The organism is Halofilum ochraceum (assembly GCF_001614315.2).
In the GTDB taxonomy this organism is placed as follows: domain Bacteria; phylum Pseudomonadota; class Gammaproteobacteria; order XJ16; family Halofilaceae; genus Halofilum; species Halofilum ochraceum.
In genome coordinates, this window is sequence record NZ_LVEG02000016.1 from 57,672 (window position 1) to 101,898 (window position 44,227).

The window sequence follows — 44,227 nt, forward strand, 5'->3', positions numbered from 1 at the left end:
CACAAAAAAAGCCCCGCTCTGAAGAGCGGGGCCACACCAGGGGGATCACCCTGTCACTTCACGACCGCATCGGTCGCCCGTGATCAATAGTCCGTTTCACCTTCGGACTCTTCATCCATCGCCGGATCCGACTCGGACTCTTCGCCCGCGTCCGGACCGCCGACGCCAACCTCGCTCTCGTCGAGCACGCCATCGGCGTTCGCATCGAGGGAGTCGAAGCTTTCCGCCAGGCCCGGCGCCGTTTCGGCTTCATCGCGGGTGACGATGCCGTCACCGTTCGCGTCGATTTCGCTGAATGACATGTCGGTCGCGCCTTCCTCGGTGGCGGCAAACACCGTACCGCTCGCCACCAGAAGCATCATCGGGAACAGCAGTTTCGTGTATTTCATGGCTGATTACCTCGGAAACCGCAAACTGCGGATACTCATATCGAGTCGGCGGGATCGCCGCTCTGCCGGATGGGATTGCAAGCGCCGTGCCGCCTCCGACAATTTGTTCCCGATCAAGCACTTGCGGACATCCGACCGCTCGAGCGACAACTGCATGAACCACCCCGCGGGCGCGGGACGCGAAAGCTGTCGTCTGCCGCCGACATCACCCCCGCGATCCATCCCATGGATCAGCCGGCGCTCTTGAAATCACCCGGGTCGATGTCGTGACGCGAGAGCAGTTTGTAGAACTCCGACCGGTTGCGCTGGGCCACGCGGGCGGCCTCGCTGACATTGCCCTCGGTCAGTTTCAGCAGGCGTACGAGGTAATCGCGCGTGAACTGGGCCCGGGCATCGGCGACCGAGGGGAACGCGGTAACCTCATCGCCGAGGCTCCGCCGTACCTGCTCGGCGGTGATTACCGTCCCCGGCGCGAGGGCGACGTGCTGCTCGACGACATTGTCGAGCTGGCGCACGTTGCCCGGCCAGCGCGCGGCGACCATGCGTTCCATCGCCTCGGGCGCATAGACCTTGACCCGCTCCCGGTCGCGCTCGGCCAGCGCGCGCAGGCGCCGGTTGATGAGCAGGGGGATGTCTTCGGGTCGTTCGCGCAGCGGTGGCAGCTGCAGCTCGATCACGTTCAGGCGGTAGAACAGGTCTTCGCGGAACTCGCCGGCGGCGATCGCCTCACTGAGCTGGCGGTGGGTGGCCGACAGGATGCGCACGTCGACCGGGAAATCGCGCGTGCCGCCGACCGGACGCACGCGCCGTTCCTGCAGGACCCGTAACAGCTTGACCTGCAGGGGCAGCGGCATATCGCCGATCTCGTCCAGCAGGAGGGTGCCACCGTCGGCCGAACGGATCAGGCCGGTCGTGGCCTGCTGAGCGCCGGTGAACGCACCGCGTTCATGCCCCATCAGTTCGGATTCCAGCAGGCCCTCGGGCATGGCGCCGCAGTTGATGGCCACGAAGGGTCCGTCGCGCCGCGGGCTCGCGCGATGCATGGCGCGCGCCAGCAGTTCCTTGCCGGTCCCGCTCTCGCCCCGGATGAGGACGCTGGTGCCGGTGGCCGCGACACGACGTGCCTGCTCCAGCAGTTCCTCCATGCGCGGACTGCGGGTGACCATCCCCGAGCGCCAGTCATCGGGTACGTCGGCGTGAGCGGTCAGATTCAGGGCCCGCTCGAGTTCGGACATCAACTCTTCGCGGTCGACCGGCTTCGTGAGGAAGGCAACCGCGCCATGCTGGGTCGCGCTGACGGCGTCGGGGATCGTCCCGTGCGCGGTCAACAACAGGACCGGCACACCCGGCTGTCGGCGCTGCAGTTCCCGCAGCAGACCCAGGCCGTCCATACCGTCCATGCGCAGATCGGTGATCACGGCATCGGGCACCGATTGCTCCACGCGGGCCAACGCCGCGTTGGCCGAATCAGCGGTCTGGACGGTGTAACCCGCCGACTGCAACCGGATGTCGAGCAGGCGCAGCAGCGAGGGGTCGTCATCGACGACCAGGATGTGTCCCGCTTTCATTCGCTGCCCCCTTCAGTGCCAGTCGAGCCACCACCACCGGCCCCGCGGCCGGAGTCGCCCTGTTCTCCATCCGGGCCATTGCCCCCCATCTGCCGCTCCAGCGCCGTCAGTTCCTGGATCTGCTGCTGCAGCTGGCGATTTTGGGCGGCCAGGCCCACCGTCTCCTGCCGCAGTTCCAGCTGCGTACGCAGGTGGCGCAGGTGCAGGCGGACCAGCGCACGCGTCGGCGCATCGAGCGCGGTCGAGCGGGTCGCCAGGGCCTCCAGCGCGTCACGGGCGCCAGACGGATCATGGCCCTCGTGCCCCGGGGTGGCCAGCCACATGGCATGACGCAGCAGCGCGCCCGGCTCGTCGAGCGGCGCCGGCCGCCGCGCCGGCATGGTGGCCAGTTCGTCCGCCGGGGCGACCGCGAGGCGATCCGCGAAATACAGCAACTCCGCCACACGCGGATCCGATCGCGTGTCGTTGCGGATGGACTGCTCCGCGCCGAAACGGACGCAGCCCGTCAGCGCAACCACCGCGATGACCAGCATGGGCCCTGCCTTCATTCGATTCCCCCGATACGTGGCCGTTGCTGGGCGTGCAGTGTTATACGGATATGGGCCCCGGGATACTCGCCGTCAACAATTTCGACCCGCCCATCGTGTGCCCGGACACAGTCGCGCACGACCGACAGGCCGACACCGGTCCCGCGTACGTGCCCCTGGGGCGACGCCTCGCCCTGGAAAAAAGGCTCGAAGACATGGGGCCGTTCAGCGGCCGGGATTCCCGGCCCCTCGTCGGCGACCTCGATGATCAGGCGCTGGCCGCGCCGCCTGGCCCGCACGTAGAGCGCTCCCCCCTCGGGCGAGAAACGGATGGCGTTGCCGATCAGATTCGATACCGCGCTCTGCAGCACGGAGCGGAAGCCGTCGAAGCCGCGCCCGTCGACCTGACGCTCCACCTCGAGCCGGGCACTGCTGATGGCGAGCCGATGGCGTGAGATGGCCTCGTCGATGAGGGCGGCCGGATCGATGTGCTCCGGTTTGCGGGACAGGTCCCGGGCACTCAGGACCAGCAGGTTCTCGATCAGCTGCTGGAGTTCGACACTGGAGCTGCGCAGGATGTCGACGATCTCGCGGTGCGCCGGGGTGTCCACGCCGACCGAGCCATCGGCGATCAGCTCCGTGCCCTCGCGGATCGCCGACAACGGGGTCTTCAGTTCGTGCGACATGTGCCGCAGGAAACGGTTCTTCTCCGCCTCCGAGCGATCCAGACGCACCCGCAGGCGCTCGAGTTCTTCGCCCAGATCGCGGATCTCCGGCGGCCCACCGACGGCGATGGGCGCCGGCGGCTCGACCGCACCGAGACTGCGGATCGCGCGACCCAGGCGCCCGATCGGCCGCAGGATCAGCCAGGCGAAAAGCGCGGTGAGGGCCAGCGTGATCGGGACCAGGGTGACCGTCAGCCAGAACAGGAACTCGCGCACCCGGGCCGACTGGCGCTCCAGCGCATCGAGTTCCGCGCGGATCGCGGTATCGGCGGCGCGGGCGATCCCCGTGGCCAGGTCCCGCATGCGGGCGAATCGTTCCAGTGCCGCGACCAGCGATTCGCTCGACGGGTCCGCCTCGGCGATGGCGCCCGACACCGACTCCGCTATGCCCCGGAGTTCCATGCGTGCGTCCGCGGCCCCTGGATCGAGGCTCACGGAGCCCAGCGAATCCAGCGTCTCCGTGAGTTGCGTGTGGCGCTCCTGGTAGAGACCCACCAGCTCGTCGCGTCCGAGGATCCGGTACTGGCGGGCGTTGCGTTCCATCTGCAGAAGCTGCGTCTCCAGCGTCTGCCCCTGGCGCGACAGCATGACGCCATCACGAACCAGCTGCTCGCTGCGCCGTGTCAGGCGATCCAGGTAGACCGAGCCACCGACCACGGCCACCAGCAACGGCAGTGCGACCAGCGCGAAGCCGGCCACCACCAGCATGACCATGGAGTAGAGCCGACGCCTCCCCCTCAACGCGCCGCCGCCTGGAGGGCACGGCGGATGATGTCCTCCGTGGACAGACCGTTGGTGTCGATCCCCCGGATCATCTTCGCCGCTTCCGCCTGGCGGTACCCCAGTGCCACCAGCGCGCTGGCGGCGTCGTTCACCGGATCGGCCGGCGCGTCGCCGTCGGCCGCCGGGGCCTGGCCCGCCGCGGCGGGCAGCGCGTCACGCAGATCGGTATCGCTGAGGCGATCGCGCATCTCGACGATCAGGCGCTCGGCCGTCTTCTTGCCGATGCCCGGCAGCTTCGTCAGGGCCGTGACATCGTCGGTCTCGATGCAGCGCGCGAAGGCGTCCGCGCTCATGCCGGACAGGACCGCCAGCGCCATCTTGGCGCCCACGCCGGAGACCTTGAGCAGTGCGCGGAACAGACGCCGTTCGGACTCGCGCGCGAAGGCGAACAGAAGCTGCGCATCCTCGCGCACGACGTGATGGGTGAACAGCGTGACCGTCTCCCCCACCGCCGGCAGGTCGTAGAACGTGGACAGCGGCGCCTCGAGTTCATAGCCGACGCCGCCGACGTCGATCATCAGGCCCGGAGGCTGTTTCGACACCAGCGTGCCGCGGAGTCTGCCGATCATTTCCAGCGTACCGATTTGCGTCGGCGGCCGGCGTTGAGCACCGGGGCCGGACGCGTGCGTGCATGGGCGTGGCAGAGCGCGATGCCGAGCGCATCGGCCGCATCCGCCTGCAGTTTGCCGTTGAGGCCGAGCAGCACCTTGACCATGTGCTGCACCTGCTCCTTGCCGGCGCCGCCGACGCCGACCAGCGTCTGTTTGACCAGCCGCGCCGGATACTCGCCCACCGGCAGCTCCGCGGCGACGCCGGCACAGATCGCGGCGCCGCGCGCCTGGCCGAGCTTGAGCGCGGACATGGCGTTGCGGGCGACGAACACCTCCTCGATACCCATCTCGGCGGGCCCGTGTTCCAGGATTACGGCGGCGACCTCGCGCTGGATCACGCCCAGGCGCTCGGGCAGCGAACCACTGCCCGTGGCGATGGCGCCGTGGGCGACGTGGTGGCTGCTGCGGCCATCGCTGTCGATCACGCCCCACCCGGTCGTGACCGAACCGGGATCGATACCGATAATGCGAACGGATTCGGCCACGCGCGGTTCGCCCGTTCAGCCAGTCGCGGCGACGGATTCGTCCGCGAACGAGGCGTTCGTGTAGACGTTCTGGACGTCGTCGAGGTCATCCAGCATCTCGAGCAGCTTGAGCGTGCGCTCGGCGTCCTCGCCGGTCAGTTCGGCCGTATTCTGCGGGCGCATGGTCACCTCGGCCGCCTCGGGTTCGAGCCCGGCCTCGATCAGGCCATCCCGCACCGCCGAGAACGACTCGGGGTCGACAAGGACGTCCATCGAGCCGTCGTCGTTCGTCTCGAGTTCGTCGGCGCCCGCCTCCAGCGCGGCCTCCATCAGTGCGTCCTCGTCGGTCCCCGCCGGATAGCTGATCACGCCGGTATAGGTGAACAGGAAAGACACCGAACCATCCGTACCCAGATTGCCGCCGTGCTTCGAGAACGCATGCCGTACCTCGGCCACGGTGCGGTTGCGGTTGTCGGTCATGCAGTCGACCATGATGGCCGCACCGCCCGGACCGTAGCCCTCGAAGCGCGCCTCTTCGTAGGCCTCTCCCTCGAGCTCGCCGGCGCCCTTCTGGCGCACCCGCTCGACGTTGTCCTTGGGCATGTTGGCCGCGTAGGCCTTGTCGATCGCCAGGCGCAGGCGCGGATTCCAGTCGGGGTCGGGACTACCGGTGCGTGCGGCCACCATGATCTCGCGGCTCAGGCGCGAGAAGATCTTGCCGCGTTTCTTGTCTTCCGCGGCCTTCTTGTGCTTGATGTTCGCCCACTTGCTGTGTCCGGCCATTCCGCGCAAACCTCTTCGGGATCGGGGTCGATCAGTGTAGCAGGCCGGCCATCGCGCGAGCAGCCGCGCGGCGGGACGAAACCCTCGTGATGAGCGTCCCGATCGGCACCATTCACCGTAGGCCGGCTTGCGACCGAAGGCATCGCTGCGAGGAGCCGAAGGCGACGCGGCAGGAGCCAGCCGGCGGATCAGTCGTCGAGGGCGGCACCTCGGGCCGTGCACGCGCACGCCGGCTGTTGCCTGCCGGCAAAAGCCGGCCTACGCCCGGACCTCAGCGCGCACTCGGAGCCAACCCCGACATACGAGGGTGGCGCCCGCGGCGGGCGCTACGCAGTGCCCTCGCGATGTGACGGCAGGACACCGTCGCGCAGGTAGACGGCGGTCATTCGGGCTACCCGCCGTGAGAGCAGCAGGCCCAGGTGCGTGGTCCGCGCGAGACGCACGGGTCCGCCCGGGCCCCGGATGTCTTCGAGAGCAACCGTTCCGTCATTGGGCCCAGGCAGGCGCCCGAGGAGCCGCCCCGGTCCGCAGGCGCGGACGCCGGCGATCCGCGCGACCGGAATATCCCGTGGCCAGTGATCGGCCCCCTCGGTCAGCGGTTTGCCCGCCGCGCCGAGCGTCTGCCCCAGGCCTCGATGTTCAAGGTGGTCGGCGGCGGTAGCGCCCTGCAGTGGGCTCCCCAGCAGCACCGCCCGCCCCGCGCGCGCAGGGCGATACGCGCCGAGGAGTTGTGCGAGCACGAAGCCACCGAGGCTGTGGCCGACGAAGTGCACGACCCGACCGTCAAGCCTGTCGACCTCGGCCCCGAGCCTTTCGGCCGCGGCGGCCGGCGATTCCTTCGTCGTGTGCCAGCCGAAGATCGCCACGCCGAAACCGGCAGCCCGCAACCGCCGCGCCAGCAGGCGCATGGAATGCGGGCCGATCCAGAGGCCATGGACCAGCACGACGGTCGTCTGGGCGGGGTCGCTGTCCAGCGACCGGATCGCCGCCCGGTTGGCCCAGGAAGTCGCCCTTTCCGCCGCGTCGGGGATATCGAGCCAGACATGACGGTCGTGCTCGGCGGGATCGAGTCGGGGCCGGCAGCGGACACCGACGCCCAGGCGGAATTCATGCTCGAGGTTATGGGTGACTTCGGGGGCGTAACGGTCGCGCCATTCGGGGGCGATGGGGAATCGCCGCCGCCGGTGGCAGTCGACAATGCCGCTGCCATCGAGGCCCGTCTCTTCCGCCAGTTCACGCCGCGCGGCCTCGATCGGCGCCTCGCCGGGTTCGAGGCTGCCGGTGACCGACTGCCAGAAATCCTCGCGATCCGCACGCCGCAGCAGCAGCACCTCGCCATCGGCGGTGTGCACCAGGACAAGGACGGATTCGGGGCGTTTGAAGTTCACGGGGTGACCGTTCCCTGGCGCGCCGGGTCAGCGACCAGCGCATTGTGCCGGATCGAGTGGGTTTCGTGGGTTCTCGCCAAGGCGCGGAGGGCGCCAGGGGACGCGAAGAAAACCGCGAGCCTGTAGGAGCGAGCTTGCTCGCGATTGTGCGCGCATTGCGCATCGGCTTTCGGGGAGTCCCATCAGGCTCCCGAGGCTTCTCCACTCGTCGCTGCAGGCACGAACCGCGTTGCAGGCACAATCGCGAGCAAGCTCGCTCCTACAATGTTGTGCCGTTCTTGGCGTTCCTTGGCGTCCTCCGCGCCTTGGCGAGAACCATCAACCGAACATCCGGGCAAGAAGGCCTTAGCCCTGCCCCCCAGCTCGCTCGGCAGCCTTGCCGCGCAGGCGGATACCGAGTTCGCGCAGCTGCGCCTCGTTGACCGTGGAAGGCGCCGCGGTCAGCGGGCAGCTCGCGGTCTGCGTCTTCGGGAAGGCCATGACGTCGCGGATCGACGCCGCCCCGGTCATGAGCATGACCAGGCGATCGAGGCCGAAGGCGATGCCACCGTGCGGCGGTGCGCCGTACTCGAGCGCATCGAGCAGGAAGCCGAACTGTTCGCGCGCGCTGTCGAGGCCGATCCCCAGCACCTCGAGCGCCGCTTCCTGCAGGCCGCGGTCATGGATACGGATCGAGCCGCCGCCCAGTTCCGTGCCATTGAGCACCATGTCGTAGGCGCGCGAGAGCGCCTGCTTCGGATGCGCGCGCAGTTCGTCGGGATTGTCGACGGCGGGCGCGGTGAACGGGTGGTGCAGCGGTGTCCAGGCGTTGGCGCTGTCGTCCCACTCGAACATCGGGAAGTCGACCACCCACAGCGGGCACCACGCGCGCTGCACGAAGCCGCGGTCGTGACCGATCTTCACGCGCAGCGCACCCAGCGCGTCATTGACGATCCGCGCCTTGTCGGCACCGAAGAAGATCAGGTCGCCGCCGGTCGCCGCGGTGTGCTCCAGCAGCGTCTCGATGACGTCGTCCGGCAGGAACTTCAGGATCGGCGACTGCAGGCCCTCGCGGCCCTGCCCCCGCTCATTGACCTTGATGTAGGCGAGGCCCTTCGCGCCATAGCGGCCCACGAACTCGGTGTACTCGTCGATCTCCTTGCGCGTCATGGCCGCGCCACCGGGCACGCACAGGGCAGCCACGCGGCCATCCGGGTCGTTCGCCGGGCCGGAGAAGACCTTGAAGTCCACGTCCGTCATCAGGCCCGCGACCTCGATCAGTTCGAGCGGGATGCGCAGGTCCGGTTTGTCGGAGCCGAAGCGGTGCATCGCCTCCTTGTAGGTCATGCGCGGGAACGGATCGGGCAGCGGCTCCTCCAGCACATGCGTGAACAGATCGCGCATCATCCGCTCGGCCATATTCATGACGTCGTCTTCCTCGACGAACGCCATCTCCATATCGAGCTGGGTGAATTCGGGCTGACGGTCGGCGCGCAGGTCCTCGTCGCGGAAGCAGCGCGTGATCTGGTAGTAGCGGTCCATGCCGCTGACCATCAGCAACTGCTTGAACAGCTGCGGGGACTGCGGCAGCGCGAAGAAGGAACCCGCGTGGGTCCGGCTCGGCACGAGGTAGTCGCGCGCGCCCTCGGGGGTCGCCCGCGTGAGCATCGGCGTCTCGATATCGATGAACCCGTCGTCCTCGACGAAGCGCCGGATGCGCGAGGTGATCGCGGCGCGCAGGCGCAGCTTCTGCTGCATCTCCGGGCGGCGCAGGTCGACGTAGCGGTACTTCAGCCGGTGTTCCTCGCCGACATCCCATTCGTCGAGCTGGAACGGGGGCGTCTTCGCCCGGTTCACGACCTCCAGCTCCGTGCCCAGCACCTCGATCGAGCCCGTGGTCAGGTCCGGATTCTCGGTCCCCGCCGGCCGCGCGCGCACCTGGCCTTTGACGTGGATGACGTACTCGCTGCGGATCTGCTCGGCGATGCGGAAGATGTCCGCCCGGTCGGGATCGAACACGACCTGGATCAGCCCCGTGTGATCGCGCAGATCGACGAAGATGACCCCGCCGTGGTCGCGGCGGCGGTGGATCCAGCCGGAGAGTTCAACGGTCGAGTCGATGGCGGCGCTGTCGAGCGTGCCGCAGAGATGGCTGCGCATGGTACTGGGCCCTGTTCGCGGGGTCTGACGGAGGGTGCGGAAGGGTACCGGCTTGCCGCCGTCACCGCAATTCCGGCGGGGGTTCTGGCGGCCGAATCCGGGACTGGGGGTTGATCCGGCGTGGGTTTGGGTTCTCGCCAAGACGCCAAGGGCGCGAAGGAACGCAAAGAATACCGCGGCATTGCAGGAGCGAGCTTGCTCGCGATTGTGCCCGTATTGCGCCTCGGCTTTTAGAGCATCCTTGCAGACCCCACGGCCTCTACACCGGCCGCCGCAGGCAAGCACCGCGTTGCCAGCATCATCGCGAGCAAGCTCGCTCCTACAGTTTTTCTTCGCGTCCCTTGGCGTCCTTGGCGCCTTGGCGAGAACCAGAATCCACGGTTCGCGTCTGCACCGCACCAGCGCTACCCTTTCCCGGTACCGAAAGGAGTCCAGCCCATGGCATCACCTCGAACCCTGCTGATTACCGGTTGCTCGAGTGGGATCGGGTATCACTGCGCACATGCGATGGCGGAGCGCGGTTGGCGGGTGTTCGCCACGGCGCGGGACCCCGACGATGTCGCGCGACTCGAAAGTGAAGGGCTGGAGTCGCTGGTGCTCGACCTCAACGACTCATGGAGTATCCATGTCGCGTTCGACGAGGTTCTGGCACGCACCGGTGGCTCGCTCGACGCGCTGTTCAACAACGGCGCCTATGGCCAGCCCGGCGCGGTCGAGGACCTCTCGCGCAACACGCTCAGGGCGCAGTTCGAGACCAACGTGTTCGGCTGGCTGGAGCTGACCAATCGCGTCTTGCCGACCATGCGGGCGCAGGGGCACGGGCGGATCGTGCAGAACTCGTCGGTGCTCGGGCTGGTGGCGCTGAAGTGGCGCGGCGCCTACAACGCCAGCAAGTTCGCGATCGAGGGCCTGACCGACACGATGCGCCTGGAACTGGCCGGCAGCGGCGTCCACGTCAGCCTGATCGAACCGGGGCCGATCACCAGCCGATTCCGTGACAACGCCCTCGAGGCGTTCGATCGCCGCATCGACAGCGACCGCAGTGTCCATCACGCCCACTACGAGCGCATGGAGGACCGGCGGCGGCGTCCCCAGAAGCCCACGCCGTTCACGCTTGGCCCCGAAGCCGTCCAGAAACGCCTCGTCCACGCCCTGGAAAGCCGCTGGCCGCAACGACGCTACCCGGTCACCTTCCCCACTTACCTCTTCGCCGCCCTGCGCCGCGTCCTCCCGACCCGCGTACTCGACCGCATCCTGGCTCGTGCCAGCGACTGACCGGGGGAGAAAGAAAGAACCACGAATGAACACGAATGGACACGAATGCTGCCGCAGGGTTTATCAAGTTTCAGGGAGCTTCGCTGTTATGGCGTTGTGTATGACGCGCAAACTGCATAACCCAAAAATGAACGAAAAATCGACGAAAAATAGTTGATCGCTGGCCGTGACTTCAGCCTCAAATCCAGCGCATTACTATTTTTTGTATATCTTTTGTTCATTTTTTGGTTATCAGAACAGGCAAAATCCCCCGCAGCGTCACAGCGAAGCTCCCGCGCGCTCGACGAGCCCTGCGGCAGCATTCGTGTCCATTCGTGTTCATTCGTGGTTCCCGCCTTTTATTCAGCGGCGACGAATCCCCGTTCAGCGATCAGCCGGCGGACGTGGGTGTCGGTTTCTTCGGGGGTGAGTTCGTGGAGTTGGCCATCGATGCGGGCGGCGATGCCGGTTTCGGTGACCATGTAGTCGAAGGGGATGTCGTGGGGTTGCGGGTGGATGGTCTCGAGGCGCGCGACTTCATGACCGAGGCCGACGCTGATCGGTTTGGTCTCCATGGCCGCCAGGGTGCGGTCGAAGTAGCCGCCGCCGTAGCCAAGGCGATAGCCCTCCGGGTCGAAGCCGACGACCGGGACCAACGCGGCCTGCGGGATTCGTTCCGGGGTATCGACGGGGTACGGGATGTCATACACGCCCGCCTCCATCGGGGCGCCGGGCCACCAGTGGCGGAATACCAGCGGCGTGCGCGGCGCGACCACGACCGGCAGGGCCGCGTCCGAACCGACCGCGCGCCAGCGGCGGACGGCGAAGCGGGCGTCGGGCTCGCCGCGGAACGGCCAGCAGAAACCGATGCAGAGGCCACCCAGCGCACCAAAGCCGGCGCGCAGCCAGTCGTCGATCCGCTGGTTGCGCGCGGCCCGGTCCTTCGCGTCCAGGGCCTCGCGGGTGTCGATGCGATCCCGTCGGACCTCGCGCCGCCAGGCCTGCCAGTCGAACTCGTACGCCCCATCCTCTTTCATGTCAGTTTACGCCCCAGGTGACACGTGACCCGACGCTCAGACCGAACATCTCGGCCGCGCTGCCGCGATTGACGGCGATCTCGACCAGGTCCATGGAATTGACCAGCCAGAGGGCTTCCCCCGGCGCCGCGTCCGCGAACGTACGCCGATGCGAGAGACAGCGCCCGGCCACGTTGAGCACGGGCACAATCCGGTTACGGGGCGGACGCAGCCCCGTAACCGCATTGCCGAAGGCGTCAATATAGATGATCGCCTCGCGGTCCGCCGCGGTGTCGTCCGGGTATTCGGTCAACGGCAGCGCGCGGCCGGGTACCGAGCCCCCCTGCGCGATCTCGGCGGCCACCGGCGCGAACAGATCGCGACCGTGGAAGGTGACCGATTGCCGTTCGGGGGCGCGCGTGATGCGCCACCGGCGGGTGTCCGTCGCGCGGGCGGAGACGACGTCGAACAGACCATTGTCCGGGCCGACAAACCATTGCCCATCGGCCTCCACGACGACCGGCGCACGCGCCGTCCCGACGCCCGGATCGATCACGCCCACGAAGACCGTCCCGGCGGGCATCGATGGGACCAGCGCGGCCAGCAGGTGCGCCGACGCCAGCGGATCGAACGCGGGCGCGTCATGCATGAGATCGATGACCGGATCGGTGACGCCGGCGCGCGCGAGCACGGCGTGCATCTGCCCGACATACGGTCCGGACCAGCCGAAATCGGTGAACAGGGCGATCATGCGGCAGTCCCGGTCAGCCCCCGATCAGTCGCCGTAGCGATCCGCGAGCGCGTGGTACCGGCCGAACCCGACGGCCTCGGTCAGATCCGCGAAATCGAGCACCCCGCTCGGGGTCTCGCCCGCGCCGATCTCCGCCAGGCTGAGCCGCATCGCGCGGATCGCGGCCGAAAGCTGGGTCAGCGGATACACGGCGATGCGATAGCCCAGCGCCTGCAGCCGCTCAGGCGGCAACACCGGGGTCCGGCCGTGCTCGATCATGTTGGCCATCTTCGGGCCGGGCACGGCATCGCAGTACGCGGCCATCTCGGACTCATCCTCCGGCGCCTCGAGGAAGGTGATGTCCGCGCCCATCTCGGCGAACCGCCGGGCCCGGTCGATCGCCTCCTCGAGACCCAGCGGACCGCGGGCGTCGGTGCGCGCCATGATCAGGATATCGGCGCCTTCGTCACGCGCATCAAGCGCGGCCTGCAGCCGCGTCTCGGCCTCGGCGCGCGGCACGACCTGCTTGCCCTGGGTGTGGCCGCAGCGCTTCGGGCTCACCTGGTCCTCGAGCATGATGCAGGCGAAACCGGCATGGGCGTACGCCTGCACGGTACGGCGGACACTCACGGCGTTGCCGAAGCCGGTATCGCCATCGCCGATCACGGGCAGGTTCGTAGCCGCGCAGATCTCGCGGCCGCGATCGAGCATCTCGCCGAGCGACATCAAGCCCGCGTCCGGACCGGCGAGATGCGAGGCCGAGACGGCGAAGCCGCTCATGAACGCCAACGGGAAACCGGCCTCCTCGATCAGGCGCGCCGACATGCCGTCGAATGCCCCGGGCATCTGCAGCAGGCGATCTTCGTGCAGCCGGGCGCGGAGCCGGTTGGCGGGGGATTCGGTGGCCATATCAGGACTCCGCGCGGCCGCGGCGGCGACGCTGCCCGCGGCCGCCCGAGGCGCCGTGGCCGGTCGCACCGGCGCCCGGATCCAGGTCGCCGCCGTACTGCGCCCGGGCACCGGTAGAGACCTCGCCCAGACGCGCAGTGATCGTGTCGATGTCCGGCACCGGGCCGCGCTCGCGCGTATCGAGCGCCGTGCGCATGGCCCGGATGTGCTCGGGCGTCGTGCCGCAGCAGCCGCCGACGATCGATACGCCGGCATCGCGCGCGAGGACCGCGTATTCGGCCATCAGCTCCGGGGTCCCGTTGTAGACGATCCGATCGCCGTGCCACTCGGGGATGCCGCAGTTCGCCTTGGCGATCAGCAGCGACTCCGGATCCGCCGCGTCGCGCATGTTCACGATCGCGATCAGCAATTCCGAAGCACCGACGCCGCAGTTGGAACCGAAGGCGGTCGGTGCGTGCTCGCCGTGGGCGCAATGATCGGCAAAGGCGTGCGGCGTGATCCCCATCATCGTGCGGCCGTTGGTATCGAAACTGACCGTGCACACGACCGGCAGGCCGGTTGAACGCGCCGCCTCGATCGCGGCATCGACCTCTTCGCGCGCGGACAGCGTTTCGATCCAGAGCACGTCGACGCCACCGCGGGCCAGCGCCTCGGCCTGTTCGCGGAAGGCCTCAACGGCGAGTTCATGCGTCAGCGCGCCCAGCGGCTCGAACAGCTCGCCGGTCGGCCCCATGCTGCCGCCCACCAGCACCCTGCGCCCGGACTCATCCGCGACCTCGCGGGCGAGGCGCGCCGCCGCCTCGTTGATCTCGGCGACACGGTCCTCGTCCCCGTGCAGCTTGAGGCGATAACTCGTGCCACCGAAGGAGTTGGTCAGGAACACGTCGGAACCCGCGTCGACGAAACTGCGGTAGTGCGCTTTGACCTGCTCCGGTTGATCGATATTCCAGAGTTCCGGCGGTTCGCCGGTCTGCAGCCCGAGGGCGAACAGATTGGTACCGGTCGCGCCATCGGCGAGCAGTACACCGCGCTCCTGGAGCAGGTCGTGCAGTGGGTCGGACATCCAACTCTCCTCGATCAACCAGCCGATCATTGTAGCGGATCACCGGGCGTGAAAAATCATAATCGAGGAGCACGGCGCAGGCGGATAAGCGGCGATTCCATGGGCGCCATACGCATCTCCCGAGCGGGCCACTGACCACGTGTTCCCTTGTGGCGCTACCGGTGCCAGGGCAGAATCTGACCCAAAATCCAGCCCCGGTGCGGCGATCGGCCGCCCGCGCTCCCCATACGCTGTTTCCGGCCCGATCCGGCCGAGGAGTACTCACGATGGAAGTCGAACGTGAAGCCATGGAATACGATGTCGTGATCGTCGGCGCGGGCCCGTCCGGCCTGTCCGCGGCGATCCGGCTGTGCCAGCTCGCCGAAGAGACCGGCAACGAGATCAGCGTCGCGGTGCTGGAGAAAGGTTCCGAGGTGGGCGCCCATATCCTCTCCGGTGCAGTCCTCGAACCGACCGCGCTGAACGAACTCATCCCGGACTGGAAAGAGAAAGGTGCGCCGCTGCATTCACCGGTGACGGACGAGAAGTTCATGGTCCTGGGCAAGCAGTCGGCCATCAACGTGCCGATCTCCCTGTTGCCGCGGCAGATGCACAACGAGGGCAACTATGTCGTCTCGATGGGCAACGTCTGCCGCTGGCTGGGCGAGCAGGCCGAGGCGCTGGGGGCCGAGATCTACCCCGGCTTCGCCGCCCAGGAGGCCCTGCTTCACGACGACGGCAGCATCAAGGGCGTGCGCACCGGCGATATGGGGATCGGCCGCGAGTGGCAGCAGAAGGATTCGTTCGAGCCCGGCATTGAACTGCATGCGAAGTACACGCTGTTCGCCGAGGGCTGCCGCGGCCATATCAGCAAGCAGCTGATCGAACAATTCGGCCTGCGCGAAGATCGCGACCCACAGACCTACGGGATCGGCATCAAGGAACTCTGGGAGATCGATCCCGCCAAGCATAAGCAGGGCACGGTGATCCATACCGCCGGCTGGCCGATGGACACGAAGACCTGGGGCGGGTCGTTCCTGTATCACCTGGAGGACAACCAGGTGTATGTCGGTTACGTGATCGGGCTCGACTACCAGAACCCGCATATGTATCCGTTCAAGGAGTTCCAGCGCTTCAAGACCCACCCGGCGATCCGGGAGACGCTCGAAGGCGGGCGCCGCGTGAGCTATGGCGCACGCGCACTGAACGAGGGCGGGCTGCAATCCGTACCCAGACTGGTCTTCCCCGGCGGCGCCCTGATCGGCTGCTCGGCCGGCTTCCTCAACGTGCCCAAGATCAAGGGCAACCATACCGCCATGAAGACCGGCATGATGGCCGCGGAGAGCATCGCCGAGGCGCTGGCCCAGGGCGAGAACGCGCCGGCCACGCTGACGGGCTATGAAGAGCGTTACCGCAACTCATGGGTCTGGAAGGAGTTGCACGAGGCCCGCAACTTCCGCCCGGCGGCATCGAATTTCGGCATGGTGCTGGGGTCGCTCTACAGCGGCCTGGATCTGAAGATCTTCCGCGGCAAACTGCCCTGGACCCTGCACCACAAACACGCGGACCACGAGACCCTGAAACCGGCGGAGCGGATGCCGAAAATCGAGTATCCCAAGCCGGACGGCATCGTCAGTTTCGATCTGAACTCGAGCGTGTATCTCACGAACACGTTCCACGAGGAAGACCAGCCGGTTCACCTGACCCTCAAGGACGACTCGATTCCGGTGAACTACAACCTCGCGTACTACGACGCCCCGGAGCAGCGCTATTGCCCGGCGGGCGTGTACGAGATCGTACGTGACGACGATGGCTCGAATCCGCGGCTGCAGATCAACGCCCAGAACTGCATCCACTGCAAGACCTGCGACATCAAGGATCCTTCGCAGAACATCCACTGGATCGCGCCGGAAGGCGGCGGCGGACCGAACTACCCGAATATGTAGCCGGGCATCCTGTCCGCGCGTTTACCGCCGGCAAACGATCGCGAGCAAGCTCGCTCCTACATGAATCCTGCGACCACGCCGTGAGTTACACCTGTAGGAGCGAGCTTGCTCGCGATCAGTCCGTGTCGGTCGGTCGATCGTGATACCCGCCTGTCTCAGGCTTCCTGAACATTGCGGATGAACACGACGTGCGTTTCTTCGCCGTCATGGTCGACGTGCTGGACATCCAGAACGGCCGGGAACGCCCAGCCATCGCGCCGCACCAACCGGGTTTCGACCGTGACCGAGCGCTGCAGGCGAACGAACGCCCAGTTGCGCGCCCAGGCATCCCGGTCGACCAGGCCACCGGCATCGAGGGCGCCGGTGGACAGCTGCAGCATCTCTTCACGCGAGTACCCCAGCAGATCGGCGGCCGCCTGGCTCACCCACGCGATCGAGCCATCGGCGCGGGACTGCAGAACCGGTCCGGGGTAGTGTTCCAGACCAAGCTCGCCCCGTTCCGTTGGCGCCACGATGCGGTGCGATTGCATCACGTCGAACAGCGTGATCAGCCAGGCGGGATTGCGGCCCCAGACGGTCGGCTTGACCGTCATTTCCACCGGCAACCCGCCTTTGATGGTCGGATCCGGTCCCGGCAAACGGACGGGGCCGTCCGTCAGTGGCAGCAACCCCATCTCGCGGCCGATCAGATCATCGGCGCGCCCCCCGAACATCCGGCCGGCCTCCGGATTCGCGAAACAGGCGCGCCCCGTGTGACCGTGAATCACGAGCTTGCCTACGGGCGACATCTCGAGCGCAAAGAGGAATTCCGCCGCATCCCGCTCCGGTACCGCGGTCGACCGATACTGCCGTTGCGAGAGATCCGACGTCACGGCAACGGTGTGGGTGACCCGCTCATCCACACCCGGGACCGGCGTAACCTCGATCCGATTATCGAACGCGCTGCCGTCGCGCCGAAAATTGCGGAGCACCACCGTGCAGGGCTCGCCCCGCGCGAGCGCCCCGGCCAGACGCCAACGCGCGGGCTGGTCGCGATCGTCGCCCTGCAGGAAGCGCGCGTTGCGGCCGATGATCTCACCGGGGCTGTAGCCACTGATGCGGCAGAAGGTGCGATTGACGTACTGGATCGGCGCATCGGACGAATACGCATCGGCGATCATCAGCCCGCGGCGCCCTGCGTTGGATCCCGCGGTGAGCGGTGTCGGCGCCAACTGCCCGAGATGGCGTCGCAGCGCCGCCGTCACGCATCGAAGAAGTGTCGGAATCCCGTCATAACGAACCGAGCGCGAACCGGCACCGGCGAACAGGACGTATCGATAACCCGGTTCCCGACCCAATGGCTGCATGGCCACGAATCGGAATCCAGGCGGTGCGTCCGCGCCATCGGCGAGCATGACGATGGCCGGGTGCCCTTCATCGGGCGCACGTCGCACGATCCGGGTGCGTGCGACCGAGCTCACGCGGTCATAGTCCCCGAACCAGCGCACGGGTCGCCCCGAATCCGCGCATATCAGTCCCGCACAGCCCGTGCGTTCACCGACCGCCCGCACCAGATCCTCCACCACGGGGGCCATTACTCCATCCACGCGTGAAACGCCTCCTCAACCGCCGCGTTTACCATGTGGGCCGCGCGACGAGCATCGCGGGCCTCCTATCGTCCCCGGCAACGCAAAATCCAGGCCAATAGCCACACTTTCATGGACCTGCCCGGATCATCGGGAATGATATACTCCGCGACCGCCCGCCGCTCGGCGATCGTTCAAGCACGATAATGGACACCCCCATGAACGAGCGCAGCCCGTTGTCGCACGTAAGCTCTTCCGAGCACCCTGGCGAGATGCTGCCGGCCGAGGCCCATGCGCGACAGCACGCCCGCGTCCGCAAGGCGCATGAAACGGAACTTGTGGAGGACTACGTCGAGCTGATCGCGGACCTGATCGACGCCAAGGGCGAAGCGCGGGCGGTCGAGATTGCCCGGCGCATGGACGTGCGTCAGGCGACGGTGGCGAAAATGATCCGGCGGCTGCGCGAGCATGGCCTCGTCACCAGCGAACCCTATCGCGCCGTTTTCCTCACCGAGGCCGGCCGCGAGATGGCGGAGACGTCACGCACGCGTCACAGTGTCGTGCTGGCGTTCCTGCGTTGGCTGGGCGTGTCCGAGGAAACGGCGCTGCAGGACGCCGAGGGCATGGAGCATCACGTCAGCGATGAGACGCTCGCCGCCATGCGCGCGCGGATGGGGCAGGAAGACGACACGGAGCGCTGAGCGGGCCGCCGCTTACTAAGCTTCCATCAGTTCGCCTGCCGGCCCAGCCCGCGCCCGCCGCCGCGCGCCGATTCCGGCTCCCCGGCGATCGACGCCAGCGTCCCGGCATCCAGGACCCGTACCCGCCGCCGTTCGACCGCGATCACCCCCTCCTCCGACAGACGCCCGAGCAGGCGCGACACCGTCTCCAGGGCGAGCCCCAGATAACTGGCGATATCGTCTCGCGACATGGGCAGACGGAAGTCCTCACCGGGGTAGCCCGCCACATGCAGGCGCTCGCTCAGGCTATGCAGGAACAGGGCCAGACGGGCCCGCGCGGTCCGGCGGCCGAGGGCCACCAGGTGCTGATGGTCCTGCACCAGTTCACGACTGATGATCCGCAGCATCTGATGCTGCAGCCCCGGGACATGACTCGCCACGTCCTCCAGCTGTTCGAACGGCACGGCGCAGACATTGGTCCGTTCCAGGGCGACGGCATCGCAATGGTGGAGACCATCGCTGATCGCATCGAGGCCGAGCAGTTCTCCGGGCAGGTGAAAACCGATCACCTGCTCCTCGCCGTCGGTCGCGGGATGGGTGGTGCGGATACAGCCGGCCCGAACGACGAACAGATTGCTGAAGGTATCTCCTGCCCGGAAGAGACCGTCCCCCGTTTTCAGGGGCAGGCGCGACCGCACGACGGCGTCAAGGCGCTCCAGATCATTGCCGGATATCCCCGCCGGCAGGCACAGGGAACGCAGGGAACAGCCGGCGCAGGAGCGGCGCAGCCGCCCCAGGTCGACCACGCCTTCCTTGTCGTCCGTCATCGGACCTCCCGGGTGGCCCCACATCAGCGGCCCGACTCTAGCGACTGCGCCCCATCAGGCGCAAATGACTCTATGGGCACTATACATCACCGGCCTGGACGCGGTGACCGTCAGTCGGCAGCGCCCCGAGAAAAGGAAAAAGCCGCCCGGAAGGCGGCTTTTCCTGATCGGTCATGCGCAGGGCGGTGAGACCGTAAGCCCCGGGGGGCCGAACTACCCGTCGAGGGCCTTGTCCAGTTCCGGCAATGCCTCGAACAGATCGGCGACCAGCCCGTAATCGGCGACCTCGAAGATCGGGGCCTCGGAGTCCTTGTTGATCGCGACGATCACCCGGGACTCCTTCATGCCGGCCATATGCTGGATGGCGCCGGAGATGCCGACGGCGATGTACAGGTCGGGTGCCACCACCTTGCCGGTCTGCCCGACCTGATAGTCGTTCGGCACATAGCCGGCATCGACCGCGGCCCGGCTCGCACCGACGGCGGCGCCCATCTTGCCGGCGAGGCTTTCGATCAGCTGGAAGTTCTCGGCCGAGCCCACACCACGGCCACCGGATACGACGATCCGCGCCGTGGTCAGTTCCGGACCTTCCGACTCGGACAGGTCGGCGCCGACGAACCGGGCGAGACCCGCATCCGAGCCGGCGTCGATCGACTCGACGCTGGCCGAACCGCCGCCCGGTTCGACCGCCTCGAATGACGTGGCCCGGACCGTGATCAGCTTGGTCGCATCGGTGGACTGCACGGTCGCCATGGCGTTGCCGGCGTAGATCGGCCGCACGAAGGTGTCTTCCGAGACGACGGCCGAAATATCCGAGATCTGCTGGATATCGAGCCGCGCCGCCACGCGCGGCATGATGTTCTTGCCGCCGGTAGTGGCCGCGGCCAGCACGTAGTCGTAATCGCCCGCGAGCCGCTCGATGATCGGGGCGACGTTCTCGGCGACGTGGTTCTCAAGGTGATCGCCCTCGGCCAGCAGCACCTTGCGCACGCCCTCGATCGAAGCCGCGTGCTGCGCCGCGTCGGCGCAGTTGTTACCGGTGACCAGGATATCGATGTCACCGCCGATCTCCCGCGCGCAGGCGATCGCCGAGAGCGTGCCCGACTTCAGCTCGGTGTGGTCGTGTTCCGCATAAACCAGAATGGCACTCATTGGATCACCTTCGCTTCGTTGCGGAGCTTGTCGATGAGTTCATCGACGCTCGATACCTTGACGCCACCCGCGCGCGCCGGCGGCTCCTCGACCTTCAACTGCTTGAGGTGCGGCGTGACATCGACGCCGAGATCGGCCGCGGTGCTCTGCTCGATCGGCTTCTTCTTGGCCTTCATGATGTTCGGCAGCTTCGGATAACGCGGCTCGTTGAGCCGCAGATCCACCGTGGCGATCGCCGGCAGCGGCAGTTCCAGGCTCTCGAGACCGCCATCGACTTCACGCGTTACCGTCACCGAGCCGTCACCCGGCTCGAGCTTCGAGATCGACGTGCCCTGGGCCCAGCCACGCAGCGCCGCCAGCATCTGCCCGGTCTGGTTCGAATCGTCGTCGATGGCCTGTTTGCCCAGCAGGACCAGGTCCGGTGATTCCTGGTCGCAGACGGCGCTCAGGAGCTTGGCCACGGCGAGCGGCTCGACACCCGCGTCGGCCTCGATGTGCATGGCGCGATCGACACCCATGGCGAGTGCGGTGCGCAGCTGTTCCTGCGCCTGCTGCGGCCCGATGGTCACGGCCACGACCTCGGTCGCGGTGCCGGCTTCCTTGAGGCGGACGGCCTGCTCGACGGCGATCTCGTCGAACGGGTTCATCGACATCTTGATGTTGTTGGTCTCGACGCCGGAGCCGTCACTCTTGACGCGCACCTTGACGTAGGCGTCGACCACTCGCTTTACCGGTACAAGTACTTTCATGTCACACCTGCAGGTTTGAGGAACCGGATGCTGCCGCCCCGGCCGCTATACGATCGCGCGCATGCCCGACCGGCGCCCGGGGCCCTTGAGAATTCGAATGTGCCGCGGTGACTCCCGGGGCGTCGTCCACCCGGCAACGCGGGCCCACGGCGTCGCCGATCGACGAACGGCCTGGGCGGCGCGGCCGCCTTTCGCGCCCGCGGGCAGACTCGGGATTCAATCACAGCCGACGTTGCGCCACAAATCCCGCGACCACGCAACGGCCCGGCGGAACCGGACGCGCAGGCGCGCAGTCTAGCCAACCGGCGTCCGACGACATCGACCGATAACGACGGTCATTTTCAAAAATGCGTCACCCGCCGATCCCGCTGCGCCGGGACCGGGATCCAGCCAGCGACGCGCGGGATCCCGGTCGCTATACTCGCGCACCGCAGAACGGGCTAGCCAATCGGAGTTCTTATGGGCGAGACGGATATCGACGGCCGCGCACTGGCCACGGAAATCCTCACCGACGTCGGCGAACGCATCGCCCGCCTCAAGGCGGCGGGCTGGTTCCCGAAGCTGGTATCGATCAGTGTCGGCGACAACCCGGCCGCGGCGTTCTACGTGCGTAACCAGCGCCGGCGCTGCGAGCAGGTGGGCATCGAGTTCGAAGAACGGCAGTACCGCGACGACATCACGCCCGAGGAGCTGTATGCGGCCATCTGGGCGCTGAACGCGGATCCGCGGGTGACCGGCATCATCATCCAGCGCCCGGTACCGGCGAGCCTCTCGATCAAGCGGCTGCAGGCCGCCATCGATCCCCTCAAGGACGTCGAGGGCATGCACCCGACCTCGATCGGCAACATCGTCTACCAGGAACTCGACCTCGCACCGTGTACCGCGATGGCTTCGGTCGAGCTCCTGCGCCGGACCGGCGTCCAGCTGGAGGGTCTGGAGGCGACGATCATCGGCCACTCGGAGATCGTCGGCAAACCGATCGCCTTCCTGTTGATGGCCGAGGGCGCCACGGTCACGGTCTGTCACCACATGACCCGTGATGTGGGACTGCATTCCCGCCGCGCGGACGCGGTGTTCGTCGCGGTCGGCAAACCGGACCTGCTCAACGGCGACATGATCCGCCCGGGTGCCACCGTGATCGACATCGGCATCAATCAGGTCAGGGATGCCGAGGGCAACGAGCGCATTGTCGGCGACTGCAACTACGATTCCTGTGCCCAGACCGCCGGCTGGATCACCCCGGTTCCCGGCGGCGTCGGTCCCGTGACCGTCTCCATTCTCATGCGCAACGCCGCGGTGGCGACCCAGCGCCTCAAGGACCACTACGAGAGCCAGTTGCACCGCCGCCTCTGACGCCTCGGGCAATCTGCACGTCGCCATTGCGCCAGACCCGGGCGAGCTGGCGGCGGCATACTCAAGGGTTGATGCCGCGCCGCGATTGGCGTCGGCCGCTCACCACACCTACCATCGGTGGGCAGTACGCACGCCAGAGCGTCGCGTCACCACCGCAGGCGCCGTAACGGGAGATCGAGGAAATGAGCGAAAAACGACGCAGGGGTGGCGGCGGCCGCGCCGCCAGGCAGGCGGCACGCACCGGCGCCGCATCGGCCAGCGAGCTGCCCTACGTAACGCGCAACGTGCCCTACTACGAGCCGCTTTCCGAAGAGGCGCTGAGCACGATCGAGCAGAACGCGGATACGGTTCTCGAAGAGATCGGGATCGATTTCCGCGATGATCCCGAGGCCCTGCAGCTGTGGCGTGACGCCGGGGCCGAGGTCGACGGTGAACGCGTCCGCATGCCGCGCGGCATGGCCCGCAAGCTGATCCAGGACAGCGCGCCGTCTGAATTCACCCAGCATGCTCGCAACAGCGAGCGCAGCGTCCAGATCGGCGGCAAGAACACCGTCTTCGTTCCGGGCTATGGCAGCCCGTTCGTGCGCGATCTCGACAACGGCCGTCGTTACGGCAAGCTCGAGGACTTCCAGAACCTGGTGAAGCTCGCGTACATGAGCCGCTCGCTGCACCACTCCGGTGGCACCATCTGCGAGCCCGTGGACCTGCCGGTCAATAAACGCCACCTGGACATGGTCTACAGCCACCTGAAGTACAGTGACAAGTGCTTCATGGGCTCGGTGACCCACCCCGACCGCGCGCAGGACACGGTCGAGATGGCGAAGATCGTGTTCGGCGAGGAGTTCGTCGCCAACAACTGCGTGATCGCCAGCCTGATCAACGCCAACTCCCCGATGGTCTTCGACGACACCATGCTCGGCGCGGCCCGAGTCTACGCAAGGAATAACCAGGCCTGCATCATCTCGCCGTTCATCCTCGCCGGCGCCATGTCGCCGGTCACGATCATGGCAACGCTGACGCAGATCCTGGCCGAGGCGATGGCGGGCATGGCATTCACGCAGCTCGTGAAGCCGGGCGCCCCGGTGGTCTTCGGCACCTTCGCCAGCTCCATGTCGATGCAGTCGGGCGCACCGACCTTCGGTACGCCGGAACCGGCGCTGGTGCTGTACGGTGCGGCCAACCTGGCGCGCCGCCTCGGCGTCCCGTTCCGCTCCGGCGGCTCGCTGACCGCGTCGAAGATCCCGGACGCGCAGGCCGCAACCGAGTCGACCAACACGATCGTCGCGACCGGCCTCGCCGGCGTGAACTTTGCCCTGCACTCGGCGGGCTGGGTCGAAGGCGGACTGACCATGAGCTACGAGAAGTTCATGCTCGATGTCGACCAGCTCGGCATGGTCCAGACCTTCCTCAACGGCGTCGACACGTCCGAGAACGGCCAGGGCATGGACGCACTGCGCGAGACGGGCCCGGGCAAGCACTTCCTCGGCAGTACGCACACGCAGGCCAATTTCGAGCACGCCTTCTACCGTTCGACGGTGGCGGACAACAACAGCTTCGAGCAGTGGGAGTCCGAAGGCAGCCTCGACGCGGCCCAGCGCGCCAACAAGATGTGGAAGAAGAGGCTGGCCGAGTACGAGGCCCCGCCGATGGACCCGGCCATCGACGAGGCCCTGCTCGACTACGTCAACCGCAAAAAGGCCGAGTTCCCGGACGCCAATTACTGAGGCGACCGGTCAACCGACGCGAAAAGGGGCGCCCATCGTGGTGCCCCTTTTTTTATGCCCTGCAACGAAATTCCTGAACCACGAATGAACACGAATGGACACGAATGGACACGAATGGACACGAATGGACACGAATGCTGCCGCTTGGCTGATCAGCCGTGGAGGAGCGTCGCTGAAAGGGTGGTGGCTATGACGCGTGGGATGAGAACCACGGATGAACACAGATAGACACAGATAAGGTCAAAAACGGTGCTGAGGTGGAATCACACGTCAGGGGCTGAATCAGCCGACTTTGACTTTCATCTGTGTTCATCCGTGGTTCAAAAAGACTCGATTCGCCGCAAACGTTGCAGCGAAGCTCCCGGGAGCCATAGAGGCCCTGCGGCAGCATTCGTGTCCATTCGTGTTCATTCGTGGTTCCATAAAAAAACCGCCGACCCCATCACCGGGATCGGCGGTTTTTTCGTTGAACGCCCGCGTCGCGGTTACGACTTGGGGCGTTCGTTCTTCGGGTCGTACAGCGGCTTGTAGCCGACCGACTCGACCTTCACCGGGTAGATCTCGTCGAAGTACTGGATGTTGAGGGTGCGGCCCTCTTCGCAGTACGCGTACGGCAGGTAGCCCAGGCAGATGTTCTTGCCGACGGACGGGCCGTAGGCGACGCTGGTGACGTAGGAACGCCGGCCGGCTTCGTCGACCAGGGTCTTGCCGGTCTCCGGATCCATGATCGGCAGATGCCCGACCGGATACCGCGCGACGCCGTTGGCATCGGTGTTTTCGGTCATGGTCATCGTGCACAGATACGCCGGCTGGTGCGCACGCTCGCGCTGGGCGACGTACGCCTCCTTGCCGTAGAAATCGGCCGCCTTGACCTTCGGCCGGGCCAGGTCCGCTTCCATCAGGTTGTAGTCGACCTTCAGGTCCGCGTTCTGCAGGCGCAGGCACTTCTCGAGACGGCGGCTGTTGGCGTAGGTCTCGATGCCAACCGGGGTGACGCCCTCGCCATGCAGCGTATCCCACAGCGCGAGGCCGTCGTCGTACTTGAAGTGCAGCTCCCAGCCCTGCTCGCCGACGTAGGAGATGCGGAAGGCGGTGACCGGCGTGCCGTTGACCGTGATGTCCTTGATGGCGGCGAACGGGAAGTTCTCCACCGTGAGTTCATCCGGATTGTCCGCGACGGCCTGCAGCGTCGTGCGGGCGTTCGGACCCCACAGACCGATGCAGCCGAAGTCGGTGGTCCGCTCCTGGATGTCGACGCTGAGGCCGCGGTCCTCGGCCATGCGCTTCATCCAGATGTAGTCGCGGTTGCCGGCATCGCCGCCGTCGATCACCCGGTAGTGGTTCTCGCCCATGCGCAGGACCGTCAGGTCGGCGCGCACGCCGCCCTCGTGGTCGAGGAAGTGGGTGTAGACACCCTTGCCAACCGGCGTGTCGCCGCCGACCTTCGCCACGCAGGTGTACTCCATCAGGGCCTCGGCGTCGGCGCCGGTGATGTCGTAAATGGCGAAGTGCGACAGGTTGATCATGCCGACGTTCTCGGACATCTCGAGGTGCTCGGCGTTGGAAACGCGCCAGAAGTGGCGGTTGTCCCACTCGGCCTTGCGCTCCGGCACCTTGTCGCCCCACTTCTCGAGCAGGTGCTCGTTGCTCGCGTAGCCGTGGGCACGCTCCCAGCCGGCCGCTTCCATGAAGTAACCGCCGAGCTCGACCTCGCGCTCGTAGAACGGGCTCTGGCGCAGGTTGCGCGCGGCCGTGTACGGCTCGCGGTTGTGCACCGGCGGATTGTAGATCTTGAACGCGGTCTCGTAGCAGCGGTCGTGGATGTAGTCCGCTTCCTTCTGGAACGGGTAGTAGCGCGTGAAGTCGATGCCGTGCGGATCGACCTCGACGCGGCCGTCCGTCATCCAGTCGGCGACAACCTTGCCCGTGCCCGGACCGTCCTTCACCCAGACGGACTCGACGTACCACAGCCCGCGCACCTCGGCGGATTCGCCGATCGACGGGCCGCCGTCGGCCGTGACCTGCAGCAGGCCGTTGAAGGAGCGCTTCTCGTCGTAACCGAGCTCACCCAGGATCGGGGTCAGTTCCATGGCCCGCTCGAGCGGCTCCATGATCTGCTCCATCTCCAAGTCGCGCTGCGAGGGCGACAGGCGCGCCTCTTCCTTCTCGAGGATGTCGCGCGGATGGACCATGCGCGGGGCCTTCTCCTCGTAGTAGCCCCACTCGATCTGGCCGCCCTCGGTGGTCTTCGGGTCGCCCGTGTCGCGCAGGTAGGCGGAGTTGCCCTGGTCGCGCAGCAGCGGATAGCCGATCTCCTTGCCGGTGCCGGCGAATTCCTCGTACGGCCCGAACCACAGAAGCGGGTGATCGACCGGCATGACCGGCAGGTCCTCGCCGGCCATCTCGGCGATGATGCGGCCCCAGAGGCCGGCGCAGCAGACGACGTACGGGGCCTCGATGTAACCGCGGCGCGTATGCACGCCCTTGATGCGGCCGTTTTCGATCTCGAGGCCGGTCGCCGGGGTGTTGGCGAAGGCCTGCAGCTTGCCGGTCTCCTCGGCCTTCTGGACGAGTTCCCCGGTGAAGATCTGCGAGCGCGGGATCACGAGACCGGCGTCCGGGTCGTACATCGCGCCCTGGATCTGGTCCTCTTCGATCAGCGGCATCAGTTCCTTGGCTTCCTTCGGCCCGATCATGCGCACGTTGGTGCCGAAGGCGCGGCCGGAATCGACCTTGCGCTTGAGCTCTTCCATACGCTCGTCGTCATCGACGCGCGCGACCTCCAGGCCCCCGACGCGGTCGTAGTGCCCCATCTTGTCGAAGAACTCGATGCTGTAACCGGTCGTGTAGCACGTCATCTCGTCGTGCGCGGTCGCGAAGCAGAAGTCGGAGGCGTGCGAGGTCGAACCGATATCCGTCGGGATCGCCGATTTGTCGATGCCGACGATGTTGTCCCACCCGCGCTCGATCAGGTGGTGGGCGACCGAGGCCCCGACGATACCGCCCTGGCCGATAATGACGACGTTCGCGCTTTTGGGAAATTCCACCATGGGTTGTTACTCCTGATGAACAGCGGTTGCGCGTGAATCAACAGCGCCGACTTGCCCCCGTTTTCGGGTCCGATCGCCGCCCGGATGTGAATCTGGCTGTGGCCAATAACAACCGTGAAGTTTCCCGCCGCTCCCCGATGTGGTCAAGCAAGCTGACGGGCACAGGACAGTATGCGGCGCAGGTGGCACGTTCCTCGGCTACCCCCCTGGAAATCCAGCCCGATTCAGGCGTTTAGAGCCGGACCACGGGCAGTCGCGGTCACCACGCCCTCGAAGAAGATCTCGCTGCCATCATCGGCATGACCGGTGGTCGCGCTGCGTTCACTCGACACCGAGATATCCCCCGCGCCGGACAGTTCGGCCTGGCGGGTCGCCAGCCGCTCCGCCTCCGCCTCGGCCCAGGCCCAGGCTTCCTCCAGCGTGCTGAGGGTGGAAATGCCATGCGCGGTGTGCACCCGGAAGCGTTCTCCCGCCAAGGGGGTGATGGTCGCCGTCACGCGCTGCACGACCCCGGCGATCACCGCACCGACGGCGTTCGCGACCTCGGCATACGGCGGCACCACACAGCGCGTCCCGAGGCGCCGCGCGATCGCCTCACCGTAGGCAGCCGCCGGCGCACCGATCGCCACCAGCGGCCAGCGCAACGCCATCCCCACATTGACGGCGGACAACGGCGGCCGTGCGCCGATCGCACGATCGATCAGGGCGCGGGCGCCCGGGGCGGGCACCCCGTCCGGTGCGACCTCGCTGTCGGCCAGCGCCGTCATGAACGCGTGCCGGGCACCGTCTTCCCCCACCGTGTCGATGACGCGCGCGGCGAATGCCTGTGGCGTGCCGAGATCGCGCCCCCACTTGTAGCGGGCCGATCGGATGAGCATGGCGGCCCCGAGCTCCGCGGCCTCCGCCGACCACAACGTGTGCCAGCCCAGTACGTGGGCCGCGTCCGTGGGCGTGAAGCCCGCGAGGCCGACGATGCCCTGCTCCACCAGCCGGTCCAGCGCCCGCTGCCGGGTCTGTTCGGCGAACAGGGTCACCAGATCGAGCGGGCCGTCGGCGAGCCGATCCCACAGCAGGCGCTGGCTGCGCGACAGCGTATCGGGACCGCCAATCGGCGCGCGCCGACGCACGGCGAACCGCCCTGCGTGCTCGCGCAGGACGACCTCCTCGGCCTGCACGCGCAGCGTCTCCAGCACACCGGGCACCCGCGCGGCGAGCTGCGACAGCGGGATCAGGCGATGCGGCCCGATATGGAAGGGTGGCGCGAAGGCCAGCGTGATCTCGCTGTCCCCGCCGAGGCCGCAGGTATGCACCTCGACCGCATCGACGCGGGTGCGCCAGCCGCCGATCACCGCCCCCTCGCGGTGGCGCCGCGGCTCGCCGTTTTCGAGGACGCCGATATCGCTGGTGGTGCCGCCCATGTCGAACACGACCGCGTTCGCCTCGGCGGCCAGATGACGGGCGCCCACCAGACTCGCCGCGGGCCCCGAGAGAATCGTCTCGACCGGCGCCTGCAGGGCGAGTTCGGCCGTCACCAGCGAACCGTCACCGCGCACGACCATCAGCGGCGCTTCGATTCCGTGGTTGTCGAGGAGCCCGCGCACGGACCCGATCAGGTCGGTCAACAACGGGATCAGCCGGGCGTTCAGCAGTGCGGTCAGCGCCCGGCGCGGGGCGTCGAGTGCCCCCGAAAGCTGGTGCCCACAGGACACTGGGAGCCCGGTGCGTTCCGCGATCAACTGGCGTGCGCGGCGCTCGTGGGCCGGGTTGCGGACCGCGAACCGGGCGGCCACGGCGAAAGCGGACACGGCGCCGGCATGGCGCTCCATCGCCGCCTCCAGCGCCTCGCTGTCGAACGGGGCCCGCTCCGTGCCGCTGCCGTCGTGGCCGCCGGCGACGAACTCCACGCGATCGCGCCCGAGTGCGCTGCCGAGGCCGCCGCGTTCGAGCACCTCGCGCCCTTCGCCGACCAGGATCAGGGCGACCCGCTGGCCCTCGCCCTCGACGACCGCGTTGGTCGCCAGCGTGGTCGAGACCGACACCAGGCCGATCGGCTGGTCGGCAACCGCCAGCACACTGTCGAGCGCCTCGCCGATACCGCGGCTGAGGTCGTCATGACTGGTCAGTGCCTTGGCACTGGCCCGGACGTGGCCGCCGGCATCGACCAGTACCGCATCGGTGTATGTGCCACCGGTATCGATTCCCAGCGTCAGCCCCATTTCCCGCCCCCGGATCCAAAGGCGGGTACGCTAATGGAACCGGCCGATTCGCAAAAGGGTTTCCGCACACAAGGGCGGAAATCAACGTGACCGCGTCATTCAATCGGACGCTGGCGGTTGCGGCTCCACGCCCTCCGGCGGGAAATCGATGCGCACGCGGTAGTTCTCGTCGCTGTCCGGATTCGCGATATTCGACAGCCCTTCGTAGCGCAGCAGGGCGCCGGTCTCGGCGTGATACGCGACATCGATCGGATTCGCGAGCCAGCGGATGAACATATTGTCCGGCTCCATGCGGATCACGATCGCCGGTTCGCCGAGCACCTCACGCTCGTCGATACGGCGCAGGCGGAACGCGACGGTCTGCTGCTGACTGGCCGCGGCAAACGGGAAGCGCAGCGTCTCGCCCGCACGCAGTCGGTCCAGATTGCGGTAGATCAGCAGATCGAATCCGGCGTCGGCGACCACATCCGACGGCGGATCGATCACGGTCCGCTCCATCGCCTCATCTTCGCGCTTGCGATAGATCAGCTCGATACGGCCGTCGTCGGTCCGCTGCAGGGCCTCGATGTATCCGGTCCGCGTGTCCTCGAGCCGAAACGACGGCGCCAGCGGGGCCTCTTCGAAAGACACGCGTTTGCGGGCGAATATCTTGCCCTCGGGATCGACGTATTCGACCCGATCCGCCACCAGTTCGCCGTCCACGACTTCCGGGTCATGGACCTCCCGGTACACCGGGCGCCCCGAATCCAGCGCGAACGCGTGGCCTACCCGGGGCTCGAGCGCGGCCTCGGGCGCGCTCGCCGCCTGCAGTGGTGCGGTCGCCAGCAGCCCCGCGACCATAATGGTCGCGCACAACCCGTACACCCCGGCCGTTCCGGGGCTTCGCAGGGCCCGCGACCGCGCGCGCCCGAATCCAGCCTGAAGCGCCTGGCGAAAAAGTCCACAGCCGCAGTCCGGCTCCCTCTGACAATGATCCGGTGCGTGAACGGAAATCAATCGATGGCTTTGCAACGCTATACCCCGGCGGGGTCCGACCGAATCGGCCGCCCTCGCAAAATAAAACGATCAAATCGATCACCACTGATATTGGACCGGGATCGAAGAATGGTCAATGCTCGCCCTCAGCGCCCTTTTCATCCCCATCATAGGGTAGATCCGGCAGAGCCTGCCGATTTATTGACCGTGGCCGATGGCTCGACTAATATCGTTCAAACCGTTCAGAGCCATATCACCGACATGAAATCCGTTCTGTCTCCGAAGGAACTCGGTGCCGCAATCGGGGTCAGCGAATCATCACTGAAACGCTGGGCCGACAGCGGCCGCCTGCATGTCGCCCGTACGGCCGGCGGTCATCGCCGCATCGACCGGTCCGAGGCGATCCGCTTCGTTCGCTCGCAGGGATTCGCACTGGAACGTCCGGGCATCCTGGGGCTCGAGGACATCGACGCGATCTCCGCCGGGCCCGACCAGGACGACCCGACGACCGCGCTGCACGACGCCCTCAGCAACGGCGAGGCCGAGCGGGCGCGCGGGCTGGCGCTGGCCCGCTACGTCGAGGGCATGCCGCTTGCATTGATCATAGACCGCATGATCGCGCCCGCAATGCGCGCCATCGGTGACCGCTGGCGCCACGGTGAAGATGGCATCCTGATCGAGCACCGCGCCGCGGACATCTGCAGCCAGATCCTCGACCGGGTCCGGAGCCTGGGCGTGGTCGGCCCGGACCGCTGTGCGGCCGTGGGCGGCAGCCCCGCCGACGACCCGTATGTCCTGCCCTCGCTCATGGCCGCCTCGGTACTCGCCAGCGAGGGTTGGGACGAGGTCAATCTGTCCGCCAATACGCCGGCGGGCGTGCTCGCGCAGGCCGCGGTCGAATCGCGGGCCAACCTCGTGTGGATCGCGTTCTCGACCGAAGACGGGGCCGACCGGGTCCACAGGGTGACCGGCGATCTGCGCGGCGCTCTGGCCGATGCGCGTCTGGAGCCGAGCATCGTCATTGGGGGCCCGGCGCTCAACGCCGTGACCGCGATCAACATACCGGGCGTGTATCACGCGCGTTCCATGACGGAACTCGCCGCCTTCGCGCAGGGGCTGCGCTCCAGCCGCACCGCTCACGCCACGACCGAAGGACGTTCGCGCGCGTGACTACATGGAACCGTTTCAGTGCGCCCTGGTCGGCCATATGGCACTGGCTGATCAGTGACGGCGCCCCCGCGCCGCTCGACGCACCTCGCGACGAGCGCATCGACTGGCCGCGCGCGGTACCCTTCATCGCCCTGCACATCGCCTGCCTCGGCGTCTTTGTGGTCGGGTTTTCGTGGGCCGCCCTGGGCGCGTGCATCGCGTTCTATCTGCTGCGCATGTTCTTCGTGACCGGCTTCTACCACCGCTATTTCTCCCACCGCAGTTTTCGCACGTCGCGCGCGTTCCAGTTCGTGATGGCAGCGCTGGGCTGTACGGCGGGGCAGCGCGGCCCGCTCTGGTGGGCGGGGCATCACCGCCACCACCACGGCCACGCCGATGACCATGAGGACGTGCATTCGCCCGACCGCCATGGCCTGCTCTGGGCCCACACCGGCTGGTTCCTGACCCGGGGCAATTACCCCACGCCCTGGCGCTACGTCCGTGACTGGGCGCGCTACCCGGAACTGCGCTGGCTGAACCGCCTCGACTGGCTGCCGCTGGTGCTGTTCGCGCTCGCCACCTGGGGACTCGGCGCATGGCTCGCCGCCGCCGCGCCGGGGCTCGGCACGAACGGCCCGCAGATGCTGGTCTGGGGATTCTTCGTCTCCACCGTCCTGCTCTACCACGGCACCTATACGATCAATTCGCTGGCGCACCGCTTCGGTCGCCGCCGTTTCGCTACGCACGACTCCAGCCGCAACAACTTCTGGCTCTCGCTGGTGACGCTGGGCGAGGGCTGGCACAACAACCACCACCATTACCCGGCCACCGCGCGCCAGGGGTTCTACTGGTGGGAACTCGACCCGACGTGGTACGCCCTGATCGCGCTCTCCTGGACGGGGCTGATCCGCGATCTCCGCCCCGTCCCGAAGGCCGTCCTGGAGCATCGCCGTATCCCCGCAGGGACGGACTGAGGCCGACATGACCGACGATTCCGCATTGCGCGTCGCCGTCGTCGGCGCCGGCGTGTCGGGGCTGGTGGCCGCGTGGCTGCTGGCGCGCCGACACGACGTCACGCTGTTCGAGGCCGAAGACCGCATCGGCGGACATACCCACACCCATCGCGTCGAAGACCCAGCCGGGCCGATCGATGTCGACACCGGCTTCATCGTCTTCAACCACGAGAACTATCCGCTGTTCTCGCGTCTGCTGGATCGCCTCGGCGTCGATTCGCAGCCGACCTCCATGAGCTTCTCGGTGAGCGATGCCCGCAACGGTCTTGAATGGGCCGGCTCGCCGTCCCTGAACAGTGTCTTCGGCCAGCGCCGCAACCTGGCGAGGCCCGCGTTCTGGGGCATGCTGCGCGATATCCTGCGCTTCGGCCGCGATGCGCCGGCCGTGCTCGAGGATCCCGACGACACCCGCAGCGTCGCCGACTTCGCCCGCGAGCGCCGCTACGGCCACTCGTTCGTCGAACACTACCTGCTGCCGCTCGGCGCCTCGCTGTGGTCCTGCCCCGATCGCCGCTTCGCCGGTTTCCCGATCCGTTTCGTGGTCGAATTCCTGCACCACCACCGCATGCTGGGGCTCGGCGGCCGGCCGCAGTGGCGCTCGATCCCCCGCGGTTCGCGGCGCTACGTGGACGCGCTGCTCGCCGACTTCCCGGGACAACTGCGCCCGGCCACGCCGGTGCAATCGATCGCCCGCTCCCCCGAGCGGGTGCGCGTGACGAGCGCGGCTGGCGACGAGACCTTCGACGAGGTCATTCTCGCCTGCCACGCCGACCAGGCGCTGGCGCTGCTCGGCGACGATGCCACGGAGGTCGAACGGGAACTGCTGGCCGCCTTCCCATACCAGACCAATACCGCGATCCTGCACACGGACACCCGCGTACTTCCGCGGGAGCCCCGCTGCCGCGCGGCCTGGAACCATCGGGTGGGCGCCGACAGCGGTCACGTGTCGATCAGTTACGACATGAACATCCTGCAGCGCCTGCCGGCCCGCGAGACCTGGTGCGTCACGCTCAACGACGATGGCGGCATCGACCCGGCGCGCATCCACGCGCGGATGCGCTACGCTCATCCCCTGTATACACCCCAGCGCGGCGCCGCTCAGGCGCGCCACCGCGAAGTGACCCGGGCGAACCGGACGTCATTCTGCGGCGCCTGGTGGGGCTACGGCTTCCATGAGGACGGTGTCCGCAGTGCCGCGGCGGTGGCGGCGGCCTTCGGCGTGGATGGTTTATGACCGCAAGCGCGATCTACAGTGGCACCGTCCGCCATCGGCGGTTCGCGCCACGCCCGCACGGCTTTTCCTACCGCGTGTTCATGCTCTATATCGACCTGGGTGAACTCGATCGGGTCTTCCGGGGTCGCTGGCTGTGGTCGGTCGAGCGCCCGAACATCGTCCGCTTCGACCGGCGGGACCATCTGGGCCCCCACGACCGCCCGCTCGACGAGAATGTCCGCGACCTGGTCCAGGAGCGCACCGGCGCGCGGCCGAGCGGCCCGATCCGCCTGCTGACCCATCCGCGCTACTTCGGCTTCTGCTTCAACCCGGTCAGCTTCTATTACTGCTTCGACGCGGCCGACCGCGAACTCGAGACCATCGTCGCCGAGGTCCACAACACGCCCTGGGGGGAGCGTCACTGCTACGTGCTGCCGGTGGACGGCGATGGCACGCACCATCGTTTCAGGTTCCGCAAGGCGTTCCACGTCTCACCGTTTCTCGACATGGATTACGACTACGACTGGCGCTTCACCACACCCGGCGATCGCCTGACGGTGCACATGCGCAACGAACGCGACGGCGAGCGCGACTTCGACGCCTCCCTGAGCCTGGAGCGCCGGCCACTCGACGGCCCGAACATGGCCCGCGCGCTGGCCCGCCACCCGTTCATGACCGGCAAGGTCGTCGCCGCCATCTATTGGCAGGCCCTGCGGCTGTGGATACGTGGCACGCCGTTTTTCCCGCATCCCCGCGGGGGCTGACAGAACGCGGCCGGGGCTTGAGAAACGCTTTGGAAAAAGGTTCTCGCCAAGGCGCGAAGCGCGCCAAGGGACGCGAAGAAGGATTGTAGGAGCGGCCTTGGCCGCGAACCGGTATCCAATGGCGCTGCCATGTCCATGCCCTGGTGGCTGGACGGCAGACAAGCGACTGGATTGGGTTTGATACTTCATCGATTGCCCAGGATACCGGTGGCGTGGATCTCGGTTCGCGAGCAAGCTCGCTCCTACAATGCCGTGCTTTCCTTCGCGTCCCTTGGCGCCCTCCGCGCCTTGGCGAGAACCCTTATTGAAAAGCGCCCAAGACCCGCACCAAGGTTAAGCACCCGGCCACGCTGACAGAGACCCGTCACCCCCGTATCCTTGCACCTCCGCCGCGAGGTCCCGGCGGCGGGTTATGCCAGAATAGGGCGATGGTGCCGCTTGTGAAGCCCGGCACGGAGATTCCCCATGAAGACGTTTGCCTGCATCTGCGGCAATCGGCTGTTTTTCGATAACACCAGCTGCCTGGCCTGCAGCCGCAAGGTCGGCTGGTGTCCGGAGTGTGCGGCCATTCGTGCGCTGGAGCCGACCGCCGACGGCCGGTTCCGCTGCACCGGCGAGGATTGCGGCGCTGCCCTGGTGCCGTGCCGGAACTACGCGCTCGAGGGTGTGTGCAACCGCATGGTGGTCACCGGTCCCGAGACGCCGGAGTCACCGCTGTGCGGTGGCTGTCGCTTCAATCGCACGGTTCCGGACACCTCGGTGCCGGGCAACCGGGCGAAATGGGCGCAGCTCGAGTCGGCCAAGCGGCGGCTGCTGTACACGCTGGACGATCTCGGCCTCCCCTACGGCACGGCCGAGGATGGCTACGATCCGCCGCTTTGCTTCGACTTCAAGGCCGATCTGGTACGCGAGAAAGGCGCGTGGCATCGCCTCGGTGCGGTCGAGCATGTGTATACCGGTCACGCGAGCGGGCGCATCACGATCAACCTCGACGAGGCCGATGACGCCGAGCGCGAGCGCCGGCGCATCAACATGAATGAGGCGCATCGCACGCTGATCGGGCATTTCCGGCACGAGATCGCGCACTATTACTGGGAGCTGCTCGTGCGCGGGCGCTGCGAGGACGCCTGTCGCGCGTGCTTTGGCGATCACGACGATCCACCCTACGGCGAGGCGCTGAAGGCCCATTACAAGTCCGGTCCGCCGGATGACTGGCCGCAGCGGTACGTATCCGCCTACGCCACCATGCATCCGTGGGAGGACTTCGCCGAGACCTTCGCGGTCTATCTCGACATGGCGGCCGTGCTTGATACCGTCGGCCACTGGGGACTGGAGACGGCGATTCGCCCGCTGGACGATTTCGATCGGGCCTTATCGACGTATCGGCATGTCGGCATCAGCCTGAACGAGATCAATCGCGAAATGGGCCTGCTGGACGTCGTGCCGGAGGTCTTCGTGGCTCCGGTCGTCGACAAGCTCCGCTTCATCCACGAATTGATCCGCACCGCGTCGCGCGACGCGGGCGGTACCACGGAACCCGGGGAGGCGCGCGCATGAACGAGGTCGCTGAACGCACCGGCCTGCTGGCCGACTACGACCCCGGCGGACGCTACTGCGAGCTGTTCGGTCCGCCTTCGATGCAGGCACCGATCCCGCACACGCAGGCGCTGCGCGAGCGGCTGGCGCGCATGTCGCTGGACGATCTGCGCGAACGCGCGCACGACGCCGAACTCGAACTCTACAACTTCGGGATCACGTTTACGGTCTACACGCAGAAAGACGCGATCGACCGGATCCTGCCATTCGACGCGATCCCGCGCCCGATCCCGCCGGACGAGTGGCAGACCCTGGAGACCGGGGTGCGCCAGCGCGTCACGGCCATCAACCGCTTCCTGCGCGACGTCTACCACGAGCGCCACGTGTTCAGCGATGGAATCGTGCCGCCCGACGTGGTGTTCTCGAACCCGAACTATCGTCCGGAGATGGAGGGCCTGGAGGTCCCGTACGATACCTACGCCCATATCGACGGCTCCGACCTGATCCGGGACGACGACGGCACCTTCTACGTGCTGGAGGACAACGCCCGCTGCCCGTCCGGCGTGTCCTACATGGTCGAGAACCGGCACCTGATGCTGCGTACCTTCCCCGATCTCATCGAGGATCAGCCGGTGCGCTCGGTCTCGAACTATGGCCAGCGCCTGCGGGCGGCGCTCGGGGAGATCGCCCCGCAGGGCGTCGACGACCCCACGGTGGTCCTGCTGTCACCGGGCACCTACAACTCGGCCTACTTCGAGCACATCTTCCTCGCCCGCGAGATGGGCGTCGCACTGGTCGAAGGCCGCGATCTGGTCACCGAGGACGACCGCGTGTACGTCAAGACGATCCGCGGCCTGCAGCCGGTCCACGTGATCTATCGGCGCATCAACGACGACGCCCTCGATCCGCGCGCGTTCGATCCCAACAGCCTGCTCGGCGTACCCGGGCTGTTCCAGGCGTACCGCAAGGGCAACGTGGCGCTGGCGAACGCCATCGGCACCGGAGTGGCCGACGACAAGGCACTGTATGCCTATATGCCGCGTCTGATCCGGTATTACCTGGACGAGGACCCGATCCTGCCCAACGTGCAGACGAACCTCTGCCGCGAGAAGGAAGGCCTGCAGTACACGCTGGATCACCTCGACGAACTGGTGGTCAAACCGGTCGGCGAGGCAGGCGGCTATGGCATCACGGTCGGCCCCCACGCCACGAAGGAAGAACTCGAAACCTGCCGCCAGCAGATTCTCGACCGGCCGCACAACTGGGTCAGCCAGCCGATGATCAGCCTGTCGGTCGCGCCCACGCTGGTCGACGGCGGCATCGAGCCGCGCCATGTCGATCTGCGCACGTTCGCGGTGACCGGGCGCGATACCTGGGTTGCGCCGGGCGGTCTCTCGCGGGTCGCGCTGCGCAAGGGCTCGCTGATCGTGAACTCGTCCCAGGGTGGCGGCTCGAAAGACACCTGGGTGCTGGAATGAACGGTGCTGGAATGAGCCGCACGGGACCGGACGCAAGGAGTACCGGATGAGCAATCTGCTGTCGCGCTATGCCGACGCCATCTTCTGGATGGCCCGCTACGTCGAACGGGCCGAGGACCTCGCGCGCGTGCTGGACGTCACCGAGACGTTCTCGCGTGATTCACGCGGCGGCCAGAACTGGCGCTCGATCCTGGAGCTGTACGACGACGTGCCGGCGTTCTTCCGCGAATACGGCGAGGCGTCGGCGGCGGCCGTGATCCGGTTCTACACGCTCGACGACCGCAACACCGCTTCCATCCTGTCGAACCTCGGCATGGCGCGCTCGAACGCGCGCACCCTGCGACCGCTGATCTCGACCGAGATGTGGACGCAGCTCAACATCTTCTACAACCGGCTGCGCGCGCTCGGCCCGCAGGAGATTGCAGAACCCAGGCTGGCCCGGTTCTGCTCCATGATCAAGGAAGGCTGCCAGACCCACACGGGGATCACCGAGGGCACGTTCTATCGCGACGAGGGCTGGTGTTTTTACCAGCTCGGCAAGCAGCTCGAACGCGCCGACCAGACCACCCGCCTGCTCGACAGCAAGTACCACAACGTCCTGCCCTCGCCGGAGGACGTCGGCTCCCAGGTCGATGTCAGCCGCTGGAACGCCCTGCTGCGCTCGGCGGCCGGCTACCACGCGTTCCGCAAGATCCACCCGCGCGGTATGACACCGGGGGATGTCGCCGGATTCATGCTGTTCCACGAGGGCTTCCCGCGCTCGGTCGCGGCCTGCGTCGACGAGGTCGGTGAGCGCCTGACCCAACTGCGCTCGGCCTACAACATCCCCGGCGCGACCGCGGCCATGGGTCGTCTGGACGACCTGCGCACGCTGCTCGACACCGACATCGATGGCGTCATCGCATTCGGGCTGCACGAGTACCTCGACCGCGTCCAGCAGTACCTGAACGCCCTCTCGATCGAGATCGGACGCGATCTGCTCGGGCACGCACCGGTCTCCACGAGTGCCACGTAGGTCGGCTTGCGACCGACGGGAGCCAGCCGGCGGACAAGGTCCGACTCTGTACACGGGGCGCCGGCTGTTGCCTGACGGCAAAAAGCCGGCCTGCGGCTACAATGATGGGCGATACTTTCACGATCCCTGCCCGAATCCATTCGCGAGGATCCGGCGAACTGCAACTGCAAATATCGCGACCACCGGAGTACCGCCGACTTGAGCACGACCGCGCTGTCCGCGTTCGGCGCCACCCGTCCACTCGATCGCCTGGCGCGGCAACTGCTGCACCGCCGCCTTGACGGGCTCGCGGAGGGCCGGCTGCATATCGCGGATGCCGATGGCGAGGCCACGTTCGGCCAGGATGCCGTCCCCGCCGCACGCATCCGCGTCCACGCACCGCGCTTCTACCGCCGCATGGTCTTTGGTGGTGCGCTCGGCGCGGCCGCGAGCTGGATCGATGGCGACTGGGACTGCGACCGGCTGGCGGATCTGTTCCGTATCCTGATCCGCAGCCGCGCGGCGACGGGCCGGTTCGACCGGGGCGGCATCGCCGGCCTCGCCACCGCGATCGCCCGCATCGCGCAGCGAGCGCGCGCCAACACGCCTGGCGGCAGCCGGCGGAACATCCGCGATCATTACGACCTGGGCAACGACCTCTTCCGCCTGTTCCTCGACGAGTCGATGACCTATTCGTCCGGGGTCTTCGAGAGCGCCGAAGCCACCCTGGAGCAGGCGCAGACCGCGAAACTCGACCGCATCTGTCGCAAGCTGGGTCTGCAACCGGAACATCAAGTCCTCGAGATCGGCACCGGCTGGGGCAGTTTCGCGCTGCACGCCGCGAAGCACTACGGCTGCCACGTCACGACGACCACGATCTCGGCGGAACAGCACGCCCTCGCGGCCGAGCGCATCCGTGAGGCGGGTCTCGAAGACCGCATTACCCTGCTGCAGTCGGATTACCGCGACCTCACGGGCCAGTACGACCGGCTCGTATCGATCGAGATGATCGAAGCCGTCGGCCGCGAATACCTCGAGACGTTCTTCCGTGCGTGCAGCGATCGCCTGCGCCCGGACGGGGCCATGCTGCTGCAGGTGATCACCACGAGCGACCGGGAATACGAAACCTACCGGCGCTCGGTCGACTTCATCCAGCGCTACGTCTTTCCCGGCAGCCACTGCCCGGCCCCGAAGGCCCTGTTCGCTGCCATCGGCCAGGTCGGCGATCTGCGCCCAGTGCACCTGGAAGACCTGTCGGCGGACTACGCGGAGACGCTGCGCCACTGGCGCGACCGCTTCCACGCGGCGGCCGATCAGGTACGGGCGCTGGGCTACCCCGAGCGCTTCCTGCGGCTGTGGGACTTCTATCTGCAGTACTGCGAGGCCGGCTTCGATGAGCGTCATATAGGCGACCTGCAGCTGCTGCTCGCCAAACCGCGAAATACGGAACCGGCGATTCGTCCAGCCATTCGGGAATCCGCATGACCGCCGGCAAACCGAGCCTGCCGCTCATATTGTGGAATATCGTCTCCATCAACATCGGCTGGTTTACCTGTGTGCTCGGCGCGGCCAACGGCTACATCTGGCTGGGTCCACTGGTCGTCGCGGTGCTCGTGGCGATCCATCTCAAGCTCATCCCGGCCCGACGCCGTGAACTGGCCACGCTGGCCGCGGCCGCGCTGTTCGGCTATGCGATCGATTCCGCGATGGTGCTGGCCGGGGTATTCGACTTCCCCGCCCAGGCGCGCGTCGGCGCGCCGTCGACGGTCTGGATGGTCGCTCTGTGGGTGAACTTCGCGATGGCCCTGAACGTGGCCCTGCACTGGCTGCAGCGCAGCTACCTGCTGGCGGCGCTCCTCGGGGCCGTCGGCGGCCCGATGGCCTACTTCAGTGGCACCCAGTTCGGTGGCCTGCTGGCACCGGAGGGGGTCGCCGTGCTGATCGGCGCCGTCGCCGTCCAGTGGGCGATCGCGACCCCGCTGGTCGTCGCGGGTGCCGCCCGCATCGGCCGCTGGGCCGGCCAACCCGTGCCGGCGGAAGCCACGGGGGCCCGCGGATGAACGCGCTTTCTCCGTGGGCACTGTCGGAACCGGCGGTGACGCTGTTGCTCCCGTTCAAGGTGAGCGGCGTGCCGCCCGGCAAGACCCGCACGCTGCCGCCCCGCGGCGTTGCATACCACGCCCGCCGGCGCAGCCCCCATGCTTTTTTCGCGGGCCCACCCCGGCCCGATTCCCAGGAGCGTATCCGATGAGCGCGAACCCGATGCTCGCGACGGCGATCGATTGGATGGAACGCGAGCGGATCCCGGACAGCGCCATCCGCGCCGGCATCCGACGGCTCTGTGAGGCACGCCGACGGCAGGAAACCGCCGGCGACTGCGAGCAGCGGCTGGCGCGACAGCAGGCGTTCATCCGCGGCATGGATGCCGGTCCGATCGCGCCGGTGCCGGAGAAGGCGAACGAGCAGCACTACGAACTGCCGGCCGAGTTCTTCCGGCACGTGCTCGGCCATCGCCTGAAGTACAGCGGCTGTCGTTTCGACCCACCTGGAGTCGGTCTCGATCAGGCCGAGGACACATCATTGGCCGCGACCTGCGAGCACGCCAACCTCGCCGACGGTCAACGGGTGCTGGAACTCGGCTGCGGCTGGGGTTCGCTGACCCTGTGGATGGCGGAACACTATCCATCGAGCCGCATCACCGCGGTATCCAATTCCGCGCCGCAGCGCGCCTTCATCGAGGCACGCGCCGCGGAACGCGGGCTGGACAACGTGCGCGTCGTAACCGCCGACATGAACGACTTCGAGCCCGACGATGGCCCGTTCGATCGGGTCGTGTCGATCGAGATGTTCGAGCACATGCGTAACTGGCGCCTGCTGCTGGAGCGGATCAGCGGCTGGCTGCGCCCCGGCGGGCAGCTGCTCGTGCACGTATTCTGCCACCGCGAGTGCAGCTACGAATTCCAGCCCGAGGGCGATGCCAACTGGATGGGCCGGCATTTCTTCACCGGCGGCATCATGCCGGCCGATGGCCTGATGACGACCTTCCAGGACCACCTGCACCACCGCGGCCAATGGCGCTGGAACGGCCGCCACTATGCCGCCACGGCCAACGCCTGGCTGGCGAACATGGATGCCCGCAGGGCCGAGATCATGCCGGTACTGGAAGCGGCCTATGGCGCCGACGCCCAGCGCTGGTGCCAGCGCTGGCGGGTCTTTTTCATGGCCTGCGCCGAGCTATTCGGCCTGCGCGACGGCGAGGAATGGTGGGTAGTGCATCATCTCATGGAGAAGCCCGGGCATGACTGACGCGCGGATGCCGGGCCGGCCGATCCTGCTCGTCGCGGTCGCCGCCGGCCTCGTGCTGACGATCTACCTGGTGGCGGCTTCCATCCACGGCGACCTGTCGGCGGAGGGCCCGCGGCTGCTGGACCTCCCGTGGGGCCGGGTTTTGCTGCTCGACGTCTACGCCGGGATCGCCCTGTTCGCCGGCTGGATCGTATGGCGCGAGGCGCCCGCGCCGGCGGCCGCCTGGATCGTCGCGTTGATTCTGCTGGGCAATGTGGTCGCCTGTATCTATTTGATCCGCGCCTGGTGGCGGGCCGGTGGCGATGGCAACGCCTTCTGGCATGGTCAGCGACGGTCTCTGGCCACCCGACCGCCCGACGCGTAATGTCGCGTATCAGGGAAACGAGGGATGCTATCCTTTCGCCAGTCGGTTCGCGGTGACCAACGTTGGTTTTCGTTTTCACTCAAACCAACCTACGGGCGTTTCGCCGGGTTCTTCGGTGCCCACTGGTCGTGAGATCCTGCGAACTGCGTAGGTTGGGTTGACGAAGGAAACCCGACAGTCGGGGCCGAATCGCGTCGACGGAGTACCGATCCCGGCGATTCGTATGCAGGACTCATGCGGCGGCTTCCGCCGGAGCCGCAGGTTCCGAATGGCCGCAATGGACCTCTCCGGCGTCGATGGTTCACGCCGAGCGGGCAATACAGGGAGCAGATGACCATGGACACGACCGACTCCTCCCCCCAGGGTGCCCCGCGTGCGACCCGGGCCCCCGGGTCGACCCACCTCTACCAGGAACTCCGGGAACAGATCCTCGAGCTCGAGCTCAGACCCGGCCAGGAACTGGACGAGGCCACGCTCGCCGAGCGTTTCCGCCGCTCGCGTACGGCCGTCCGCGAGGCCCTGCTGAACCTCTCCAATGAGCGGCTGGTGGAACTGCTGCCCAACCGCGGCGCCCGGGTCTCGAACTTCGATTTCCTGCAGTTGCCGCGATTCATCGAGTCCATCGATCTCATATCGCGCGCGATCAACCGGTACGCGGCGGAACGGCGGACGACGGAACAGCTTGCCCGCATCCGGGCGACCCACGAGCGCTTCGCGGAATGCATGCGCGACGGCACCTCGACGGCGATTTCCGCCGACAACCGGCAGTTCCATATGGCCGTTGCCGAGGCGGCCGATAACGCCTATCTCCACGCCGCCTATCGCCAGCTTCATCAGGAAGGCATGCGGGTCATGCACCTCGCACTCGGGCGGGGCCGCTCCGACGCGCAGCGTCAATCGCGTCACCTGGAACGCGTCCTCGAGGACCACGAGGCGCTGGTAGCCGCCATTGATGCACGCGATCCGGATGCGGCCGAGGCGGTCGCACGCTCGCACACCGCCATCTTTCAGACCCGTATCGCGGAATACCTCTCGACGGCACCGGAAGCCGAGGTCGGAATCGACCCGGCTGCGGCTTTCGAGGCCGCGGGAACCGCTCGGGAACCATTCTGACAGGGCGGATTACACAATCCGTTTATTCTTTTCTGAATTATCCGTAAAGCGGGTTTATCCTGTTTTACGATGCCAAAAAGAAAGATCCTGTCTTTCGTATTTCTCCCTTGATTTCCCTCCTCCCAGCCCTTACAACACCCTTGCCAGATAGCCGAAGGAGCCCACCAATGGGCAACCTCATTCGAATTACGCATAAGTGGCGCAGGACCCGGCCCGTACAGTGATGCTGTCCGCATAGACGGCAATGTCACCAAACGGGCCGCTTAGAGCGGCCTTTTTTATGCGTATGAGAAAGGCGAAGGCGCAGGAACCGGCACCAGCACCGAAACCGCCGGGATAGTCAGTGCAGTAACGATCGAGGAGGTCGAGCGATGAGTGGCGACGTGAACATCCAGGTAGCAAAGGCTTATATCGGTTCTTTCGTGATTACCGCCGCGTTGATGGTGGTAATGACGGCGCTGTGATCCGATGACGGCCGGCAATGAGGACGTGCCAGACGGCCCGGTCCCGCAACAGGCGGCCCGGGCCGTTTTTTTGTCGGGGAGCTCATCGGTCAACGCTACTCTTACGCTGGATTCCGCCATTCGAGTTCTATTGGCGTTGTGTTTTTGGTTCTCGCCAAGGCGCAGAGGGCGCCAAGGGACGCAAAGGAAAGCAAAGAACTGTAGGAGATTCTATGTCTGCCCCTCAAGCGGTTTTCGGCACGTAGTCGGTCTCGTTTTTCATCAGCGT

At 67.0% G+C, this 44,227-nt stretch carries 37 protein-coding genes; 17 read left to right on the forward strand and 20 right to left on the reverse strand.

Annotation, left to right across the window (positions count from 1 at the left end):
* Nucleotides 1–83: 83 nt before the first annotated feature.
* From A0W70_RS13150 to aspS, 9 genes are all read right to left on the reverse strand, one after another.
* Nucleotides 84–389: a hypothetical protein gene (locus A0W70_RS13150; protein ID WP_067563292.1), complete on the reverse strand. Its 306-nt coding sequence runs from the start codon at nt 387–389 to the stop codon at nt 84–86.
* Nucleotides 390–619: 230 nt separating this feature from the next.
* Complete coding sequence (locus A0W70_RS13155; protein ID WP_067563299.1) at nt 620–1,957, reverse strand: sigma 54-interacting transcriptional regulator; 1,338 nt, start codon at nt 1,955–1,957, stop codon at nt 620–622.
* The gene (locus A0W70_RS13160; protein WP_139150873.1) at nt 1,954–2,505 is read right to left on the reverse strand and encodes a hypothetical protein; all 552 of its coding nucleotides are present in this window, start codon (nt 2,503–2,505) and stop codon (nt 1,954–1,956) included. The genes A0W70_RS13155 and A0W70_RS13160 overlap by 4 nt, the downstream gene beginning before the upstream one ends.
* Nucleotides 2,502–3,950 (reverse strand): sensor histidine kinase, encoded by a 1,449-nt coding sequence (locus tag A0W70_RS13165; protein ID WP_139150874.1) that lies wholly within the window; start codon nt 3,948–3,950, stop codon nt 2,502–2,504. The genes A0W70_RS13160 and A0W70_RS13165 overlap by 4 nt, the downstream gene beginning before the upstream one ends.
* The gene (gene ruvA, locus A0W70_RS13170) at nt 3,947–4,561 is read right to left on the reverse strand and encodes a Holliday junction branch migration protein RuvA (RefSeq protein ID WP_067563309.1); all 615 of its coding nucleotides are present in this window, start codon (nt 4,559–4,561) and stop codon (nt 3,947–3,949) included. The genes A0W70_RS13165 and ruvA overlap by 4 nt, the downstream gene beginning before the upstream one ends.
* A complete protein-coding gene (ruvC, locus tag A0W70_RS13175) occupies nt 4,558–5,088 on the reverse strand; it encodes a crossover junction endodeoxyribonuclease RuvC (RefSeq protein WP_067563313.1) in 531 nt (176 codons plus the stop codon). Before ruvC ends, ruvA begins: the two co-directional genes overlap by 4 nt.
* A 15-nt stretch (nt 5,089–5,103) precedes the next feature.
* Nucleotides 5,104–5,850, reverse strand: coding sequence for a YebC/PmpR family DNA-binding transcriptional regulator (locus A0W70_RS13180; protein ID WP_067563316.1), 747 nt, complete (start codon nt 5,848–5,850; stop codon nt 5,104–5,106).
* Nucleotides 5,851–6,176: 326 nt separating this feature from the next.
* Nucleotides 6,177–7,238: a dihydroneopterin triphosphate diphosphatase gene (nudB, locus tag A0W70_RS17185; RefSeq protein WP_070989432.1), complete on the reverse strand. Its 1,062-nt coding sequence runs from the start codon at nt 7,236–7,238 to the stop codon at nt 6,177–6,179.
* Nucleotides 7,239–7,583: 345 nt separating this feature from the next.
* Nucleotides 7,584–9,377 (reverse strand): aspartate--tRNA ligase, encoded by a 1,794-nt coding sequence (aspS, locus tag A0W70_RS13190; RefSeq protein WP_067563320.1) that lies wholly within the window; start codon nt 9,375–9,377, stop codon nt 7,584–7,586.
* A gap of 438 nt (nt 9,378–9,815) precedes the next feature.
* Here aspS and A0W70_RS13195 point away from each other — a divergent pair, with 438 nt between their 5' ends.
* Nucleotides 9,816–10,652, forward strand: coding sequence for an SDR family oxidoreductase (locus A0W70_RS13195; protein WP_067563323.1), 837 nt, complete (start codon nt 9,816–9,818; stop codon nt 10,650–10,652).
* A 338-nt stretch (nt 10,653–10,990) separates the two neighbouring features.
* On the opposite strand, the gene A0W70_RS13200 is transcribed toward A0W70_RS13195, so the two are convergent.
* The 4 genes from A0W70_RS13200 to bmt are packed head-to-tail and all read right to left on the reverse strand — an operon-like array spanning nt 10,991 to nt 14,349.
* The gene (locus A0W70_RS13200; RefSeq protein WP_070989434.1) at nt 10,991–11,668 is read right to left on the reverse strand and encodes a 5-formyltetrahydrofolate cyclo-ligase; all 678 of its coding nucleotides are present in this window, start codon (nt 11,666–11,668) and stop codon (nt 10,991–10,993) included.
* Nucleotide 11,669: 1 nt separating this feature from the next.
* Entirely contained in the window at nt 11,670–12,398 is a 729-nt protein-coding gene (locus A0W70_RS13205; protein WP_067563326.1) for an SAM hydrolase/SAM-dependent halogenase family protein, read from the reverse strand.
* A 24-nt stretch (nt 12,399–12,422) separates the two neighbouring features.
* Complete coding sequence (locus A0W70_RS13210) at nt 12,423–13,286, reverse strand: isocitrate lyase/PEP mutase family protein (RefSeq protein ID WP_067563414.1); 864 nt, start codon at nt 13,284–13,286, stop codon at nt 12,423–12,425.
* 1 nt (nt 13,287) lies between these two features.
* Nucleotides 13,288–14,349, reverse strand: coding sequence for a betaine--homocysteine S-methyltransferase (gene bmt, locus A0W70_RS13215; RefSeq protein ID WP_067563411.1), 1,062 nt, complete (start codon nt 14,347–14,349; stop codon nt 13,288–13,290).
* A 266-nt stretch (nt 14,350–14,615) separates the two neighbouring features.
* Here bmt and A0W70_RS13220 point away from each other — a divergent pair, with 266 nt between their 5' ends.
* A complete protein-coding gene (locus tag A0W70_RS13220; RefSeq protein ID WP_067563328.1) occupies nt 14,616–16,274 on the forward strand; it encodes an electron transfer flavoprotein-ubiquinone oxidoreductase in 1,659 nt (552 codons plus the stop codon).
* A 155-nt stretch (nt 16,275–16,429) separates the two neighbouring features.
* Here A0W70_RS13220 and A0W70_RS13225 read toward each other — a convergent pair whose 3' ends face one another.
* Nucleotides 16,430–17,848 carry a PAS domain-containing protein gene (locus A0W70_RS13225; RefSeq protein ID WP_067563330.1) on the reverse strand — a complete coding sequence of 473 codons (1,419 nt, stop codon included), beginning with the start codon at nt 17,846–17,848 and terminating at the stop codon, nt 16,430–16,432.
* Between the two features lie 209 nt (nt 17,849–18,057).
* Here A0W70_RS13225 and mntR point away from each other — a divergent pair, with 209 nt between their 5' ends.
* Nucleotides 18,058–18,540, forward strand: coding sequence for a manganese-binding transcriptional regulator MntR (gene mntR / locus A0W70_RS13230; protein ID WP_067563337.1), 483 nt, complete (start codon nt 18,058–18,060; stop codon nt 18,538–18,540).
* Nucleotides 18,541–18,566: 26 nt separating this feature from the next.
* On the opposite strand, the gene A0W70_RS13235 is transcribed toward mntR, so the two are convergent.
* From A0W70_RS13235 to A0W70_RS13245, 3 genes are all read right to left on the reverse strand, one after another.
* A complete protein-coding gene (locus tag A0W70_RS13235; RefSeq protein ID WP_067563345.1) occupies nt 18,567–19,346 on the reverse strand; it encodes a helix-turn-helix domain-containing protein in 780 nt (259 codons plus the stop codon).
* Between the two features lie 213 nt (nt 19,347–19,559).
* On the reverse strand, nt 19,560–20,498 hold the full coding sequence (locus A0W70_RS13240; RefSeq protein ID WP_067563350.1) for an electron transfer flavoprotein subunit alpha/FixB family protein: 939 nt from the start codon (nt 20,496–20,498) through the stop codon (nt 19,560–19,562).
* Nucleotides 20,495–21,247 (reverse strand): electron transfer flavoprotein subunit beta/FixA family protein, encoded by a 753-nt coding sequence (locus tag A0W70_RS13245; protein WP_067563354.1) that lies wholly within the window; start codon nt 21,245–21,247, stop codon nt 20,495–20,497. The genes A0W70_RS13240 and A0W70_RS13245 overlap by 4 nt, the downstream gene beginning before the upstream one ends.
* Nucleotides 21,248–21,706: 459 nt before the next feature.
* On the opposite strand from A0W70_RS13245, the gene A0W70_RS13250 reads away from it, so the two are divergent.
* Nucleotides 21,707–22,600 carry a bifunctional 5,10-methylenetetrahydrofolate dehydrogenase/5,10-methenyltetrahydrofolate cyclohydrolase gene (locus tag A0W70_RS13250; RefSeq protein WP_067563357.1) on the forward strand — a complete coding sequence of 298 codons (894 nt, stop codon included), beginning with the start codon at nt 21,707–21,709 and terminating at the stop codon, nt 22,598–22,600.
* Between the two features lie 182 nt (nt 22,601–22,782).
* Complete coding sequence (locus tag A0W70_RS13255; protein ID WP_067563361.1) at nt 22,783–24,324, forward strand: trimethylamine methyltransferase family protein; 1,542 nt, start codon at nt 22,783–22,785, stop codon at nt 24,322–24,324.
* 485 nt (nt 24,325–24,809) lie between these two features.
* On the opposite strand, the gene A0W70_RS13260 is transcribed toward A0W70_RS13255, so the two are convergent.
* The 3 genes from A0W70_RS13260 to A0W70_RS13270 all read right to left on the reverse strand — a co-directional run bounded on the left by A0W70_RS13260 (nt 24,810) and on the right by A0W70_RS13270 (nt 30,445).
* Nucleotides 24,810–27,374 (reverse strand): FAD-dependent oxidoreductase, encoded by a 2,565-nt coding sequence (locus tag A0W70_RS13260; RefSeq protein ID WP_067563364.1) that lies wholly within the window; start codon nt 27,372–27,374, stop codon nt 24,810–24,812.
* Between the two features lie 224 nt (nt 27,375–27,598).
* On the reverse strand, nt 27,599–29,590 hold the full coding sequence (locus A0W70_RS13265; protein ID WP_067563367.1) for a hydantoinase/oxoprolinase family protein: 1,992 nt from the start codon (nt 29,588–29,590) through the stop codon (nt 27,599–27,601).
* Between the two features lie 99 nt (nt 29,591–29,689).
* Nucleotides 29,690–30,445, reverse strand: coding sequence for a hypothetical protein (locus A0W70_RS13270; protein WP_139150875.1), 756 nt, complete (start codon nt 30,443–30,445; stop codon nt 29,690–29,692).
* Between the two features lie 381 nt (nt 30,446–30,826).
* On the opposite strand from A0W70_RS13270, the gene A0W70_RS16620 reads away from it, so the two are divergent.
* The 12 genes from A0W70_RS16620 (at nt 30,827) to A0W70_RS13330 (ending at nt 43,495) form a co-directional block, all read left to right on the forward strand.
* Complete coding sequence (locus tag A0W70_RS16620; protein ID WP_070989438.1) at nt 30,827–31,735, forward strand: B12-binding domain-containing protein; 909 nt, start codon at nt 30,827–30,829, stop codon at nt 31,733–31,735.
* Nucleotides 31,732–32,688 (forward strand): acyl-CoA desaturase, encoded by a 957-nt coding sequence (locus A0W70_RS13280; protein ID WP_175443123.1) that lies wholly within the window; start codon nt 31,732–31,734, stop codon nt 32,686–32,688. The genes A0W70_RS16620 and A0W70_RS13280 overlap by 4 nt, the downstream gene beginning before the upstream one ends.
* Before the next feature lie 7 nt (nt 32,689–32,695).
* Nucleotides 32,696–33,961, forward strand: coding sequence for an NAD(P)/FAD-dependent oxidoreductase (locus tag A0W70_RS13285; RefSeq protein ID WP_139150877.1), 1,266 nt, complete (start codon nt 32,696–32,698; stop codon nt 33,959–33,961).
* Complete coding sequence (locus A0W70_RS13290) at nt 33,958–34,704, forward strand: DUF1365 domain-containing protein (protein WP_067563377.1); 747 nt, start codon at nt 33,958–33,960, stop codon at nt 34,702–34,704. Before A0W70_RS13285 ends, A0W70_RS13290 begins: the two co-directional genes overlap by 4 nt.
* 465 nt (nt 34,705–35,169) lie before the next feature.
* Nucleotides 35,170–36,261, forward strand: coding sequence for a zinc-binding metallopeptidase family protein (locus A0W70_RS13295; protein ID WP_067563381.1), 1,092 nt, complete (start codon nt 35,170–35,172; stop codon nt 36,259–36,261).
* Nucleotides 36,258–37,718, forward strand: coding sequence for a circularly permuted type 2 ATP-grasp protein (locus tag A0W70_RS13300; protein WP_067563384.1), 1,461 nt, complete (start codon nt 36,258–36,260; stop codon nt 37,716–37,718). The genes A0W70_RS13295 and A0W70_RS13300 overlap by 4 nt, the downstream gene beginning before the upstream one ends.
* A 46-nt stretch (nt 37,719–37,764) precedes the next feature.
* Entirely contained in the window at nt 37,765–38,733 is a 969-nt protein-coding gene (locus A0W70_RS13305) for an alpha-E domain-containing protein (RefSeq protein ID WP_067563387.1), read from the forward strand.
* Between the two features lie 198 nt (nt 38,734–38,931).
* Nucleotides 38,932–40,197: an SAM-dependent methyltransferase gene (locus tag A0W70_RS13310; protein ID WP_067563390.1), complete on the forward strand. Its 1,266-nt coding sequence runs from the start codon at nt 38,932–38,934 to the stop codon at nt 40,195–40,197.
* Nucleotides 40,194–40,772, forward strand: a complete 579-nt coding sequence (locus A0W70_RS13315) for a DUF2878 domain-containing protein (RefSeq protein WP_083331013.1) — start codon at nt 40,194–40,196, stop codon at nt 40,770–40,772. Before A0W70_RS13310 ends, A0W70_RS13315 begins: the two co-directional genes overlap by 4 nt.
* Before the next feature lie 187 nt (nt 40,773–40,959).
* Nucleotides 40,960–42,018 carry an SAM-dependent methyltransferase gene (locus A0W70_RS13320; RefSeq protein ID WP_245675886.1) on the forward strand — a complete coding sequence of 353 codons (1,059 nt, stop codon included), beginning with the start codon at nt 40,960–40,962 and terminating at the stop codon, nt 42,016–42,018.
* On the forward strand, nt 42,011–42,382 hold the full coding sequence (locus tag A0W70_RS13325; protein WP_067563394.1) for a DUF1475 domain-containing protein: 372 nt from the start codon (nt 42,011–42,013) through the stop codon (nt 42,380–42,382). The genes A0W70_RS13320 and A0W70_RS13325 overlap by 8 nt, the downstream gene beginning before the upstream one ends.
* Nucleotides 42,383–42,718: 336 nt before the next feature.
* Nucleotides 42,719–43,495 (forward strand): GntR family transcriptional regulator, encoded by a 777-nt coding sequence (locus tag A0W70_RS13330; RefSeq protein WP_175443124.1) that lies wholly within the window; start codon nt 42,719–42,721, stop codon nt 43,493–43,495.
* The last annotated feature ends 732 nt before the right edge of the window (nt 43,496–44,227 follow it).

Bases quoted from the DNA above. Each gene is read 5' to 3' on its own strand.
- A0W70_RS13200 (WP_070989434.1), bottom strand. From the start codon at position 11,668: ATGAAAGAGGATGGGGCGTACGAGTTCGACTGGCAGGCCTGGCGGCGC.
- A0W70_RS13260 (WP_067563364.1), bottom strand. From the start codon at position 27,374: ATGGTGGAATTTCCCAAAAGCGCGAACGTCGTCATTATCGGCCAGGGC.
- A0W70_RS13315 (WP_083331013.1), top strand. From the start codon at position 40,194: ATGACCGCCGGCAAACCGAGCCTGCCGCTCATATTGTGGAATATCGTC.
- A0W70_RS13235 (WP_067563345.1), bottom strand. From the start codon at position 19,346: ATGACGGACGACAAGGAAGGCGTGGTCGACCTGGGGCGGCTGCGCCGC.
- A0W70_RS13265 (WP_067563367.1), bottom strand. From the start codon at position 29,590: ATGGGGCTGACGCTGGGAATCGATACCGGTGGCACATACACCGATGCG.
- A0W70_RS13295 (WP_067563381.1), top strand. From the start codon at position 35,170: ATGAAGACGTTTGCCTGCATCTGCGGCAATCGGCTGTTTTTCGATAAC.
- A0W70_RS13245 (WP_067563354.1), bottom strand. From the start codon at position 21,247: ATGAAAGTACTTGTACCGGTAAAGCGAGTGGTCGACGCCTACGTCAAG.
- A0W70_RS13330 (WP_175443124.1), top strand. From the start codon at position 42,719: ATGGACACGACCGACTCCTCCCCCCAGGGTGCCCCGCGTGCGACCCGG.
- A0W70_RS13255 (WP_067563361.1), top strand. From the start codon at position 22,783: ATGAGCGAAAAACGACGCAGGGGTGGCGGCGGCCGCGCCGCCAGGCAG.
- A0W70_RS16620 (WP_070989438.1), top strand. From the start codon at position 30,827: ATGAAATCCGTTCTGTCTCCGAAGGAACTCGGTGCCGCAATCGGGGTC.
- A0W70_RS13290 (WP_067563377.1), top strand. From the start codon at position 33,958: ATGACCGCAAGCGCGATCTACAGTGGCACCGTCCGCCATCGGCGGTTC.
- A0W70_RS13250 (WP_067563357.1), top strand. From the start codon at position 21,707: ATGGGCGAGACGGATATCGACGGCCGCGCACTGGCCACGGAAATCCTC.
- A0W70_RS13300 (WP_067563384.1), top strand. From the start codon at position 36,258: ATGAACGAGGTCGCTGAACGCACCGGCCTGCTGGCCGACTACGACCCC.
- A0W70_RS13155 (WP_067563299.1), bottom strand. From the start codon at position 1,957: ATGAAAGCGGGACACATCCTGGTCGTCGATGACGACCCCTCGCTGCTG.
- ruvA (WP_067563309.1), bottom strand. From the start codon at position 4,561: ATGATCGGCAGACTCCGCGGCACGCTGGTGTCGAAACAGCCTCCGGGC.
- A0W70_RS13180 (WP_067563316.1), bottom strand. From the start codon at position 5,850: ATGGCCGGACACAGCAAGTGGGCGAACATCAAGCACAAGAAGGCCGCG.
- A0W70_RS13210 (WP_067563414.1), bottom strand. From the start codon at position 13,286: ATGGCCACCGAATCCCCCGCCAACCGGCTCCGCGCCCGGCTGCACGAA.
- A0W70_RS13320 (WP_245675886.1), top strand. From the start codon at position 40,960: ATGAGCGCGAACCCGATGCTCGCGACGGCGATCGATTGGATGGAACGC.
- A0W70_RS13305 (WP_067563387.1), top strand. From the start codon at position 37,765: ATGAGCAATCTGCTGTCGCGCTATGCCGACGCCATCTTCTGGATGGCC.
- A0W70_RS13285 (WP_139150877.1), top strand. From the start codon at position 32,696: ATGACCGACGATTCCGCATTGCGCGTCGCCGTCGTCGGCGCCGGCGTG.
- A0W70_RS13225 (WP_067563330.1), bottom strand. From the start codon at position 17,848: ATGGCCCCCGTGGTGGAGGATCTGGTGCGGGCGGTCGGTGAACGCACG.
- A0W70_RS13150 (WP_067563292.1), bottom strand. From the start codon at position 389: ATGAAATACACGAAACTGCTGTTCCCGATGATGCTTCTGGTGGCGAGC.
- aspS (WP_067563320.1), bottom strand. From the start codon at position 9,377: ATGCGCAGCCATCTCTGCGGCACGCTCGACAGCGCCGCCATCGACTCG.
- A0W70_RS13205 (WP_067563326.1), bottom strand. From the start codon at position 12,398: ATGATCGCCCTGTTCACCGATTTCGGCTGGTCCGGACCGTATGTCGGG.
- A0W70_RS13240 (WP_067563350.1), bottom strand. From the start codon at position 20,498: ATGAGTGCCATTCTGGTTTATGCGGAACACGACCACACCGAGCTGAAG.
- A0W70_RS13160 (WP_139150873.1), bottom strand. From the start codon at position 2,505: ATGAAGGCAGGGCCCATGCTGGTCATCGCGGTGGTTGCGCTGACGGGC.
- A0W70_RS13195 (WP_067563323.1), top strand. From the start codon at position 9,816: ATGGCATCACCTCGAACCCTGCTGATTACCGGTTGCTCGAGTGGGATC.
- mntR (WP_067563337.1), top strand. From the start codon at position 18,058: ATGAACGAGCGCAGCCCGTTGTCGCACGTAAGCTCTTCCGAGCACCCT.
- A0W70_RS13325 (WP_067563394.1), top strand. From the start codon at position 42,011: ATGACTGACGCGCGGATGCCGGGCCGGCCGATCCTGCTCGTCGCGGTC.
- A0W70_RS13220 (WP_067563328.1), top strand. From the start codon at position 14,616: ATGGAAGTCGAACGTGAAGCCATGGAATACGATGTCGTGATCGTCGGC.
- bmt (WP_067563411.1), bottom strand. From the start codon at position 14,349: ATGTCCGACCCACTGCACGACCTGCTCCAGGAGCGCGGTGTACTGCTC.